The organism is Pseudomonas khavaziana, assembly GCF_019145205.1.
In the GTDB taxonomy this organism is placed as follows: Bacteria; Pseudomonadota; Gammaproteobacteria; order Pseudomonadales; family Pseudomonadaceae; genus Aquipseudomonas; species Aquipseudomonas khavaziana.
The window spans coordinates 109757-162130 of record NZ_JAHSTT010000004.1; the positions used below are offsets into that span (position 1 = coordinate 109757).

The 52374-nt window shown below is 55.7% G+C and carries 72 protein-coding genes and 2 tRNA genes (2 of these 74 only partly in view); 30 read left to right on the plus strand and 44 right to left on the minus strand.

Features of this window, described 5'->3' with window-relative positions; translation table 11 throughout:
* From KVH01_RS11445 to KVH01_RS11460, 4 genes are all read right to left on the minus strand, one after another.
* On the minus strand, positions 1-278 hold the 5' portion of the coding sequence (locus KVH01_RS11445; RefSeq protein ID WP_217881533.1) for a hypothetical protein. The gene continues 175 nt to the left of window position 1, outside the view; only the first 278 of its 453 coding nucleotides appear in the window; its start codon is at positions 276-278; the stop codon falls past the left edge of the window.
* On the minus strand, positions 275-757 hold the full coding sequence (locus KVH01_RS11450; protein ID WP_217881535.1) for a hypothetical protein: 483 nt from the start codon (positions 755-757) through the stop codon (positions 275-277). Before KVH01_RS11450 ends, KVH01_RS11445 begins: the two co-directional genes overlap by 4 nt.
* A gap of 147 nt (positions 758-904) precedes the next feature.
* Positions 905-1327 (minus strand): phage regulatory CII family protein, encoded by a 423-nt coding sequence (locus KVH01_RS11455; protein ID WP_217881537.1) that lies wholly within the window; start codon positions 1325-1327, stop codon positions 905-907.
* A gap of 89 nt (positions 1328-1416) precedes the next feature.
* Positions 1417-1653 (minus strand): transcriptional regulator, encoded by a 237-nt coding sequence (locus KVH01_RS11460; RefSeq protein ID WP_217881538.1) that lies wholly within the window; start codon positions 1651-1653, stop codon positions 1417-1419.
* A gap of 98 nt (positions 1654-1751) precedes the next feature.
* On the opposite strand from KVH01_RS11460, the gene KVH01_RS11465 reads away from it, so the two are divergent.
* The gene (locus KVH01_RS11465; protein ID WP_217881540.1) at positions 1752-2177 is read left to right on the plus strand and encodes a helix-turn-helix domain-containing protein; all 426 of its coding nucleotides are present in this window, start codon (positions 1752-1754) and stop codon (positions 2175-2177) included.
* A gap of 51 nt (positions 2178-2228) precedes the next feature.
* On the opposite strand, the gene KVH01_RS11470 is transcribed toward KVH01_RS11465, so the two are convergent.
* The 5 genes from KVH01_RS11470 to KVH01_RS11490 form a co-directional block, all read right to left on the minus strand.
* Positions 2229-2546, minus strand: coding sequence for a helix-turn-helix domain-containing protein (locus KVH01_RS11470; protein ID WP_034099046.1), 318 nt, complete (start codon positions 2544-2546; stop codon positions 2229-2231).
* Complete coding sequence (locus KVH01_RS11475) at positions 2543-2887, minus strand: type II toxin-antitoxin system RelE/ParE family toxin (protein ID WP_217881542.1); 345 nt, start codon at positions 2885-2887, stop codon at positions 2543-2545. The genes KVH01_RS11470 and KVH01_RS11475 overlap by 4 nt, the downstream gene beginning before the upstream one ends.
* A gap of 135 nt (positions 2888-3022) precedes the next feature.
* A complete protein-coding gene (locus KVH01_RS11480) occupies positions 3023-3811 on the minus strand; it encodes a phage antirepressor KilAC domain-containing protein (protein WP_217881544.1) in 789 nt (262 codons plus the stop codon).
* Complete coding sequence (locus KVH01_RS11485; protein ID WP_217881546.1) at positions 3808-4203, minus strand: DUF3077 domain-containing protein; 396 nt, start codon at positions 4201-4203, stop codon at positions 3808-3810. The genes KVH01_RS11480 and KVH01_RS11485 overlap by 4 nt, the downstream gene beginning before the upstream one ends.
* On the minus strand, positions 4184-4348 hold the full coding sequence (locus tag KVH01_RS11490) for an Arc family DNA-binding protein (RefSeq protein ID WP_082340910.1): 165 nt from the start codon (positions 4346-4348) through the stop codon (positions 4184-4186). Before KVH01_RS11490 ends, KVH01_RS11485 begins: the two co-directional genes overlap by 20 nt.
* Before the next feature lie 142 nt (positions 4349-4490).
* Here KVH01_RS11490 and KVH01_RS11495 point away from each other — a divergent pair, with 142 nt between their 5' ends.
* Complete coding sequence (locus KVH01_RS11495) at positions 4491-4946, plus strand: helix-turn-helix domain-containing protein (RefSeq protein WP_217881548.1); 456 nt, start codon at positions 4491-4493, stop codon at positions 4944-4946.
* Positions 4947-5139: 193 nt separating this feature from the next.
* Here KVH01_RS11495 and KVH01_RS11500 read toward each other — a convergent pair whose 3' ends face one another.
* Positions 5140-6036, minus strand: a complete 897-nt coding sequence (locus KVH01_RS11500) for a DUF6387 family protein (RefSeq protein ID WP_217881549.1) — start codon at positions 6034-6036, stop codon at positions 5140-5142.
* A 743-nt stretch (positions 6037-6779) separates the two neighbouring features.
* Between KVH01_RS11500 and KVH01_RS11510 the strand changes: the two genes are divergently transcribed.
* Positions 6780-7319: a hypothetical protein gene (locus KVH01_RS11510; RefSeq protein ID WP_217881550.1), complete on the plus strand. Its 540-nt coding sequence runs from the start codon at positions 6780-6782 to the stop codon at positions 7317-7319.
* Positions 7320-7625: 306 nt separating this feature from the next.
* Here KVH01_RS11510 and KVH01_RS11515 read toward each other — a convergent pair whose 3' ends face one another.
* The 4 genes from KVH01_RS11515 to KVH01_RS11530 form a co-directional block, all read right to left on the minus strand.
* Positions 7626-7823 carry a hypothetical protein gene (locus KVH01_RS11515; RefSeq protein ID WP_217881551.1) on the minus strand — a complete coding sequence of 66 codons (198 nt, stop codon included), beginning with the start codon at positions 7821-7823 and terminating at the stop codon, positions 7626-7628.
* Positions 7824-8020: 197 nt separating this feature from the next.
* The gene (locus KVH01_RS11520) at positions 8021-8512 is read right to left on the minus strand and encodes a type II toxin-antitoxin system VapC family toxin (RefSeq protein ID WP_217881552.1); all 492 of its coding nucleotides are present in this window, start codon (positions 8510-8512) and stop codon (positions 8021-8023) included.
* Positions 8513-9286 carry a hypothetical protein gene (locus KVH01_RS11525; RefSeq protein ID WP_225924158.1) on the minus strand — a complete coding sequence of 258 codons (774 nt, stop codon included), beginning with the start codon at positions 9284-9286 and terminating at the stop codon, positions 8513-8515.
* A gap of 295 nt (positions 9287-9581) precedes the next feature.
* Positions 9582-10046, minus strand: coding sequence for a hypothetical protein (locus KVH01_RS11530; RefSeq protein WP_217881783.1), 465 nt, complete (start codon positions 10044-10046; stop codon positions 9582-9584).
* 281 nt (positions 10047-10327) lie between these two features.
* Between KVH01_RS11530 and KVH01_RS11535 the strand changes: the two genes are divergently transcribed.
* From KVH01_RS11535 to KVH01_RS11555, 5 genes are all read left to right on the plus strand, one after another.
* Positions 10328-10549: a hypothetical protein gene (locus KVH01_RS11535; protein ID WP_217881553.1), complete on the plus strand. Its 222-nt coding sequence runs from the start codon at positions 10328-10330 to the stop codon at positions 10547-10549.
* A 48-nt stretch (positions 10550-10597) separates the two neighbouring features.
* On the plus strand, positions 10598-10831 hold the full coding sequence (locus KVH01_RS11540) for an Arc family DNA-binding protein (protein WP_217881554.1): 234 nt from the start codon (positions 10598-10600) through the stop codon (positions 10829-10831).
* Positions 10828-10995: a hypothetical protein gene (locus KVH01_RS11545; protein WP_217881555.1), complete on the plus strand. Its 168-nt coding sequence runs from the start codon at positions 10828-10830 to the stop codon at positions 10993-10995. Before KVH01_RS11540 ends, KVH01_RS11545 begins: the two co-directional genes overlap by 4 nt.
* Positions 10988-11335: a hypothetical protein gene (locus KVH01_RS11550; RefSeq protein WP_217881556.1), complete on the plus strand. Its 348-nt coding sequence runs from the start codon at positions 10988-10990 to the stop codon at positions 11333-11335. Before KVH01_RS11545 ends, KVH01_RS11550 begins: the two co-directional genes overlap by 8 nt.
* Before the next feature lie 291 nt (positions 11336-11626).
* Positions 11627-12811, plus strand: coding sequence for a tyrosine-type recombinase/integrase (locus tag KVH01_RS11555; RefSeq protein WP_217881557.1), 1185 nt, complete (start codon positions 11627-11629; stop codon positions 12809-12811).
* A gap of 82 nt (positions 12812-12893) precedes the next feature.
* On the opposite strand, the gene KVH01_RS11560 is transcribed toward KVH01_RS11555, so the two are convergent.
* The 9 genes from KVH01_RS11560 to thrS form a co-directional block, all read right to left on the minus strand.
* Positions 12894-12970 (minus strand) — tRNA-Pro (locus tag KVH01_RS11560).
* Between the two features lie 91 nt (positions 12971-13061).
* Positions 13062-13418, minus strand: coding sequence for a MerR family transcriptional regulator (locus KVH01_RS11565; protein ID WP_003174972.1), 357 nt, complete (start codon positions 13416-13418; stop codon positions 13062-13064).
* Positions 13399-13701: an integration host factor subunit alpha gene (gene ihfA / locus KVH01_RS11570; protein ID WP_002553164.1), complete on the minus strand. Its 303-nt coding sequence runs from the start codon at positions 13699-13701 to the stop codon at positions 13399-13401. The genes KVH01_RS11565 and ihfA overlap by 20 nt, the downstream gene beginning before the upstream one ends.
* Positions 13702-13704: 3 nt before the next feature.
* Positions 13705-16083, minus strand: a complete 2379-nt coding sequence (pheT, locus tag KVH01_RS11575) for a phenylalanine--tRNA ligase subunit beta (RefSeq protein ID WP_217881558.1) — start codon at positions 16081-16083, stop codon at positions 13705-13707.
* Between the two features lie 26 nt (positions 16084-16109).
* On the minus strand, positions 16110-17126 hold the full coding sequence (pheS, locus tag KVH01_RS11580) for a phenylalanine--tRNA ligase subunit alpha (protein WP_034117607.1): 1017 nt from the start codon (positions 17124-17126) through the stop codon (positions 16110-16112).
* A 109-nt stretch (positions 17127-17235) separates the two neighbouring features.
* On the minus strand, positions 17236-17592 hold the full coding sequence (rplT, locus tag KVH01_RS11585; RefSeq protein WP_002553161.1) for a 50S ribosomal protein L20: 357 nt from the start codon (positions 17590-17592) through the stop codon (positions 17236-17238).
* A gap of 29 nt (positions 17593-17621) precedes the next feature.
* Positions 17622-17816, minus strand: coding sequence for a 50S ribosomal protein L35 (gene rpmI, locus KVH01_RS11590; protein WP_002553160.1), 195 nt, complete (start codon positions 17814-17816; stop codon positions 17622-17624).
* A 60-nt stretch (positions 17817-17876) separates the two neighbouring features.
* Positions 17877-18428, minus strand: coding sequence for a translation initiation factor IF-3 (gene infC / locus KVH01_RS11595; protein WP_169960276.1), 552 nt, complete (start codon positions 18426-18428; stop codon positions 17877-17879).
* Positions 18428-20350 (minus strand): threonine--tRNA ligase, encoded by a 1923-nt coding sequence (thrS, locus tag KVH01_RS11600; protein ID WP_043049576.1) that lies wholly within the window; start codon positions 20348-20350, stop codon positions 18428-18430. Before thrS ends, infC begins: the two co-directional genes overlap by 1 nt.
* Positions 20351-20714: 364 nt before the next feature.
* On the opposite strand from thrS, the gene KVH01_RS11605 reads away from it, so the two are divergent.
* Positions 20715-21029, plus strand: coding sequence for a hypothetical protein (locus tag KVH01_RS11605; protein ID WP_080889086.1), 315 nt, complete (start codon positions 20715-20717; stop codon positions 21027-21029).
* 289 nt (positions 21030-21318) lie between these two features.
* Complete coding sequence (locus KVH01_RS11610) at positions 21319-21531, plus strand: cold-shock protein (RefSeq protein WP_003234260.1); 213 nt, start codon at positions 21319-21321, stop codon at positions 21529-21531.
* 73 nt (positions 21532-21604) lie between these two features.
* On the opposite strand, the gene KVH01_RS11615 is transcribed toward KVH01_RS11610, so the two are convergent.
* Both KVH01_RS11615 and KVH01_RS11620 read right to left on the minus strand, forming a co-directional pair.
* Positions 21605-21925, minus strand: coding sequence for an I78 family peptidase inhibitor (locus KVH01_RS11615; protein WP_217881559.1), 321 nt, complete (start codon positions 21923-21925; stop codon positions 21605-21607).
* A 144-nt stretch (positions 21926-22069) separates the two neighbouring features.
* A complete protein-coding gene (locus KVH01_RS11620) occupies positions 22070-22375 on the minus strand; it encodes a hypothetical protein (RefSeq protein ID WP_217881560.1) in 306 nt (101 codons plus the stop codon).
* A gap of 155 nt (positions 22376-22530) precedes the next feature.
* Here KVH01_RS11620 and KVH01_RS11625 point away from each other — a divergent pair, with 155 nt between their 5' ends.
* Positions 22531-22737: a hypothetical protein gene (locus KVH01_RS11625; protein ID WP_217881561.1), complete on the plus strand. Its 207-nt coding sequence runs from the start codon at positions 22531-22533 to the stop codon at positions 22735-22737.
* A gap of 33 nt (positions 22738-22770) precedes the next feature.
* Here KVH01_RS11625 and KVH01_RS11630 read toward each other — a convergent pair whose 3' ends face one another.
* From KVH01_RS11630 to KVH01_RS11660, 7 genes are read right to left on the minus strand one after another with little or no spacing between them, the layout of a single operon-like run.
* Entirely contained in the window at positions 22771-23799 is a 1029-nt protein-coding gene (locus KVH01_RS11630; protein ID WP_043049572.1) for a nucleoside hydrolase, read from the minus strand.
* Between the two features lie 27 nt (positions 23800-23826).
* Positions 23827-24231: a D-ribose pyranase gene (rbsD, locus tag KVH01_RS11635; protein WP_046068911.1), complete on the minus strand. Its 405-nt coding sequence runs from the start codon at positions 24229-24231 to the stop codon at positions 23827-23829.
* Positions 24228-25145 (minus strand): ribokinase, encoded by a 918-nt coding sequence (rbsK, locus tag KVH01_RS11640; RefSeq protein WP_217881562.1) that lies wholly within the window; start codon positions 25143-25145, stop codon positions 24228-24230. Before rbsK ends, rbsD begins: the two co-directional genes overlap by 4 nt.
* Before the next feature lie 23 nt (positions 25146-25168).
* The gene (locus KVH01_RS11645; RefSeq protein ID WP_217881563.1) at positions 25169-26191 is read right to left on the minus strand and encodes a LacI family DNA-binding transcriptional regulator; all 1023 of its coding nucleotides are present in this window, start codon (positions 26189-26191) and stop codon (positions 25169-25171) included.
* 3 nt (positions 26192-26194) lie between these two features.
* Positions 26195-27172 carry an ABC transporter permease gene (locus tag KVH01_RS11650; RefSeq protein ID WP_003192502.1) on the minus strand — a complete coding sequence of 326 codons (978 nt, stop codon included), beginning with the start codon at positions 27170-27172 and terminating at the stop codon, positions 26195-26197.
* Positions 27169-28722 carry a sugar ABC transporter ATP-binding protein gene (locus KVH01_RS11655; RefSeq protein WP_217881564.1) on the minus strand — a complete coding sequence of 518 codons (1554 nt, stop codon included), beginning with the start codon at positions 28720-28722 and terminating at the stop codon, positions 27169-27171. The genes KVH01_RS11650 and KVH01_RS11655 overlap by 4 nt, the downstream gene beginning before the upstream one ends.
* Positions 28723-28779: 57 nt before the next feature.
* Entirely contained in the window at positions 28780-29739 is a 960-nt protein-coding gene (locus tag KVH01_RS11660) for a sugar ABC transporter substrate-binding protein (RefSeq protein WP_043049567.1), read from the minus strand.
* Between the two features lie 564 nt (positions 29740-30303).
* Here KVH01_RS11660 and KVH01_RS11665 point away from each other — a divergent pair.
* The 3 genes from KVH01_RS11665 to KVH01_RS11675 all read left to right on the plus strand — a co-directional run bounded on the left by KVH01_RS11665 (position 30304) and on the right by KVH01_RS11675 (position 32582).
* Positions 30304-31392, plus strand: coding sequence for an asparaginase (locus KVH01_RS11665; protein ID WP_217881565.1), 1089 nt, complete (start codon positions 30304-30306; stop codon positions 31390-31392).
* Between the two features lie 244 nt (positions 31393-31636).
* Positions 31637-31888, plus strand: a complete 252-nt coding sequence (locus KVH01_RS11670) for a DUF1654 domain-containing protein (RefSeq protein WP_231989017.1) — start codon at positions 31637-31639, stop codon at positions 31886-31888.
* A 4-nt stretch (positions 31889-31892) separates the two neighbouring features.
* Entirely contained in the window at positions 31893-32582 is a 690-nt protein-coding gene (locus tag KVH01_RS11675) for an endonuclease (protein WP_217881566.1), read from the plus strand.
* Between the two features lie 30 nt (positions 32583-32612).
* Here the strand turns inward: KVH01_RS11675 and KVH01_RS11680 are convergent, their stop codons facing one another.
* On the minus strand, positions 32613-32978 hold the full coding sequence (locus tag KVH01_RS11680) for an SPOR domain-containing protein (protein WP_164486417.1): 366 nt from the start codon (positions 32976-32978) through the stop codon (positions 32613-32615).
* 262 nt (positions 32979-33240) lie between these two features.
* Between KVH01_RS11680 and csrA the strand changes: the two genes are divergently transcribed.
* From csrA to KVH01_RS11695, 3 genes are all read left to right on the plus strand, one after another.
* Positions 33241-33435 carry a carbon storage regulator CsrA gene (csrA, locus tag KVH01_RS11685; RefSeq protein WP_003192511.1) on the plus strand — a complete coding sequence of 65 codons (195 nt, stop codon included), beginning with the start codon at positions 33241-33243 and terminating at the stop codon, positions 33433-33435.
* 209 nt (positions 33436-33644) lie between these two features.
* Positions 33645-33905 (plus strand): hypothetical protein, encoded by a 261-nt coding sequence (locus KVH01_RS11690; RefSeq protein ID WP_043049561.1) that lies wholly within the window; start codon positions 33645-33647, stop codon positions 33903-33905.
* Positions 33906-33997: 92 nt separating this feature from the next.
* Positions 33998-34282 carry a hypothetical protein gene (locus KVH01_RS11695; RefSeq protein ID WP_217881567.1) on the plus strand — a complete coding sequence of 95 codons (285 nt, stop codon included), beginning with the start codon at positions 33998-34000 and terminating at the stop codon, positions 34280-34282.
* A gap of 27 nt (positions 34283-34309) precedes the next feature.
* On the opposite strand, the gene KVH01_RS11700 is transcribed toward KVH01_RS11695, so the two are convergent.
* The gene (locus KVH01_RS11700) at positions 34310-34978 is read right to left on the minus strand and encodes an HAD family hydrolase (protein ID WP_217881568.1); all 669 of its coding nucleotides are present in this window, start codon (positions 34976-34978) and stop codon (positions 34310-34312) included.
* A gap of 207 nt (positions 34979-35185) precedes the next feature.
* Here KVH01_RS11700 and KVH01_RS11705 point away from each other — a divergent pair, with 207 nt between their 5' ends.
* The 3 genes from KVH01_RS11705 to KVH01_RS11715 are packed head-to-tail and all read left to right on the plus strand — an operon-like array spanning position 35186 to position 37557.
* Positions 35186-35446, plus strand: coding sequence for a DUF2790 domain-containing protein (locus KVH01_RS11705; RefSeq protein ID WP_043049558.1), 261 nt, complete (start codon positions 35186-35188; stop codon positions 35444-35446).
* Positions 35447-35488: 42 nt separating this feature from the next.
* Positions 35489-36160, plus strand: coding sequence for a heavy metal response regulator transcription factor (locus tag KVH01_RS11710; protein ID WP_046068923.1), 672 nt, complete (start codon positions 35489-35491; stop codon positions 36158-36160).
* Positions 36157-37557, plus strand: coding sequence for a heavy metal sensor histidine kinase (locus KVH01_RS11715; protein ID WP_217881569.1), 1401 nt, complete (start codon positions 36157-36159; stop codon positions 37555-37557). Before KVH01_RS11710 ends, KVH01_RS11715 begins: the two co-directional genes overlap by 4 nt.
* 12 nt (positions 37558-37569) lie before the next feature.
* Here KVH01_RS11715 and KVH01_RS11720 read toward each other — a convergent pair whose 3' ends face one another.
* The 4 genes from KVH01_RS11720 to KVH01_RS11735 all read right to left on the minus strand — a co-directional run bounded on the left by KVH01_RS11720 (position 37570) and on the right by KVH01_RS11735 (position 40401).
* Positions 37570-38043 carry an anti-virulence regulator CigR family protein gene (locus KVH01_RS11720; RefSeq protein WP_217881570.1) on the minus strand — a complete coding sequence of 158 codons (474 nt, stop codon included), beginning with the start codon at positions 38041-38043 and terminating at the stop codon, positions 37570-37572.
* A gap of 72 nt (positions 38044-38115) precedes the next feature.
* Positions 38116-38730: a pyroglutamyl-peptidase I gene (pcp, locus tag KVH01_RS11725; protein WP_217881571.1), complete on the minus strand. Its 615-nt coding sequence runs from the start codon at positions 38728-38730 to the stop codon at positions 38116-38118.
* Positions 38731-38737: 7 nt separating this feature from the next.
* Complete coding sequence (locus KVH01_RS11730; protein ID WP_046068927.1) at positions 38738-39688, minus strand: DUF979 domain-containing protein; 951 nt, start codon at positions 39686-39688, stop codon at positions 38738-38740.
* The gene (locus KVH01_RS11735; protein ID WP_043049552.1) at positions 39685-40401 is read right to left on the minus strand and encodes a DUF969 domain-containing protein; all 717 of its coding nucleotides are present in this window, start codon (positions 40399-40401) and stop codon (positions 39685-39687) included. Before KVH01_RS11735 ends, KVH01_RS11730 begins: the two co-directional genes overlap by 4 nt.
* A gap of 67 nt (positions 40402-40468) precedes the next feature.
* Here KVH01_RS11735 and KVH01_RS11740 point away from each other — a divergent pair, with 67 nt between their 5' ends.
* From KVH01_RS11740 to KVH01_RS11750, 3 genes are all read left to right on the plus strand, one after another.
* Positions 40469-40825: a hypothetical protein gene (locus KVH01_RS11740; protein WP_225924160.1), complete on the plus strand. Its 357-nt coding sequence runs from the start codon at positions 40469-40471 to the stop codon at positions 40823-40825.
* 337 nt (positions 40826-41162) lie between these two features.
* A complete protein-coding gene (locus KVH01_RS11745; protein ID WP_217881572.1) occupies positions 41163-42119 on the plus strand; it encodes a tyrosine-type recombinase/integrase in 957 nt (318 codons plus the stop codon).
* Positions 42120-42588: 469 nt separating this feature from the next.
* Entirely contained in the window at positions 42589-43134 is a 546-nt protein-coding gene (locus KVH01_RS11750) for a hypothetical protein (RefSeq protein WP_217881573.1), read from the plus strand.
* A 598-nt stretch (positions 43135-43732) separates the two neighbouring features.
* On the opposite strand, the gene KVH01_RS11755 is transcribed toward KVH01_RS11750, so the two are convergent.
* Together KVH01_RS11755 and KVH01_RS11760 are read right to left on the minus strand one after the other, a co-directional pair.
* Positions 43733-44041, minus strand: coding sequence for a hypothetical protein (locus KVH01_RS11755; RefSeq protein WP_217881574.1), 309 nt, complete (start codon positions 44039-44041; stop codon positions 43733-43735).
* 54 nt (positions 44042-44095) lie between these two features.
* Complete coding sequence (locus KVH01_RS11760) at positions 44096-44416, minus strand: hypothetical protein (RefSeq protein ID WP_217881575.1); 321 nt, start codon at positions 44414-44416, stop codon at positions 44096-44098.
* Positions 44417-44547: 131 nt separating this feature from the next.
* Here KVH01_RS11760 and KVH01_RS11765 point away from each other — a divergent pair, with 131 nt between their 5' ends.
* The 4 genes from KVH01_RS11765 to KVH01_RS11780 all read left to right on the plus strand — a co-directional run bounded on the left by KVH01_RS11765 (position 44548) and on the right by KVH01_RS11780 (position 46840).
* A complete protein-coding gene (locus tag KVH01_RS11765; RefSeq protein WP_241088507.1) occupies positions 44548-44748 on the plus strand; it encodes a helix-turn-helix domain-containing protein in 201 nt (66 codons plus the stop codon).
* A 49-nt stretch (positions 44749-44797) separates the two neighbouring features.
* On the plus strand, positions 44798-45013 hold the full coding sequence (locus tag KVH01_RS11770; RefSeq protein WP_217881576.1) for a hypothetical protein: 216 nt from the start codon (positions 44798-44800) through the stop codon (positions 45011-45013).
* A gap of 134 nt (positions 45014-45147) precedes the next feature.
* On the plus strand, positions 45148-45774 hold the full coding sequence (locus tag KVH01_RS11775) for a recombinase family protein (protein WP_124404712.1): 627 nt from the start codon (positions 45148-45150) through the stop codon (positions 45772-45774).
* A 103-nt stretch (positions 45775-45877) separates the two neighbouring features.
* Positions 45878-46840 carry a hypothetical protein gene (locus tag KVH01_RS11780; RefSeq protein WP_217881577.1) on the plus strand — a complete coding sequence of 321 codons (963 nt, stop codon included), beginning with the start codon at positions 45878-45880 and terminating at the stop codon, positions 46838-46840.
* Between the two features lie 106 nt (positions 46841-46946).
* On the opposite strand, the gene KVH01_RS11785 is transcribed toward KVH01_RS11780, so the two are convergent.
* A complete protein-coding gene (locus tag KVH01_RS11785; RefSeq protein ID WP_217881578.1) occupies positions 46947-47384 on the minus strand; it encodes a DEAD/DEAH box helicase family protein in 438 nt (145 codons plus the stop codon).
* Positions 47385-47489: 105 nt separating this feature from the next.
* On the opposite strand from KVH01_RS11785, the gene KVH01_RS11790 reads away from it, so the two are divergent.
* Together KVH01_RS11790 and KVH01_RS11795 are read left to right on the plus strand one after the other, a co-directional pair.
* Positions 47490-48179 (plus strand): hypothetical protein, encoded by a 690-nt coding sequence (locus KVH01_RS11790; RefSeq protein WP_217881579.1) that lies wholly within the window; start codon positions 47490-47492, stop codon positions 48177-48179.
* 137 nt (positions 48180-48316) lie between these two features.
* Positions 48317-48802 (plus strand): hypothetical protein, encoded by a 486-nt coding sequence (locus KVH01_RS11795; RefSeq protein WP_124404716.1) that lies wholly within the window; start codon positions 48317-48319, stop codon positions 48800-48802.
* 339 nt (positions 48803-49141) lie between these two features.
* Here KVH01_RS11795 and KVH01_RS11800 read toward each other — a convergent pair whose 3' ends face one another.
* Both KVH01_RS11800 and KVH01_RS11805 read right to left on the minus strand, forming a co-directional pair.
* Positions 49142-49921: a hypothetical protein gene (locus KVH01_RS11800; RefSeq protein ID WP_217881580.1), complete on the minus strand. Its 780-nt coding sequence runs from the start codon at positions 49919-49921 to the stop codon at positions 49142-49144.
* 265 nt (positions 49922-50186) lie between these two features.
* Positions 50187-50263: transfer RNA gene (locus KVH01_RS11805), tRNA-Val, on the minus strand.
* Positions 50264-50447: 184 nt separating this feature from the next.
* Here KVH01_RS11805 and KVH01_RS11810 point away from each other — a divergent pair.
* Positions 50448-51731: an NAD(P)/FAD-dependent oxidoreductase gene (locus tag KVH01_RS11810; RefSeq protein ID WP_043049551.1), complete on the plus strand. Its 1284-nt coding sequence runs from the start codon at positions 50448-50450 to the stop codon at positions 51729-51731.
* Positions 51732-51797: 66 nt separating this feature from the next.
* Here KVH01_RS11810 and KVH01_RS11815 read toward each other — a convergent pair whose 3' ends face one another.
* A protein-coding gene (locus KVH01_RS11815) for a c-type cytochrome (protein ID WP_217881581.1) crosses the window boundary here: on the minus strand, positions 51798-52374 show its 3' end. It continues 659 nt past the right edge of the window; the window shows 577 of its 1236 coding nt (coding positions 660-1236); the start codon falls outside the window, past its right edge; its stop codon occupies positions 51798-51800.

The following is a 52374-nucleotide window of genomic DNA, read 5'->3' on the forward strand; positions in this document are numbered from 1 at the left end:
GCGCACATACCAATCAACGCCTTTATGCGCTTAGTCTGCTCGGTAAACTGCCTATGCTTCTGGTACCCGCGGGCCTCTTCTGGTGGGCTGGAGAGTGTGTGAAGTTTTGTTATTCGGCCAAGCAGGTCACGACCGAGAGTCTCGAGCAGGTTACGAGCAACTCGCTCATCTGTGAGCCCAAGGCCGAAGCCGTACACACCACGCCCGTCGAAAACCTCAACCAGGTAGAAAGGTTTTTTGTTGAAGCCTGGACTCTTAGAGTCAATGACCTGGTTCATGGCCGAACCTCCGAGATATTCGGCGCCACGCTTTCTGCCTGGCTGTTTTGTGGCGCGTAACTTTCATACGGACCGAACTGACCAAGACGAGCCAGGAACTCGTGCCCAGGACGCTCAGCCGATCGAACTGACTGGATCATGTCTGTTACGCGGTCGTTCATCCGGAGGAAGTTTTCGAATCCTTTTGCCCAGCCTGCTACCCACGAAATACGAACAGGGTACGGGGCTACTTCCGGCTCGAGCATGGCCTTCAGCTCTAATGCCAGACACTCATCCAGCACGCCGGGGTAGGTTTGTTTTAATCCCGCGTCCTCATAAACAACTTGAACCTCGTAGTAGGTAAAGCCTGCCCGCTCATCAAAAGGCTGCACCGTAGGCGTGATTGACACGCTCTTGGGCACACTGACCAGCCGGGGTTTAGATTGAATGCGCTCAGTAACAGGCGACCGAACTTGTTTACTACGAATTGCATGTGCCATGATTAACACCTCTGCAGTTGTGTAGTCCTGATCACACAGGACGATTGGATGAGCCCGGTTCCCGCCGGGTTTGTTGCTTTCTGCACCGGGCAAAATTCATTCTCCGCCCGTTTTATTCCTCTGATACCTAGCCGTTCGGACAGGTAATCACGCCGCTTTGACTGACTCTTCCAGCACCAACAAGCTCTGCCGGACATGTCCAATTTCCTTCTGGATGTTTGCTTTCTCGAAAGGTGAAACGCGGCCATCTGCAAGGGCGTCATGGACGAGCCGAGAAACATCCCCGTACTCAGCCGCCAGATGCACCAGAGCCTCAGTGAGGTTCTTGCTCGCCGGCCGCGCCTGAGGCACCAGGGCATAGCCCAATGTGTTGGCCAGATGTTCCAGCGGTTCAACGTTCTTGCTGTGCACCAGGATCTGGAGAAATTGCTCCAGGTTCAGGCGGTGCGAGTCATCATTTGGGTTGCTGCGATTGAGCAATGCGGTGTGGCTCATACCCATCAGGTGAGCCAGTTGCTTTGGCCCCGCCTCCAGAACTGCCTCATGTATTGCGCGGTGTACCTGTTCCATTTCGGGAAACCTCTTCGTGGTTGTCGTGGCGGAACGTTCAGCTCAGGGCGAAGATATGCGCCCTCAATCAGGGCTTCTTTTAATCGGGATTAAAGATTTGGCTCTTGGCCTGAATTGCGCAGATAGGCCCAGTCAACATCGGGCCGGAGCTCTTCACAGGTCACCGCTCTGCTCGACTCCCGTTCGAGATTGATGGCGAGGCCTGGGCCTGCCCGGCGAAAGCCATGGGCGATCTGTTTAAGGTTCCCGGCACTGGTGCCGCTGCGCTTGGCCAACGAATCCACCGAAGGTGTGTCGAGGGACCGGATGAGTTCGAGTAGCGTCATGTTTGTCTCCGAAAGAAGCTCAGATTACATTTTGCTAATCTCAATAGCAATAGCATTTTATAATTTACTGTTTGCTAACGCAGGGACACTATTCGCCTATGGATATCAAAACTCTTCGGGTCGACGCGCTGCGGCGTGTCATCGGCCCACTCAGCCAGAAAGACTTCGCCGACCAGCACGATCTGGATGCTTCGTATTTGTCCCAGATCCTCAATGGGCACCGCTCCCTGGGCGAGAAGGCAGCACTCAATCTGGAAAAGAAAATCGGGCTCACGCCTGGTGTGCTGGTCAACCCGAATGGGCACGGGCCGGCATTGATCGAGGGTGAGTACACTCGCCAGGATGTGGTTCGAGAGGCGGCGTCTGCCTACCAGGCCCTTCAGGACAAGGCTACGCCGCGGGCAGTTGCGGTTATCGAGAAGCTCGCCAGGGCTGCAGCGAAAGGAAGACTCAGGGAGTCGGACTTAGTGCTGCTGGAGGGCATCGCCGCCCTGCTTGAGAAGGCCAACGCTGAAAAGCTTTGAGCCAGATGCAGAAAGCCCGACACTTGGCCGGGCTTCAAGGTAATCATCGATTCAAACGGCGTTGAGTCGCTCAACCATGTCAGGGAAGCGCTGAACCAACTTAATCAGCAGCGCCGCCTGGGCATTTGGCTTGGACTTCGATTGCTCCCAGTTCTTCAGCGTGTCAGGGCTAGTCCTGATTTGCCGGGCGAACACTGGCTGCGACATGTGAAGATTCTCACGGATGGAAACGATCTCAGCAGCCGTCACCTCGGGAGGTGCAAGAGCCTCCACTTCGTACTGACGAAGTGTGATCTTCCCCTGCCGGTGCTCGCCCATCTCGTTTACGCCTTGCATCAGCTCAGCAAACAGATCGCGCTTCTTTTTCATTTCCCACCTCGTTTTTTCAGCTCTGCATCTATAGCAGCCTTCAATGCCTTCTCCTGAGCAGCGGTCAGGTTCGCCATCTCATCCTTGTCATAAATCGAAAACATCCAAAACTGGCCGTCATTGAGCAGCCAGTAATAAATCACACGGAGACCACCACGCTTGCCCTTTCCGCGGCGAGTGTCCTGCCAGCGAAGCTTTCTGAAGCCACCGGTACGTGGCATTAAATCACCGGCTTCAGGATTCGCCTGCATTTCCGTCTGGAGCTGCCGATATTCATCGTCAGTCAGATAGTCACCTACCGTGGCGGTGAAGCTTGTCGTTTCAAAGAAGACTGTTTTCATTGGAATTAAGTATACGCAAGTTGCTTACATTTAAAAAGCGTAGCTGCTTGACTCAATCTGCCAGCTCGCCGCCACGCCACTGAGGATTACTGGGATTGACGAAAAGCCCGGCGCTGGGCCGGGCTCTCTTCACTGTTACGCCAATAAGTCCGCGTCTCGCTCCCGCCACAGAGCTTCAAGCTTCGTCAGGCCCTTCCCGGTGATCAACGTGGAGCACGTTGGGATCGTGCCGTCGATCGGGTGCTCGAAGGTGCCCAGTTTCACATCAAGCAGGCCGGCCTCGATCTTCGCCTGATACGGCTCGTTCGAACGGGTCACCCACCCTTTCTGCCGCATGAACTGCAGCAGCCTGGTGCGGCCAGTGCCAATGATCTTCGCAGCCTGGGCCGCGTTGTACTTCTTGTGCGACACCACAACCATGTCGTGAAAAGCTACCTTGGGAGCGTCCTGCTCCACCTTCACTTCCAGTTCATGGTTCTCTTTCGAGAGCTCTGAGTTGTCAGCTTCCAAGGCAACGACCTTGCGGACGTTGTCAGTCAACAATGCGAGCAGCACCTTGGGGTCATTCAGGCTAGCGATGTCGAAGGCAGGCTTGGCCGTTTGCTCCTCCAGCTCCTGCCAGCGATCCACAAGACGAGCAGTGAACTCGGGACTGAGCTGGGCGACCACTACAAAGCTGTCACGCTTGCCAATCAGGTAGTGCGTCCCTGGCCGACCGAGGGTTCCGGGGTTTTCCTCAATTTGAGGAAAAGTGATTACCTTGTCAGCCACCAGAGAATCTATGGTCCGCTTGACGTTGTCGTGGCGTTTTCCGGTCAAATCGGCGATTTCACGAGATGACATTGTCCGCGCCACGTTTTGCGATTGAGGAAAACGCGGCACGCCGTCAAGAAGCTGCCCAGGTCGAATGGAGAAAGTATTCATCGCGCTTTCTCCAGGCCTTCAGCTACGGAGTCGATAGCAGCCTTAGCAGACTCGACCGCCATGTGTAGCAACCATGCTTGGCTTGGTGTGATAATGAGCTCTGCCATTCCCGCGTCTTCCAACGCCGATCTCACGCTATGAAGAATGCAAGATGCCTGATTCAAAGCATCAACAGCGGGAACGCCTGGACGGACGCCATACAAATCTTGCTCCTCAATGTTGCAGCGTGCGAACGAAAGCGCCACGGTCACTGGTCCCTTGAAGGTGCCAGCATTGAGTTTTTCGTTTACTTCGGTATGCTTCGTCATGTGAATGTCCTCAGAAATGTTCACTGCTTCATAGGCCTCAAGCGTTGGCGCGCTTGGGGCTTTTTCATGCCTGTTGTTTTTCATGAACAAGCTCCTGCTCCATCATTTTCCTTAAGCGGAAAACTACCTCCCCGTTCGCTGTCCTTCCGTTCTCCTCTGACTTCGTGCTCAGCCAATCCCTCAGTTGAAGTGGCAAACGAATCACCAGCGGAACTTTTTCTTGCCTCATCCTTAACCTCCATCGCCATGCGTGTGATCATTTGTGATCATTTGATACCATTTGCTATCAATTGTCAATGCTGATCATTGGGGATCATTTGTTGTCTGATATAGTGATATGAAACCCAGTAATTAAAAGGCTTCGAGGGCTCATGACCGATACCAGATCTTTTGCTGAACGCCTCCTATGGGCACGCTCCGAAGCAGGTCTGACGCAAAAAGATCTTTCCGAACAAAGCGGCATCAGCCAACCTCAAATCGTCCGATATGAAGCTGGTCGCTCCAAACCCCGCCTGGGTGGCGCCCTCAAACTGGCCCGGGTTCTGAAAATGGACGCCTACGATCTGATGCCGGAACTGAAAAAGACCACTAAGGAAATCGAAATTCAGCTCAGCGCCGAAGAAGCCGAGCAGTTCGATACGGAGGCGGCAAAACTTGGCATTTCGACTGAAGAGCTGATGCGAAAACTGACAATCATTGGGCTCCGGATGAAACTTAAGGATCCTGAGACGCGCCGCATGATGGAAGAGGAGTTTCCAGGCATGGTAGATCGGTTTGATGCGCTGCCAGGCCCAGATGATGATGGAGATCATGAGCTCGGTAATTAACCTCGCGTGCAACGTGCCGTATTTTTTTCGCCTAGGAACTTCTCTGCTCAAACCGCTATACATACCATCGGACTCCTAACGAAGCGTCTGCGATTACGATGGTTTCCAATTATTCACACAAAACCAGCAATTGGAAGGCCATGAAAAGGGCCATCTTTTTTCCGGAAAAGAAAGAGCAAGAAAGGCTTCCGAATTAACCGCCGCCCAACTCCCGACCCTCATGGGCGGCAACCGCAAGCAGCGTGTCGAGAATAGTTCTATCTGAATATCCTCCCCGCCCTATCATCTCCATAGCAATCGGGGCAGTTGTTTTTCTAATGGTTTCCTCCCCTCCATCTCCAGCTGGAAAAAGCAAACTCGCCATTAATCTGTTAGGAATACTTTGCCCTGTGAGTTCGGCCCAAGACACAAGGTCCAGATATGGCAATACTCCAAGCCTAACCCATGAGGAAAAATCTGGTCGCCTATACTGCTTTGGTGAGTCCAGGTGGAGTTCTTCTCTCACTGTTGCAAGCCAAGCTTTAAAAGCATCAACCAAGATAGCATCCGGCATACTAAGATCAACGTCAGCTATAGCATGTAGTGACGTTCTATTCTGTGATGCATGAAGTGGTAAATCTACGAACTCCATGACTTGATAGGCGAGATCCATATCAATTTTTTCGGAGCCGAAATCAGGAGCGCTTATATTTTCCCACCACTGCTTTGCCTTCTCCTTAGCTTCGCTTTTAATCCTTTCATCCTGCTGTAAGAATTGCCTATACGTGAGGGAATGGACAGACTTCGCATAGCTCGAGCTTATACGACCAACCGCACCATCATGCCCGCAAATGGATGGCAAAATACCAGGACCTTTGAATGAGACCTTAGCGTCCAACCATATTTCAGACCCCAGCCTAGAAGCTAAATCTTTTTCGTTTGGTGGCCCACCGCAATTTTTACGATGCCCCATCATAAGAAACAACTGCTCTCTTGCTAAAATCTGCTCATACCAGCCAGCACTATCGAGCTCAGAAGCGAACGCATACTTACTCAGGACAAACCAACTCGGGATATCCGATTTTTTTATAGCATTACTTAATCTGGCCACTTACCCCCCCAGTACGTCGAATAGGTTCTAACAAGTCTATATAGCCCGTTAGCAAAATGTAATAGCTCTACAGCGCATCCGAGGAACACACCCGAAACGATCGGGCACGCAGGCGTTGAGGCCGGCACCAGGGGTTGGTAGAGTCAGCAAACCGCTGATAAGGCACGGAGCCAGCATGAACAAAAAGGACATGAGCCGTAGGGCGCTGTTGACGCTCGCGCTGCTCGCCATAACCACACCAGCTTTTGCTCGAGGCGGGCACGGTGGAGGCGGTGGAGGCGGTGGAGGAGGCAGAAGCTCTGGGCGCGGACGGAGTTCAGGAAGAGGTGGCGGAGGTGCCGGCGGATTCATATTCTTATTAATTATTGGAGCCGGGATAGCCATCTATTCCCTCTTCAGCGGCCTGAAGCCCGGGATCGCAGAGAGCGCGAGGCAGCCCAGGCTTTACTTCCTCCGAAGTCACCCGCTTCAGACTGGGCGCAGCTCGGGCTTTGTCCACTTTGTGGAAGTAACGTCGTTCAGCGAACTGCGAGGAAGGGACGCTACAAGGGGAGGGAATTTTTTGGCTGCTCTAGATACTTACGATGTTTAGGCATACGGAAGACGACACCGGTATCACCATAACGCACTTTGAACGTACTGAGCACTCCCCAAGGGTATTGACTCTCCAGACTGGATTTCTCCAGCAATGCAGGCTATTAATATGCCACTACCATTGAATAGCATAAAAACGGAGCCTCACAATGGATCAGCTTTCAAAGTTCTTAACAAAAAACCCCGTGATAGTCGTCGCGATGTTTTTTTTCACATTTTTTGCAACCGTTGCAGGCCTTCTCGTTAGCTGGGACGTCCTTTATAAAGATTACCTATCACATACTGTAACGATACCAATCTGGTTCACATTGCTAGTAGCATTTGCAATATTCTTCGGATGGATTTTATATGGAACGCGAAGGAGAAAGCTTAAAGACGCACCTCTAGAACTAATAGCTGATAAGTTATTTGGCGTTGAGCGTGTACTAACCAGTGGCAAAAAATTTGTCAGCTGCAAATTCAATGGCACCGAGATTGTTATTGATGGCCAAGCCAAAATTGGATTTGAAAGCTGTAGCTTTATTAATTCAAGATTTACTTTTGCCGGTGCCGCTGCGCAAACAATGGCTGTACTGAGCGGAATGTATAGAGACCCTAGTTTTCAACCAATGATTGATGAAACCTTTCAAAATGTGAAATCCGGCGATTTCTCCATCTCCCCTTCTCCCTCAGGCAAAAGAGAACGATAGAAAATCCAGATAGTTAATACTATATTTTTCCCATTTTCTGAGAACGCGGTATAGCTGGCTAAGGGTCCGAGGCAATATATGTTAAGGAATATAGCAACTGCTACAAAGATCAAGTTGCGAGGCGCCGGCTATCGACCTGTGTACCGCATTGAGGACGAGCGGATTGTTATCCTGGTGCTGACCGTCGGTGAGCGCAAGCGAAGCTCCGTGTATGAGCAGGCGGGGGAATGGTAGCTCCTCAACGAAAAGCCCGCACATCGGCGGGCTATCAACGGTTGCTGCTTGATCAATCCGGCTCTTGTGCCCTCAACTAGCCAGGCCCTGCTTGATATGCCCGGCGTTCTCGCCGATCGTCTCCAAGGCACCTCGCACGTTACCACCTGCCTCGACGCTGCCTTGGTGTTCGACGAGCAATGTCAGCTCCATCAGTGCAGCTTCCAGGGCAAGCTGGTTTTCGTAGATTCGTTCAAGCGTGTCAGGGAGTGAGTATTGTGGGGAGGGCATGGCTTCGACTCCATTCGAGGGCAAAAATGCAGCTTAGGTAAACATAAGCGTGATTGGCAAATCCCGGGCAAAGAAAAGCCCGCGATGTGTAGGCGGGCTGAAAGGTTTTCACTAGGAGCTGGGATAACCATAGACTCCCGACTGTGAAAAGACCGTGAAAACCAGATACAAGAAGCCCGGCGCTTGGCTGGGATTGACTACTCAAAAGGTATTGGGTGCTGCCGCAATCCGTCAGGTATATTAAGATCCCTTATCGCTAAGCCTTTTACATTATGCCTTCCGCACTCGGTGAGCATTGGCTGATCATTGGTAAGAACCAATCGAGCATTGTTCACGATAGCTATAGCAATAATCTGCCAGTCAACTTTAACCGCCTGGCGTCCGCGGTCTTTTGTTGTGCTGGCTTTTCTAGCTGCTTGCCCGCGCCTAGCGACTTGCGATGTTTCGATCGCGGCGCGCATGTCGTAGCTCAGAAGCTTGAAGGCATTTGTCTTGAATAGGGCAACACTTTGGGCGGCCTCGTTTTCGGTGGCCGCCTCTAAGAATTCAGCCCAAACCTGAGCAGGGATTCCGATAGCTTCACGTTTACGCGCCAGCTCAGCGACCAAACCTTTAACTCTGAGGTGGTCATCTGGAGAAAGTCTGTTGCTGAAGTAAAGCGCGAGGATGTTGGTGTCCCAGATTACCAATTAATGCCCCTTTCTTATTTCAGCGCATCGCCCTTCAATGTCAGCAACATCTCTCCAGCCGGAAGCTAATTTGCCCATGAGATCATATGCAGCATCCCAATCCGTGGAGAGCGCTGTCCAAGCAGTAACGATGAGATTCTCAAGAATCCATCGCCCTTCGTGAGTGCGCCGCCATCTTCCTTTCCCGGTGACCTCGATGGGGTCTCCTAGGTAGTGCGAGGATATTTCCCTGGCGAGATCTTCGCCTTTCACTGTGCAGCGATATTCTGTGCCGTCTGAGTCTTTAAGCAGCAGGGGAATGGTGTCGTCGCGCCCGCCGATTTTGATTACACGGCCTGTAACCGTACTTTCCTGATCAATGACGAGCTCTTTATCGGGCCTAATCTTTTGGTTGCCGGGGAAAGGGTAAATCACAGCTCCTGCTGGATTCTTAAGCTCACCCTTTTTACCGTCCTGACTTAACAGTTCGTTGATTCTTGATAATGCTTTGGTGGCTTCTTGGTCGGCATCATCGCTATTACTTACAGCTAACGATACACGTTCAGATACGGCTGGAGCGGCTTCAGGCTCAGCCCATGCACGTAGGGCTGCGCTTCCGACGGCGACCCTGTCCAAATGGACAAGCTCCTTCTCACCCATGAGTTTGGCCAATTCGGCCAAATAGAGTGCCAGCCGATCAAGCGGGAGCTTGTTCGGGTGAGAACCCTTAATCCTGAGTGTATAGGTATTGAGCTTTTTCATGAGTCGATTATAGGTTTGATCCAGGCGTTTCATCCATGGCGAATATCTTACAAATCCGATTTTGCTCCATCTACACTTGGTGGGCACGTGTTATTTGCCCCGCCTTCACCTCATCCCATACCCAGCCAGCCGCCACCCGTCCGCATGAAGCACCGCGTTCATCTTCAACACGGTCTGCGCGACTGCCCCATTCCCTGCCAGCCTCAGCCGCCCCGCAAACCTCAGCGGCTCAACGGCAAACCACATGAGACCGGAGGCGACGCCCTGCAGCTCGCGCTTAAGGACTTGGTTAGGATTGGTGAAGGCATGACCAAATATCCAGGCAGGCCTATTGCGCCATTATTTCCTGATAGCGCTTCTGGTATTCGTCATAAGGCAGGTTCTGCTCAGTGAGCTTCTGGAGCTGGACCTGCTTGTACTGACTCTTAGTCATAGGTCCAGGTGCCGACTGCACGGGCGCAGCGGAGTATTTTGATGGCGCCCCTCCCCCTACCTTCGACCCGCTACGGGCATAGCTGCTCACAGTCCCGTCAGGAGCAATGGTCACCGTAGTGCTCTCTACCTCTGTGCCGATACCTGCGAAACCAACGTAGGCATAGCCCCAGCCCAAAACCTGCGATCCGTCAGAATTCTGGGTGACTGCTGTGGGCGGGCCGAGAAGGGCAATCACTTCATTGCTGGTGGTTTTGCCTTTAATCAGGCTATCGATCTGGGCTTGCTCGATTTTGGTGCCACTGCTCGCGCAGCCCGAGAGGAGCGCTGCCATTGAGAGGCAAAGAAGCGTCTTTTTCATAAAGTCCCTTTTTGTCTTGAGGCCGGCAAACTCTAGCCCTAGCTGGTGCTGCCAACCAGTCTTGATGAGGCGAATCTAACACCATTAATTAGCCACTACGAGTTGAAAGCTTTCTGCCCGCGAAAATTAGCAAACGTCAAATCCAAAAAACAATTTGCTAATTTATTTAGCTATTGCTAATTTACAGCCACTCCTTCGCCACCTCATGGCGAAACAAGAGCACCTCAATTTTTGCGAAAGCCAACAACGCGGCGGGCCCTTGCTCGCCTTGGAGAAAGTGAATGTCACGTAAGCCCATCACACCGCTTCAGCTATTCAAGGTGATGATTTCCATCCTGCTCTACACCACCGCCTCTGGCGCCTGGCTCCTTTTTGCCGCCCGCGACCTGATCAGCAGCTCCTCGGATTTCGACGTGGCGGCGGCTTTCTTCGGCACCGCAGCCTGGCTCATTGCGAGCGCCTGCTTATTCCTCCTCATCACCACGCCGAAATCAGGCGAGTAATCCATTCAGCCAGCTCCCAATATTTTGGGAGTTCGCCAGGAGATCATCATGAGCATCAACCAATACGATTCCCGCACCGCCGACAAGTTTGTGGTGCGACTGCCTGACGGCCTGCGCGCTGACATTGAAGCGGCTGCGAACGCCGCAGACCGCAGCATGAACAGCGTCTTCGTCCAAGCCGTGCGCCAGTATCTGGACGGACAGAATCGCCAAACCTTGCTGCTGGACGCACTGGCAAATGCCGTCGTCCCGCTCCCGCCTGCTGCGAGTTCGGGCCAATGAGCCGCCGCAACGGAAAATTGGGTGAGCATTTGATCGAGCTGTTCAATGCCCTGCAGCGTCGAGAAACCACCTTCGGCCAGATCTACGCCATGTCCGCATCGTGCGGCATCGACGCGCGCAGGGTGCTCGCAGACCACTTTCAAGGTGGTGAACTTCATGGCTAAGACAGTGCTGCGGGTGCGCCTTGATGGCGTCGCGTTCTACTTGAACACCGAGAATTCCTCGCCGAGTACCGGACACAGGAACAGGTATCGCTTGTTCAAGACAGAAAACTACGGGCGCGATAAATCCGGCTGGATTCAGGTGGGTTCGATGGCTGGCCAGGAGTTGTTGGAAATAGAAGATGAAGGCGCCTTGCTGAAGGCGTGTGAAAAGCTGTTCACCAGCAAGAAGCCCCACCGCTACGACCTGCATGGCGCGATACGCGGCAAACCCGGTAAGTGGGAGGGGGAGGCCTTTCCCGTCAGGAAGTCAGTGCAAACAATGTCCTCTATCGAACAGTGATGACTCCATGGCCAAGTCAACTGCATTACCCATCAAAGAGACCGCGCCTCGCTTCCTCAGAGCGTCAACTGCCCCTGCGTACCTGGGCATGTGCCGGGAAGAATTTAATAAGACGGTTCGGCCTAACGTCCGTGAATTTCCCATTGGGAAACAGGGCGTTGGCTTCGACCGCATTGAGCTGGATGAATGGGCAGATTCCTGGGCTGAGTCCATGGCAATTGAAAAGCAGGCCGATCGGGACAACAATCGCCCCCGCAGTGAGCGCCAGGGCAAGAAGAAAGGAGAATTGCCATGGCCCAAAAAGCTATCACCGGGCTCCAGCAAATGCCGAACGGCATCTGGAAGATCGACAAAAAATATAGAGGAGAACGAATTCAAGAGAGTACTGGCACTTGTAACCGCGCCGAAGCAGAGCAATACCTGATTCACAAGCTGGAGAAGTTGCGCCAGCAGAAGGTATATGGCGTTCGGCGGGTCAGGACCTGGCGAGAGGCGGCGACTCGTTTCCTGCTGGAAGTGAAGGATCAGGCCTCGATCCATATATCGGCCACCTATATGGAACAGCTCGACCCCTTCATTGGCGACATGCCGCTGACCCACATTGATGACGATGCGCTCGCGCCATACATCCAGTCGAAGCTGAATCCGGCGGCAGGGAAGCCAGTCACGAACCGGACAGTGAATATCGCGCTTCAGCGTGTCATCAGGGTGCTAAACCTATGCGCGCGAAAGTGGCGGGACGAAGAACGCCGGCCATTGCTCGACGTAGTGCCGATGATTTCCCTGTTGGATGAGAAGACGAACAGCCGAAAGCCCTACCCGCTTTCGTGGGAAGAGCAGTCGATCCTGTTCGCCGAGTTACCGGCGCACCTACAGACCATGGCGATGTTCAAGGTCAACACGGGGTGCCGGGAGCAGGAGGTTTGCAAGCTTCAGTGGAATTGGGAGATTGCGGTACCGGAGCTCGGAACGAGTGTGTTCCTGATCCCGGCTGGATTTGGGGGAAGGACTACCAGGGCTGGCGTGAAGAATCGAGACGAGCGCTTGGTCGTGATGAATGACGTTGCCAAGTCAGTGATCGAGAAGCAGCGCGGCAGACACCCGCTCTATGTGTTCCCGTTTGGCAAACCAGATGGCGAGGGGAATGAAACGACGGTTCACCGCATGAATGACTCGGCCTGGAAGAAGGCGAGGATTCGGGCGGCAAAGAAGTGGCAGGAGAAGTTCTTGCGGCCGGCACATGACGGTTTTACCAGGATCCGCATACACGACCTGAAGCACACCTTTGGGAGAAGGCTGCGTGCTGCTGGCGTGACTGAGGAAGATCGGAAAGCGCTGCTCGGCCACAAGAACGGAAGCATTACCAGTCATTACTCGGCAGCGGAGTTGGATCAGCTCATTGCGGCGGCAAATAAGGTATCAGCAACCGACTCGCGCGCACCAGCGCTGACGATTCTGAAACGGAGGGAGGCATGATGAAAAACGCCAGGGTCACTCGGAAAGTCACTATGGCAGAAACAACAAAGCCGCTCGAAAGCGGCTAAGTCATTGAATAATATGGTCGGGACGGAGTGATTCGAACACTCGACCCCTAGCACCCCATGCTAGTGCGCTACCGGACTGCGCTACGCCCCGACTAGGCGTGTTACTGGGTTTGCTTCTTAACGAAGCGAACCGGAATATACCGCAAGCTTTTGAAATGTGGAAGTATTTTTAAAAGCTTGAATCATTTCTTCAGCACCACCAGTACATCTTCCAATTCGGAGATCATCTGGCGGATCAGTTGCTTGTATTGGGTGGTGTCGTCTTTGGCTTCATCACCGGACATACGCTGGCGTGCGCCGCTGATGGTAAACCCCTGGTCGTACAGCAACGCGCGGATCTGTCGGATCATCAGCACGTCCTGGCGCTGATAATACCGACGGTTCCCGGTGCGTTTGACGGGGTTGAGTTGAGGAAACTCCTGCTCCCAATAGCGCAGCACGTGCGGTTTTACCGCACACAGCTCGCTGACTTCACCAATGGTGAAGTAGCGCTTGCCTGGGATGACGGGTAGCTCGTCGTTATGACTTGGTTCCAGCATAAGCCTCAACTCGGGCCTTTAACTTCTGCCCTGGACGAAAGGTGACCACACGGCGAGCCGTGATCGGGATTTCTTCTCCCGTTTTTGGATTGCGGCCAGGCCGCTGGCGTTTGTCTCGCAGGTCAAAATTGCCGAAACCGGACAATTTGACCTGTTCGTTGTCTTCCAGAGCGTGGCGGATCTCTTCAAAAAACAGCTCGACCAATTCCTTGGCCTCGCGCTTGTTCAGACCCAACTCTTCGTACAGACGTTCCGCCATCTCAGCTTTCGTCAAAGCCCCCATACGTCACTTCCTTAACGTGGCGTTCAACCTTTGTTCGAGCGAGGTGAGGATATTTTGCGTCGTGGTATTCACCTCATCGTCATTAAGAGTGCGCGATGGATGCTGCCAGGTCAAGCCAACTGCAAGGCTTTTTCTATGCGGATCAATGCCTTTACCCTGATAGACGTCAAATAGCCTGAGGTCTGTCAGCCATTCCCCTGCATTTTCACGGATTACATCCAGAACTGCAGTGGCGGCGACTTCACGGTCGGCGATCAGGGCCAGGTCACGGCGCACTTCAGGGAAGCGCGACAACTCGCTGAATTTAGGCATCTTGCCCGTGGCAACTTCAGCCAGGACCAGCTCAAAAACGAAGACTGGGCGATCCAGCCCCAGGGTTTTCGACAATTCTGGGTGAATAGCCCCGACGAAGCCCACCAGGCGACCTTCGCGCTCGATACGCGCAGTCTGGCCCGGATGCAATGCTGGGTGGCTGCCCGGCACAAAGGTGAAGGCATCCAGCGCACCGGCAAAGCCCAGCACCGCTTCCACGTCAGCCTTGACGTCGAAGAAGTCTACGACGTCGCGGCCCTGCGCCCAGCCTTCCGGCAGGCGGCTACCGCAGACGACGCCGGCCAGCATCGGCTCTTGCTTCAAGCCATCGAGCTGGCCGACGAAACGCAGGCCGCTTTCAAACAGGCGCACGCGGTCTTGCTGGCGGTTCAAGTTGTGGGAAAGCGCTTTCACCAGACCCGGCCACAGCGAGGAACGCATGGCGGCCATGTCGTTGGAGATCGGGTTAGCCAGCAACAGTGGCTCAACACCTGGGTTGAACAGCTCGAACTGCTTTGGATCAATGAAGCTGTAAGTCACAGCTTCCTGATAACCACGAGCCACCAGCAGGCGACGCAACTCTGGCAGGGCCGCACGCGCCTCGGCCTTCGGCTGTGGCGCCAGGCGCGCTTGCGGGTAACGAACCGGCAGACGGTTGTAACCGTACAGGCGCGCCAGCTCTTCGATCAGGTCGACTTCCAGGCTGATATCGAAGCGATGACTTGGTACTTCAACCTGCCATTGCCCTTCCCCACTCGAGGAAATGCCCAGGCCGAGGGCCGACAGCAGTTGCTCGATTTCAGTCGGCTCGATGACCAGGCCGAGCATTTGCTCAACGCTCTTGGCGCGCAGGGTAATCGGCGCAATCGACGGCAGGTATTGTTCGTTGACGGTTTCGCTGATCGGGCCGGCCTCGCCGCCAGTGATGTCCAGCAGCAGGCCAGTGGCGCGCTCCATGGCTTCACGGGCCAGCTTCCAGTCCACACCACGCTCGTAGCGGTGCGACGCATCGGTGTGCAGGCCGTAGGAACGTGCCTTGCCAGCGATGGCGATCTGGTCGAAGAACGCGCTTTCTAGAAATACGTCACGGGTGGTCGCGGACACACCGCTGTGCTCGCCACCCATTACGCCGGCAATCGCCAGGGCGCGAGCGTGGTCGGCGATCACCAAGGTGTCGGCACGCAGGCTGACTTCCTGGCCATCGAGCAGCACCAGCTTCTCGCCTTCTTCGGCCATACGCACGCGGATGCCGCCGTTGATTTCGGCGAGATCAAACGCGTGCAACGGCTGGCCCAGTTCCAGCATCACGTAGTTGGTGATGTCGACGGCGGCGTCGATGCTGCGCACGTCAGCGCGACGCAAACGTTCCACCATCCACAACGGGGTTGGCTTGGACAGGTCGACGTTACGGATCACTCGCCCCAGGTAACGGGGGCAGGCGTTTGGCGCCAGCACGTCAATCGAGCGTACTTCGTCGTGCACTGCCGGCACGGCAGCGACGACTGGACGGGCGACAGGCGTGTTGTACAGCGCGCCCACTTCACGGGCCAGGCCCGCCAGGGACAGGCAATCGCCGCGGTTCGGGGTCAGGTCGACCTCGATGCTGGCGTCTTCCAGTTCCAGGTAGGCACGAATGTCCTGGCCCACTGGCGCGTCAGCCGGCAGTTCCATCAGGCCATCGTTGCCTTCACCCACTTGCAGCTCAGCCTGGGAGCACAGCATGCCGTTGGACTCAACACCACGCAGCTTGGCCTTCTTGATCTTGAAGTCGCCCGGCAGTTGGGCACCGATCATGGCGAACGGGATCTTCAAGCCCGGACGCACATTTGGCGCTCCGCACACGACCTGGAAAGTTTCCGCGCCATTGCTGACCTGACACACACGCAATTTATCGGCATCGGGATGCTGCTCGGTGCTCAACACCTCGCCCACCACTACACCGCTGAAAACACCGGCGGCCGGCGTAACGCTATCGACCTCAAGACCGGCCATCGACAGACGCGCAACCAGCTCGTCGCGACTTACCTGCGGGCTTACCCAGCCACGCAGCCATTGTTCACTGAATTTCATCCTGCTCTCCTAAAGATTCGTTACGACTAGCGAAATTGCGCGAGGAACCGCAAGTCGTTGTCGAAGAACAGACGCAAGTCGTTCACGCCGTAACGCAGCATGGCCAGACGCTCGACGCCCATGCCAAAGGCGAAGCCCGAGAACTCTTCCGGATCAATCCCGGACATGCGCAGCACATTAGGGTGGACCATGCCGCAGCCCATTACTTCCAGCCAGCCGGTCTGCTTGCACACGCGGCAGCCTTTGCCGCTGCACATCACGCATTCCATGTCGACTTCAGCCGATGGTTCGGTGAAGGGGAAGAATGAAGGACGGAAACGCACCGCCAGCTCCTTCTCGAAGAACACCCGCAGGAATTCTTCGATGGTGCCCTTGAGGTCGGCGAAGTTGATGTCGCGATCCACCAACAGGCCTTCGACCTGGTGGAACATCGGCGAGTGGGTGATATCCGAGTCGCTGCGGTACACACGGCCTGGGCAGACAATGCGGATCGGCGGCTTGTTCGCTTCCATGGTGCGGACCTGTACCGGCGAGGTATGGGTGCGCAACAACATGTTTGCGTTGAAATAGAAGGTGTCGTGCATCGACCGGGCCGGGTGATGGCCTGGGATGTTGAGCGCCTCGAAGTTGTGATAGTCGTCTTCGACCTCAGGACCTTCGGCAATGCCGTAGCCGATGTGGGTGAAGAACTGCTCGATACGTTCCAGAGTCCGGGTGATCGGATGCAGACCGCCCGAGGCCTGGCCACGACCAGGCAGGGTGACGTCAATGGACTCGGCGGCGAGCTTGGCCGCAAGATCGGCCTCCTCGAGCGACGCCTTGCGCGCATTGAGCACCTCGGTGACACGCTCCTTGGCAACGTTGATCAGCGCGCCGACTTGCGGGCGCTCTTCAGCCGGCAAATTCCCCAGGGTCTTCATCACCTGAGTCAATTCACCTTTTTTGCCAAGGTAGTGAACCCGGATTTGCTCCAGGGCATTTACATCTTCAGCGCTATGCACAGCCTCAAGAGCTTGGGCAACGAGCGCATCCAGGTTTTCCATGTACAGACTCCAGATACAAAATAGGGGAAGAGCTTGAAGGCTCTTCCCCTATTTATGACGTTTACCACCGTGGGCTACAGGAGCAGCCCTAGGTGACTGTCGGGGGTACTTAAGCCAAGGTGGCTTTAGCTTTCTCGACAATCGCAGCAAACGCCGCTTTTTCGTTCACTGCCAGATCAGCCAGAACCTTACGGTCGATCTCGATGGACGCTTTTTTCAGGCCAGCGATGAAACGGCTGTAGGACAGACCGTTAACACGTGCACCAGCGTTGATACGAGCGATCCACAGAGCGCGGAACTGACGTTTTTTCTGACGACGGTCACGGTAGGCGTATTGGCCTGCCTTGATTACCGCTTGCTTGGCAACACGGAATACGCGTGAGCGTGCACCGTAGTAGCCTTTAGCAAGTTTCAGAATTTTTTTGTGACGCTTACGGGCAATGACGCCACGCTTTACACGAGCCATGAGTTACTTCCTCTATTCTTGATCCAAAATTAACGAAGGCGCAGCATGCGCTCGACTTTTGCCACGTCAGACGGATGCAGCAAGCTGCTACCGCGCAGTTGACGCTTACGCTTGGTCGACATTTTGGTCAGGATGTGGCTCTTGAAAGCGTGCTTGTGCTTGATACCGTTAGCAGTTTTCAGAAACCGCTTAGCAGCACCACTTTTAGTCTTCATCTTTGGCATGTTCGGATACTCCGCATTCAGTTGATAAACATAATCAGAAGGCCTGCCGTGCCCTGTTGATTACTTCTTCTTTTTCGGGGCGATGACCATGATCAGCTGGCGTCCTTCCATCTTAGGATGCTGTTCGACCGAACCGTACTCGAGCAGGTCAGCTTCAACCCGCTTGAGGAGTTCCATCCCCAGCTCCTGGTGGGCCATCTCACGGCCGCGGAATCGCAAGGATACCTTGGCCCTGTCCCCATCACTCAGGAAACGTACCAGGTTGCGCAGTTTTACCTGGTAATCCCCTTCCTCCGTCCCTGGACGAAACTTGATTTCTTTAACCTGAATCTGCTTCTGGTTTTTCTTGGCTGCGGCAATCTGCTTCTTCTTCTCGAAGATCGATTTGCCGTAGTCCATCAGCTTGCAGACAGGCGGTACAGCATCGGCGGAAATTTCCACCAAATCGAGCTTGGCTTCTTCAGCCTTAAGAAGCGCGTCTTCAATTGACACAATCCCAAGCTGCTCACCCTCAGCCCCAATTAACCGAACCTCGCGTGCCGAGATATTCTCGTTGATCGGGGCTTTCGGTGCAGCTCGTTTATCTTGTCTCATTTCACGCTTAATAGTAATTACTCCGAATCTGGGCGACCACGCCGGGAAACCGCTTGCGCGAGGAACTCAGCGAACTGGGCGACGGGCATAGAGCCCAGGTCAGCACCTTCACGAGTACGCACAGCGACAGTCTGCATCTCGACTTCCCGATCTCCGATAACCAAAAGATAGGGAACCTTGAGCAAAGTATGCTCGCGGATTTTAAAGCCGATTTTTTCATTTCTCAAGTCGGTCTTGGCACGAAATCCGCTTTCATTGAGAGTTTTTTCAACTTCAGCGGCAAAATCTGCCTGTTTATCAGTGATATTCATGATCACTGCCTGGGTCGGAGCCAACCACGCAGGGAACGCGCCCTCGTAGTGCTCGATCAGGATGCCGACGAACCGCTCGAACGAGCCGAGGATCGCCCGGTGCAGCATGACCGGGTGCTTACGGCTGTTGTCTTCGGAGACGTATTCGGCTCCCAGACGGATCGGCAAGTTAAAATCGAGCTGCAGGGTACCACACTGCCAGACGCGGCCAAGGCAATCTTTCAGCGAGAACTCGATCTTCGGACCGTAGAATGCGCCCTCCCCCGGCTGCAAGTCGTACGCAAGCCCCGCACTGTCCAGCGCTGCGGCCAGTGCTGCTTCGGCGCGGTCCCACAGTTCGTCGGAACCGACGCGTTTTTCCGGACGAGTGGACAGTTTCATCTCGACTTCGGTAAAGCCGAAATCGCGATAAACATCCATGGTCAGCTTGATGAACGCGGCGGATTCGGCCTGCATCTGCTCTTCGGTGCAGAAGATGTGGGCATCGTCCTGGGTGAAGCCACGCACGCGCATGATGCCGTGCAGCGCACCCGATGGCTCGTTACGGTGGCAGGCACCGAATTCGGCCAGGCGCATCGGCAATTCACGGTAGCTCTTCAGGCCCTGGTTGAACACCTGCACGTGGCATGGGCAGTTCATCGGCTTGATGGCGTAATCGCGATTTTCCGACTGGGTGGTGAACATGTTGTCGGCGTAGTTGGCCCAGTGCCCGGACTTCTCCCACAGGCTGCGATCAACGACCTGCGGGGTCTTGATTTCCAGGTAACCGTTTTCGCGCTGAACCTTGCGCATGTACTGCTCGAGTACCTGGTACAGGGTCCAGCCGTTCGGGTGCCAGAACACCATGCCCGGCGCTTCTTCCTGGAGGTGGAACAGGTTCAGGCGCTTGCCGATCTTGCGGTGGTCGCGCTTTTCGGCTTCTTCGATGCGCTGGATATAGGCGGCCAGCTGCTTCTTGTCAGCCCAGGCCGTGCCGTAGATCCGCTGCAGTTGTTCGTTTTTTGCATCGCCGCGCCAGTAGGCACCGGACAACTTGGTCAGCTTGAACGATTTCAGGAAGCGCGTATTCGGCACGTGCGGGCCGCGGCACATGTCGACGTATTCTTCGTGGTAGTACAGGCCCATGGCCTGCTCGTCCGGCATGTCTTCGACCAGGCGCAGCTTGTAGTCCTCGCCACGCGCGGTGAACACGTCGATCACTTCGGCACGCGGGGTGACTTTCTTGATGACGTCGTAATCTTTTTCGATCAGCGCGTGCATGCGCTGCTCGATGGCCGTCAGGTCGTCCGGGGTGAAGGGACGCTCGTAGGCGATATCGTAATAGAAGCCTTCTTCGATAACTGGGCCAATCACCATCTTGGCGGTCGGATACAGCTGCTTCACCGCATGACCAATCAAGTGGGCGCAAGAGTGACGAATGATCTCCAGCCCCTCTTGGTCCTTGGGCGTGATGATTTGCAGGCTGGCGTCGCTGGTGATCAGGTCGCTGGCGTCAACCAGCTTGCCGTCGACCTTGCCGGCCACGGTGGCCTTGGCCAGGCCGGCACCAATGGATGCGGCGACCTCGGCGACGGAAACCGCATGATCGAATGAACGTTGACTGCCATCGGGAAGAGTAATAGTTGGCATGGCGCCTCCTCTCCTAGTGGTGACCCCTACCAAAGGTCACGTGGGTTGGGATGAGCCAGTACAAGATCCAACACCAGGCCGCTCAATAATGAACGCCTGCCTTACAGCGGCAGGAGCCTTTCGGCCAACCGATAATCGAACCAGAGTGACTGGAGTGAACAAAAAGGACCTGGCAAGGCGGCAAATGGCGCGCCGGAAAATAGCCAGACGAGGATGCTAGCACAGATGAACGGTCGTCGCGCCGGCGAAGCTTTGTGTAAACAGCATTTCAAGGCTTTATAGCTGCAAAAGTGAACTTGAGCTGTACGCCGGGCCTCCAACCCACTGAGAATCGCCGTTCGTCCTCGACCCAAAGGAGCATCCCATGATGCGTTTCACCTCTACCCTCGCTGTCGCCGCTACCCTGAGCCTCCTTTCCCTCGGCGCACAGGCTGCAGCCCCTTCCAACTGGCCAGCCGGCGCCCGTGACAGCTTTGTGAGCGACTGCAGTGCCGCCGCCAGCCAGAACGTAGACGTCAAGACTGCCAAGGCCCACTGCGAATGTGGCGCAGACAAGATCAATGCCGAATTGAGTTCTGCCGAGATCAAGGAACTCATGACCAACCAGAACGCCAGCCCGGAGCTTAAAAACAAAGCAGTCGCGGCTATTTCGTCCTGCAAAGTCGTGAAGAAAAAGTAAGATTGACCACTGATCAGACGGTCATTTCACTGAAAAAACGGCCTCAAAATTGCTATTTCGCACAAAATACGCAGGTTTTACGGCTTTTTTTAACAGCTGATATTTCACCGCAAAGCCCCGTAGATTGGGGCTTTCAGCCTGGCCAGGGATCAAACGCAACGCGATTGATTAGCAAACAATGCCTTGGGGGGGCTCCCAAGTCGAACATTTCGACTATGATAGCCCAGTGTGCCCAGTTGGCCTGAGCAGCACAGCACTACTGAAAATATATGTTTCTTGGAGATACACCATGTCTAATCGCCAAACCGGCACCGTTAAATGGTTCAACGATGAAAAAGGCTTCGGCTTCATCACTCCTCAAGGTGGCGGTGACGACCTGTTCGTACACTTCAAAGCTATCGAAAGCGACGGTTTCAAAAGCCTGAAAGAAGGCCAGACCGTTTCCTTCGTGGCTGAGAAAGGCCAAAAGGGTATGCAAGCTGCACAGGTTCGCGGCGAGTAATTCCCCGCTGAGCTAAAAAAACCCCGTCCATGTGACGGGGTTTTTTATGGACGATGCAAAAGCCGCAGGGCAATCAGCCGCAATTGACCCGAGTGATCACCAGGTTGTTGTCGGTGTTCAGGTTCAAGCGGTCGGAGCGATATTCCAGCGTGATCATATCGTTGGGCTTGAGAATGCGTGCATTCTGCGCACCGGCACGCGTACGGGCCTGCTCCAGCAACTGGGGCGAGGCTTTCTGGCCGATTGCAAACTCGGCGGCCTTCGACTCACAGCGGCTATGACCGGTATCGGTCGCGGCGGCGTCTTTGCCTGGCTCAGAGGCACCCGGGGTGCTGCAACCCGCCAACGCGAGTGCTGCCAACAAAGTACCGAATGATGCGAGCTTCCAAGGCATGAAGCCTCCTATGATAAAAAATGGACAGAGATCGTGCGACAGCAGTCAAAGCGATTGGTTTCAAGACGTTAACCGCCTGCGCGCAAGTCTGCCTCACTCACAGCAGTCAAGCGCCCTGTCAATCGTGACTAGATATGAACGCACCTAGTAGATATCAATGTAGTCAGAAGAAGGTGTAGGCCAATTCTGCTTCAGCGCGTTAAAAATCTGCATGACCCAGACTTCGTCGCTTGCCGCGACGATGCCGACATACCCGGAGCCCTTCGACCAGGTCTCCAGCCGAAAGAGCAGGCCGTCGATATCAACGCCTCCCACGGTCCCCGAAGAAATATAGGCAATCCCCTCCCTGGTGACCCGCAGTTGGGTATGTTCATCGTCATTGGCGCTGGCAAGCAGTTCGCGCACGGCCGCCTGGGTCAGGTCCTCAGGGTTGTTCAAATTGATCTGCACGCGTTGTTTCCCGGCTATTGGACAGGCTCGCAGTGTCGCACACCCCCTCCTTCATGCCTAAGTAGCAGTGCCAAATGCCGCGCAAAATGCTTAACTGCGCCCGCTGGAACCGCATTCCAGCGCATTGCCCAGTACTTCCAGCCCGTGAGATTTCCATGACCACCGTAACGATCCAAGCCGACATCAAAGCCAAATGGCCCCAAGGGCAAAGCTCCTACAGCCCCACCAACCCGGAAGAAATGGCGATCATCGGTATCGACCTGCTGGTCAAGGAGCTGGGCACCCAAGCTGCACAAGCATTCATCGGCCAGGTATTCGAGAAATATCCGGCCGACCATATGGGCGCACCAGCGCACAAATAAGAATCGGCCGCCGAACGCTGACCGGTAAACGCCTTACTTCAGACGCGCCAGACGCTCGGTCAGCAGATCGAAGAAGCCCTGGGCGTCGCCGTTCTCCACCCAAAACACATTCTTCTCCTGCTTGAGTCCGTCATACCAATCGACGATGGTCTGGCCGAAAGTCGGACCTTCGCGGCTGTCTACGACCATATTGGCCTGACGACCGCTGAACAGCGAAGGCTTGAGCAGGTAGGCAACCACGGTCGCATCGTGGACCGGACCGCCTGGAATGCCGTAGTGCTCCATGTCACCCTTGACGTACTCATTCAGAATGCTGCTGACGACCTTGCTTGCGTTGTTGTTCAGGTCCGCAATCTTTTTCAGGCGCGCATCGCTGGTGAGGACTTTATGGGTCACATCCAACGGCAGGTAAGTCAGCTTCACACCGCTTTTGAGCACGATCTCAGCCGCGACTGGATCGGCGAACAGGTTGAACTCGGCCACCGGCGTGATATTACCGCCATTGAAGTGCGCGCCGCCCATCACCACCACTTCCTTGATGCCTTGGGTGATTTCCGGCGCCTGGGTCAGCGCCAGTGCCAGGTTGGTCTGCGGACCGAGCATGGCGATGGTAATGCTGTGCGGCTTGGCGCTGCCCAGGGTCTTGATCAGGTAGTCAACGGCATTACCTTCGGCCAGGCCTTTTTTCGGCTCGTGCACGGTGACGCCGGAAATGCCTTCCTTGCCATGGATGTTCTCGGCATAGATCGGCTTGCGCAACAGCGGCGCGGGTGCACCGGCATACACCGGGATATCCTCACGCCCTGCCCACTCGCGCGCCAGGCGTGCATTGCGGGAGGTCTTGTCCAGGCGCACGTTACCGGCGACGGTGGTCAGCGCACGAATGCTCAACTCCTCTGGCGAAGCCATGGCAAACAACAGCGCCACCACATCATCGGCGCCCGGATCAGTATCGATGATCAGGTCGATTTTTTCCGCCGCCTGGGCGCTTGCTGCTGTGAGCGCGGACAAAAGCAGGACACTCCGGAACAGGTTTTTCAGGGTAGGTAGACCACGTTGCATAAAGCACTCCTTGTCATAGGGGGGACGCTAGAACGTTACGCCGGACACCAGCGCGATATTGCAATAAGGCTGGCATTCGCCGGTGCGCACAACCGCGCGGGCGTTGCGACTCAGTTGCTTGAACTGATCATGGCTGAGCAGGCGTCGTTCACCCAACGCGGCCTGCTCTGTGAGTGTATTGAGTTCGGTCAGCGCAGGCGGTTGCTTGAGCAGGATTTCTTCGGCCAGCACGTGGCTTTCTACCTGCATTTCGCTCAGCACAATGCGTAATGTGCTGATGAAATCCGGAATGCCCTGGGTCAGCGCCAGGTCGATCAGTTCCACACCGGGAGGTACCGGCAGGCCGGCATCGCCGATGACAAGGATGTCACCGTGGCCAAGGGACGCGATCACGCGTGAAAGGGCAATATTGAGCAGGGGGGTCTTTTTCATGAAGGCACAAAACCTTGTACGTCGTGCAGCGTAGGAATGGAAGGCTGAGCGCCGTTACGGGTGACCGACAGCGCTGCCGCGACCTGGCCAAAACGGATGGCCTCGAGCTCGCTCTTGCCAGCAGCCAGTGCAGCGGCAAAGCCACCGACGAAGGTGTCGCCGGCGGCCGTGGTGTCCGCCGCCTTGACCTTTGGCGCGACCAGATGCTCGAAGCTTTTACCATCCGCGAACAGCGCGCCCTGGGCGCCCAGGGTGATGATGACTTTGCCCGCCCCCGCCTTGATCAGCGCCATCGCGGCGACCTTGGCGCTGTCGAGCGAGTCGACCGCCACACCGCTCAGGGCGGTGGCCTCACTTTCATTGGGGATCAGGTAGTCGATCGAGGCGTACCACTGCGCGGGCAGGGGTCCGCTTGCCGGGGCCGGATTGAGGATGACCGTCTTGCCCAACTCACGACCGCGCTTGAGCGTATAGCCAACGGTGTCCATCGGCACTTCAAGCTGGCAGATGATCACCTCTGCCGCCTGCAGCACAGCGTCGCAGGTTTTCAGCGACTCGGGCGTCAACTCACCGTTGCTACCCGCCACAATAACAATTGCGTTCTGGCTGTTGTCATCCACCACGATCAACGCCACACCGCTGGAACCTTCCACGGTGCTGATCGCTTGGCAATCGATACCTTCCACCACCAATGCCTCGCGCAGCTGACTGCCATAGGCGTCGGTGCCGATGCAACCAATCATCGCCACGCTGGCCCCCAGGCGCGCCGATGCGACGGCCTGGTTGGCGCCCTTGCCTCCGGGAACGGTGGAAAAGCTTTGGCCGACCAGGGTTTCACCGGCATGCGGCAAGCGACTGGCACGGGTGACCAGGTCCATGTTCAAGCTGCCTACTACCACTACTTTTGCTGGCATACATCGTTACTCATCAATTCGTTTCAGCGGTATTGGGCGAACACACCGGCCAATGGCGCCGTCGACTCACGCAAAACTATACTCGGCGTCACGATACGTTGATCGATCGGCAGTTGGGGTGTCGCTATTCGTTGCAGTAATAATTCGGCCGCGGTCTCGCCCAGCTGCAGGATCGACTGCCCGACCGTCGTCAATGCCGGGTACACGTAGCGCCCCATCTGGATGTCGTCAAAACCGATCACCGATAGCTCACCTGGCACACGGATATTTCGCTCGGCAGCGGCGCGCAGTACGCCAAAACCGATCATATCGTTGCTGGCGAAAATCGCGCTGGGCGGGTTTTCCGAGAGCAACTGCACCGCTGCGGTATAACCCCCGGTGCTGGTGAAGTCGCTTTCCAGGATACGGCTGACCAACACTTCCACACCGGCCTCACGCAACGCACGCTGGTAGCCGGCAAGGCGCATCTGCGCCACGCGGGTATGCCCCGGGCCGCCAATACAGGCAATGTCCCGATGCCCCAACTCCAGCAGGTGCCGGGTCGCGAGGTAAGCACCCTCTTCGTGGTCGATGCGTACCAGATCGACATCGATACCATCCAGCGCCCGGTCGACAATCACCATGGGCGTGCGCACCGCACTCAAGCCAGCGGCAAGGCCACTGTCATCACCACCTACCGACGTCACGATCAAGCCGTCGACGCGCTTTTCCAGCAGTACGCGCAAGTAACTGCGCTGCTTTTCAGCGTCGTCATCGGAGTTGCAGAGGATCACGCAGTAACCATTACGCTCGCAGTAATCCTCGATGCCACGGGCCAGCTCCGCGAAATACGGGTTGAGGCTGTTGGGCACCAGCAGGCCTATAGTGGCCGTGGTCTTGGCCTTGAGCGAACGTGCTACGGCACTGGGCACGTAGTCCAATTGCTTGATTGCCGCCTCGACCTTGATGCGTACCGGCTCGCTGACCGGCCGAGTCTTGTTCACCACATGGGACACCGTGGTGTAGGAAATACCTGCAAGCGCTGCCACATCCTTGATCGTTGCCATGGTTCAGCCCCGCCGACTGGCGCGCTGGCTGCGGTAAGTATCGAGGACGACGGCGATCACGATCACTGCACCGGTAATGATGCGTTTCGTGGGTTCCGTTGCGCCGATCTGCGCCAAGCCGGCAGCCAATACCGAAATGATCAACACACCGAAGAACGTACTGATGACCGAACCGCGCCCGCCCATCAGGCTGGTGCCGCCAATCACCACGGCGGCAATCACTTGCAGTTCCAGGCCCGAACCGGCGTTCGGATCCGCCGCTTCCAGACGCGAAATCTGGAACAGGGCAGCCACACCGGCCAACAGGCCCATCAGGCTGAACACCAGGATCTTGTAGGGTTTGGGATTGATGCCAGCCAGGCGCACCGCCTCTTCGTTGGTGCCGATACCGATCAGGTAACGCCCGAATACAGTACGGGTCAGAACCAGCTGGGCCGCAATGATCACCAGCAGCGCGATGATGAACGATGGTGAAATGCCAAACGCAATCGGGTTGGACAGCCAGGCAAACGAGTCACCGATATAGGCGGTGCGCGAGCCTGTCATTTGGTAGGCCACGCCACGCGCCATCTCCAGCACACCCAGGGACACGATAAATGACGGAATGCGCCAGGCCACGGTGATGGAGCCGGTGATGGTACCGGCCAATGCGGCGCAACCCATGCCCAGCAAAGCGGCGGGCAGCACGCTCCAGCCCCAGCCAAGAATCGCCACGCTGACCGCCGACGCCGCCAATGCCAGCACGGAACCTACCGACAGATCGATGCCGCCGATGATGAGGATGAAGGTCATGCCCACCGCCAGCACCATCAGGTCCGGAATCTGGTTGGCCAGGGTGCTGAAGGTGTCATAGGACAGGAAGTGGTCGCTGAGCACCGAGAACAGCGCAATCATCGCCAGCAAAGCACCCGCCAGGCCCAGGTAAGTACCCAGGCCATAGAAGTTGCCGCCAGTCTTACCGGGGGAAATGCTTGTTTTCATGGGGTATTCCTAGGCGCTGCTTCGTTGAGCAGCTCGTCACGTTTCTGATAGCCGGCAAAGGCGGCGGCGAGCAATTCGTCCTGGGTCCAGCTGTCACGCTCGAAGGTCTGGATCAGGCGTCCGGCGGACAATACGCCGATGCGGTCACAGATCAGCATCAGCTCACGCAGGTCACTGGACACCACCACCAACGCCTTACCCTGGCGCGTCAGTTCGCCGAGCAAGGCGTAGATGTCGAACTTGGCGCCGACATCGATGCCCCGGGTCGGCTCATCGAACAGCATCACCGAACAATCGCGCTCCAGCCAACGGCCGATCACCACCTTCTGCTGGTTGCCCCCCGACAGCTCGGAGACCAATTGCGCCGGGCTGGAACTGCGGATCCGCATCGCGTCGATCTGGCGCTTGGCCAAGGCCGTTTCATCGCGGCTATTGACCAGGCCGCCACCGGAGATTTCCGGCATGTTGCCCAGGGCGATATTGGCGCTGATGGACTGAGTCAGCAGCAGGCCCTCGCCTTTGCGGTCTTCGGTGATCAGGGCAATGCCGTGACCGACCGCGTCCACCGGCGAGCGGATACTCACCACCTTGGCCGGCGAGCCCAGGGCCACGGTGCCGCTGTCGGCCAGGTCGGCGCCGAAGATCAGGCGGAGCAATTCGGTGCGACCGGCGCCGATCAAGCCGGAGATGCCATAAATCTCGCCAGCTCGCACTGCAAATGAGACGTCGCGAACCTTGTCCGAGCGGCTCAGGCCGGTCACGGTCAAGGCCGGGGCACCAATCGTACGCGGGCCCAGGTCGATGTGTTCGCCCAGCTCGCGACCGACCATCAAGGTCACCAACTGCTCGCTGTTGTAATTGGCCATCGGCTCGACGCAGACCAGCTTGCCGTCGCGCAGTACCGCAATGCGCTGGGCGACACGGGCCAGCTCTTCCAGCCGGTGCGAAATATAGATGATCGCCACGCCTCGGGCCTGCAGGCGGGTGATTTGTTCAAACAGCATCTCGACTTCACGGGCGGTGAGCATGGCCGTGGGTTCGTCGAGGATCAGTACATGACAGTCGCCGATCAGGTTACGGGCAATCTCGACCATTTGCTGATGACCAATGCCCAGGCTGCCAACCAGCGTATCCGGGTCGATCGCGTCCAGGCCGACCTGGGCCATGGCTTCGATCGCAGACTTGCGCAGTTGTTTGCGGCTGATCCAGCCACAGCTGCTTGGCAGATTATCCAGGAACAGGTTTTCAGCCACCGTCAGTGTCGGCAGCAGGTTGAGTTCCTGCATGACCATGCGTACGCCCAAGGCTTCGGCCTGGGTACGGCTGGCGGGGCAAAAATCCTGGCCATTGAACTGCATGTGCCCAGTGGTCGGCGTGACCAGGCCGCCAATGATCTTCGACAAGGTACTTTTGCCTGCGCCGTTCTCACCGGTCAGCGCCAGCACTTCCCCGCGATTGAGCGTCAGGGTGATGTCGGACAGAACCGGCTGGGCATAGGTCTTACCGATACCGCTGACCGAGAGGACAGCGTTCGGGGCGGAAGATGACATAGGAAAATCTCCAGGCGCCCGCCCAGGACGAGCGAGCGCTGTTGGGTACTGCCAGGATTACTTCTTGAGGACGAGTTCGACCGGGGTTTCGATCACGCCATCTTTGGCATCGACTTTTTCACCCTTGACCAGCTTCAACGCGTTCTGGATACCGAACACGGCTTGCTGGGCGGCAGCCTGGTCGGCAGTCGCGAGCACACGTCCATCCTGCAGCATCGGCTTGATGGCTTCGATGTTGTCGTAGCCTACGACCAGCACCTTGCCGGCCTTGCCCGCTGCACGTACAGCAGAGACGGCACCCAGGGCCATGTTGTCATTGCCAGCCAGCAGCGCCTTGAGATCGGGGTGTTCACTCAGCATCGCCGACGCAACCTTTTGGCCCTGGTCGATTTCCCAGTTACCGGATTGGGTGGAGACGATCTTCATGCCCGCGGCGTCCATCGCGTCTTTGTAGCCTGCGGTACGCTGCTGGGCGTTGGTGGTGGTCGGTACGCCTTCGATGATGCCAACCTTGTCACCCGCGGAGAGTTGCTTGGCCAGGTAGTCGCCTACCAGCTTGGAGCCTTTGCGGTTGTCCGGGCCTACGAAAGGAATATCGAGGTTTTTGCTTTTGAGTACGTCAGGGTCAAGGCGGTTGTCGATGTTGACGACCTTGATACCAGCGTCAGAGGCTTTCTTCAGTACGTTGGCCAGCGCTTTGGAATCGGCGGGTGCGATCACAATGGCGTTGACCTTGGAATTGATCATTTCATTAACGATGGCAATCTGTGCGCTGGTGTCGGTTTCGTTCTTGATACCGTTGGTAATCATGTCGAAATCGGCGGTGTGTTCTTTCTGATAAGCCTTCGCGCCCTCTTGCATCGTGACGAAGAACTCATTGGCAAGGGACTTCATCACCAGGCCAACCTTGGGCTTGGCGGCGGCGTCTTCAGCAAATGCAGAGGAGAGAGGTAAAGCGGCGGATGCGGCAGCAAGCACAGCGACAGCAAGAAGACGTCCAGCAAATGGCAGCTTCATGGGTTCACTCCGATCTTATGATTATTGTGAGCAACGCTTGCACCGAAGAGCCTCCGGCAGCCTCCCACCTGGGTGGCCGATACGAGCTGGCACGGTACTCAAAGAGTGCGCCGTGAAATATCTCGCAAACGTTTGCGTTAAACAAACTATGAGAACCTTGTCGGGATTTGTCAACGGTAGAAAACAAGCCTTCCATCCAGCTGTGCAGAACTGGCTGCTCGATCGAAGCCACTGATACGTTTAAGCAAAGCCCTTTACCGAATAATCCCTGAAGCGACAGATCACGCCCGCCGAAGCCGTACGAGCCACCAGGATAATCTGTATAGGCTTTCGGACAACCGAACACAACAACCCTGCGCCGTTCGGAAAGCCGGACGAGGCGTCGCGCCAGCGATCTTAAATTTTGATAAAACTTGTTCTAAATCAAAACGTTAAATTAAAACAGCAAGCACTATCAGTCTGGTATGAATCCTGCTCTTTCCCAGCACCCTGCGGCGCTCAGAACCGCCCGGGTGTTCTAGATGAACCTGCAACAGCACTCATCAAAAACCAGAGAGAAAAATAATGACATCTGCACTGAAGAACTTTGTCCCGGGCGCCCTCGCGCTCCTGCTGCTGTTCCCCTTTGCCGCCCAGGCAAAAGAAGTTGAAACCAAGGCTAAACTGTCCAACGTGGTCATCCTGGCTACAGGCGGCACCATCGCCGGTGCCGGTGCCAGTGCCGCCAATAGCGCTACCTACCAGGCAGCCAAGGTCGGCATCGAGCAACTGATTGCCGGCGTGCCCGAGCTTGGCCAGATCGCCAATGTGCGCGGCGAACAGGTGATGCAAATTGCCTCGGAAAGCATCAACAACGAAAACCTGCTGCAACTGGGCCGTCGCGTCGCTGAATTGGCCGACAGCAAGGATGTCGACGGCATCGTGATCACCCACGGCACCGACACCCTTGAAGAAACCGCCTACTTCCTCAACCTGGTGGAGAAAACCGACAAGCCTATCGTGGTGGTCGGTTCCATGCGCCCAGGCACTGCCATGTCGGCGGACGGGATGCTCAACCTGTACAACGCGGTTGCCGTCGCCGGCAGTAAGGATGCACGCGGCAAAGGCGTACTGGTCACCATGAACGACGAGATCCAATCGGGTCGCGACGTGAGCAAGATGATCAATATCAAGACCGAGGCCTTCAAGAGCCCATGGGGCCCGCTGGGCATGGTCGTTGAAGGCAAATCCTACTGGTTCCGCCTGCCGGCCAAGCGTCACACCATGGATTCGGAATTCGATATCAAAACCATCAAGAGCCTGCCAGATGTCGAAATTGCCTACGGCTATGGCAACGTGAGCGACACCGCCGTCAAGGCACTGGCCCAGGCTGGCGCCAAGGCCATCATCCATGCCGGTACCGGCAATGGCTCGGTATCCTCCAAGGTGGTCCCTGCCCTGCAGGAACTGCGCAAGCAAGGCGTGCAGATCATTCGCTCCTCCCACGTGAATGCCGGCGGTTTCGTCCTGCGTAACGCGGAACAACCTGATGACAAATATGACTGGGTTGCCGCCCATGACCTGAACCCGCAGAAAGCCCGGATCCTGGCAATGGTCGCCCTGACCAAGACCCAGGACAGCAAGGAACTGCAACGGATGTTCTGGGAATACTGATACCTGTTGATCGACCTGTAGGAGCGAGTTTGCTCGCGAAGAACGCTAACGATAACGCGCAAAGCCTGACTCACTGCGGCGCTATCACGTTTTTCGCGAGCAAGCTCGCTCCTACAGTTCCTTTGTCCCACCTCTCAACAAAGTTCCTTAATCGCTGTCAGACGAACTTCTTGAAATTTAAGCAGTTGCGAAATCGCCTACATTTAAATACTGTATGTGCGTACAGCCTATTAAGGAATGCTCCGTGGCAAAGCCCTCGTCCGCAGTACCCGCATCGCCTGACGCCTACCAGCGCCTGGCTATCCGCGTGCAAAAAATCATCAATTCGACCAACGCCCAGAAGGCCAAGGCAGCCTTGATCTTCCGTTTACCCGATGAGCCGGAGGACGAGTGGCAGCGTCTCCTGGAAGAAATTGCTGAAAACGACAATGTCACCCTGGCTTATCGGGATGACGGCGGCGTGCAAATTTTCTGGGTTGTGCCGAAGGAAGATTGATTGAATGAGTGCCCGCTTTATTGCCCTGTGCTGTCTGTTTTTTACCGTCACCGCCCACGCCCAAGCCCCTCGAACCTTCAGCGAAGCCAAGAAAATTGCCTGGAAGCTCTACGCTCCGCAATCCACTGAGTTCTACTGCGGGTGTAAATACACCGGTAATCGTGTGAACCTGAAGGCTTGTGGCTATATCCCGCGCAAAAACGCCAACCGCGCTGCGCGCATCGAGTGGGAACACATCGTGCCGGCCTGGCAAATCGGACATCAGCGCCAATGCTGGCAAAGTGGCGGGCGAAAAAACTGCACGCGCCATGACGAGGTGTTCAAGCGCGCCGAAGCTGACCTGCACAACCTGGTGCCGAGCATCGGCGAAGTGAATGGCGACCGTAACAACTTCAGCTTTGGTTGGCTGCCGGTGCAAAGCGGGCAGTACGGCTCATGCCTGACCCAGGTGGATTTCAAGGCCAAGAAGGTCATGCCACGCCCTTCCATTCGTGGAATGATCGCACGCACGTATTTTTATATGAGCAAGCAGTACGGTCTGCGCCTGTCGAAACAGGACCGGCAACTGTATGAAGCCTGGAACAAGACTTATCCAGTGCAGACCTGGGAGCGCCAGCGCAACCAGACCGTGGCCTGTGTAATGGGGCGAGGCAACGAGTTTGTCGGCCCGGTGAACCTGAAGGCCTGCGGCTGAATGTGGGCGGGGATGCCGCCCACTCAGGCCTTACTGTGCAGCCTTGTGTTCGACGATCTCCGACACCGTATCGGTTTTTTTGGCCCTGGCCATCTTTTCGTTAAGCAAAGCCTGCCTGGCTTCGGCCTCCGCTTTGGTCGCGAACGGCCCCAGCCGCACTTCATCCTTGCCATCGACCTTCACGATGTAAAAACTGAAACCATGCTCCAGCAACCAGGCGGTCAGGTCAGTGATCGCCTGCAGCTTGTGGTCCGGCGGGCCGACCCATAGATCCCATTCCTGAGCGGCAATCGCGCCGGTTTGTGGCAGGTTTTCAGTCACGGCAGGCTTGGCCTTGGGGGCATCGACCGACTTACCTTCACCGCATCCGGCCAACGCCAACACCACAATTGCCATCGCTACTTTACGCACTGCCCTGCTCCTTTGAGGATCAAAGAGGCGACTTTACCATTCGCTGTCTATTCTGGCCGTCATAAACGTTGGCTTAAACAATGCGAATGATGTATCGCGACCTGTATGATGCCGCCATGGGAATTAATGTCGCCTCTATGCGTCCTAAAAGAGGCAGTCACAGGGAAGCGCTTCGCAGTAAGCTACACACATCCGACACCTGCCCTGTCTGAAACATGTGTCCTTAAAAGTAATCAAGGAGAAGTCCATGCTTATACTCACCCGCAAAGTCGGTGAAAGCATAAACATCGGTGATGACATTACGATCACCATCCTGGGCGTTAGCGGCCAGCAAGTACGAATCGGCATCAACGCCCCCAAGGATGTTGCCGTGCATCGCGAGGAGATTTACCAGCGCATCCAGGCTGGCCTGACTGCACCCGACAAAAACCAGACGCCTTGAAACGCCTCAGTAGCCAGCCTTTTCGTTCATTGTAATGGCTGGCGAAAACCCAATCGGCCTGCTCGCGCTTTTTTGCGTGACCAGCGCGTCCTTTGCATGTCTCTTCGCTGCAAGATGAAACTTTCAGCGTAGCTGGAACTTGTCGATCTGTTCGTAGCCCAATTTGTGACGCTTTTTTCCGCCATCCGAGTGCATTCAGGAGCACGTCGATGAGGCCAGTCGCGACGCCCCCACTTGTTACCCGATCCTGGATGATCGCCCTGCTGATAGGCTTGGTTTTCCTGGCGCTCGGGTATGGGTTGAGAGTGGAAGCTGAACGGGCCTTTACCGATGACCACGCCTGGCTGGACTTGACACTTCTGCTGTGTGGTTACTTGCTGGTGTTCTGCCTCAAACCCATGCAAAAGGTTATTTTGCGCAAGTTGTGCCAACGCGCAGCTGATCGTGCACACCAGCAAACCCTACGCTGATACCGCTGCATGCTATCGGATCGCCGGTATTTACAGTTGAGCAACAAGACCTATGCTTGGGCATGCACAGTCAGTCAAAGGTGCAGGAACAGATGGACACGCTCAGCAAATCCCAAATCGAAACAGCCTTGGCAGACCGCCTTCCCAGCTACAGGGTTGAGTGCACACTGCATGCCGACGGTACCTTGTCAGCCGTTCTCAGCGGCCCGGAAACCGATCATTTTGCGGTTACTGGAATCGTGCGGGCGCATTATCACGGCACTGAAGCCATCAATCGGCTCGCCACAGAGATACTCAGGGAAATGGTGTTGTCGCGTCAGGGAATGAAAAGCAGCCGGTTGCAAGCAGTCGCCTGTACAGAAGGCCGAGCCCAGTAAAGGCTCGGCCTTCTGTGCATCAAGGTGTCAACGATGAACACAAAGCAAGCCATCAGCGTCGCGTAGCGCCCGCAACCCGTTATACCCCTCGATACAAGCATGATCAGTCAGCATCGGCGTCAGGTGCGCAGAGGTTACGACCATGATATCCGCCCCCGCTGCCTCGCCCGCTCGGATGCCCACGGTGGCGTCCTCGAATATCAGGCAGTCTTGCACAGACACGCCCAGGCGCTGGGCACCCAGCACATAGCAGGCCGGATCCGGCTTGCCGCTCGCCACGTCTTCGGCTGTCACTAATACTTCCGGCACTGGAATGCCTGCCGCTTGCAGTCGGCGCATCGCCAATGCCTTTGGAGCGGATGTGACCAGCGCCCATTGATCGATGGGCAAGCCCTTCAAAAACTCTACAGCGCCAGGAATCGCAACAACCCCTTCGACATCATTCAACTCAGCCTCGGTGATCCACCGGGCTTCCACCTCGGGATCGACACCCGGCAAGGCCTGGCGAGTAATGGTATCAATCGCGCGGGCGCCATGAATGGTGGTCAGAAAGGCCTCCACGTCCAGGCCGTGACGTTCCGCCCAGATACTCCATACCCGCTCGGCTGCGGCGATGGAGTTAAGCAGGGTCCCGTCCATGTCGAACAGGAAGGCGCGATAGCGCCGGGTAAACACAGTTGGATTCGGGATGGACACTAGGCGGCTTCCTCATGAGCTGGACCCCTGTAATCTACGGATCACCTTCACGCTTGTAAACGCTGAGCCCCCTCAAACCGCCTACGTATCGGTCTCACGTCAAGAATGACGAACTTGTCATGATCCTGTTGGTTGGCTGTTGGGATTGCCTGGTTACCGTGAACTCACTGCCACTGCGGCAGCCAATCCGTAACGAGAGATACCACCATGAAACTGTTTACCCTCGGTTTTGCCGCTCTGCTCACCACCGGCTCGGCGTTCGCTGCCGACACGGTCCCTGCCTCCAACGTCATTCATGACCAGACCGGCTTCTTCGTACACCTGGATGTCGCCAAGGTGCTGTCGAGCACCGACACCTATGGCCAATGCGGAGTCGTACCGGCGCAATTGCGTTACCTGGACCACCAGGACCGCGAACACGTGCTGGATTACCAGGTCCAGGGCATCGGTTGCGCCAGTGACAATTGATCGGGCTACACTTGCGCCACTTATTGAAGCAGGACATCAGCCATGAACATCCTCGTAGTCGAAGACGAACCCAAGGCCGGCAATTATCTGCTCAACGGCCTGCAGGAGCTGGGCCACTCAGTAAGCCTGGCCCGCGATGGCGTGGATGGATTGCACCAGGCCCTGGAGACGCCCTTCGACGTGATTGTGCTGGACGTGATGATGCCGAAGATGGACGGCTGGGAAGTGCTGCGCCGCCTGCGTAAAGAAGCCGATACGCCGGTGCTGTTCCTCACCGCCCGGGATGATATCGCCGACCGCATCAAAGGCCTGGAACTGGGTGCCGACGACTACCTGATCAAGCCCTTCTCCTTCGCCGAGCTGGTCGCACGCCTGCGCACCCTCAACCGCCGCGGCCCCAGCCGCGAGGAAGAACAGCTGCACATCGCCGACCTGCACATTGACGTGCTCAAGCGCCGTGTCACCCGTGCCGGCACGCGCATTACCCTGACCAACAAGGAGTTCGCCCTGCTGCACCTGTTCGCCACGCACCAGGACCAGGTGCTGTCCCGCTCGTTGATCGCCTCGCGGGTATGGGACATGAACTTCGACAGCGACACCAACGTAGTGGATGTGGCCGTCAGACGCCTGCGCCTGAAAATCGACGACCCGTTCCAGCTCAAGCTGATCCACAGCGTGCGGGGCATTGGCTACCGCTTCGATACCCAGCCATGAACCGTCATCGCCACTACTCCCTGACCCTGCGCCTGGCGCTGATCTTCGCCTTGCTCGCCTTCGCCTTGCTGGCAACCCTGGGCGTGACGTTGTACCGCGAGCTGGAGCGTGAACTGATCAAGCGTGACGACGCCGCGCTGATCTCGCGCGCCAACCAACTGCGCAACCTGCTTAATGACGGCAACACCCTGGAGCTGATCAAATCCAAGCCGGAGCTGTTCCAGAATATGTTGGGCAACAGTGAGTCGGTATTGAGCATCGCCGCACCCGGGCAGCAAGCGTTATTGCTGGTGAACCCTGGCAACATCCAGATTCCCCCGGTATCGCCCGTGACGAAAGACCATGCGCTCGGGCTTGCCGACGTGCAGCATTTCCTCGATGTGAGCGGCGTACCGTTGGCCACAGTGGCGGCGTCCATCGACACCGGTGACCTGGGCAGCCTGCAAATCACCGTCGGGCGCCTGATGGCCGAGCGCACGACCATGCTCGCGCGTTATCGCTTGAACGTGTTCATCCTGGCCAGCATGGCAGCGGTGATCCTCGCCTTGGTCGGTTATGTGCTGGTACACCGTGGGTTGCTGCCGTTGCGGCGCCTGGCCAGCCATGCACAGGGCATCGGCGTCAGTAACCTGGCCGAACGTCTCGACAGCCACGGCGCCCCCAAAGAACTGCTGCCGATGATTGACTCCTTCAACACCATGCTTGAACGACTGGCCAAAGGTTTTATCCAACTGGGCCAGGTCTCCACCGATATGGCCCACGAGCTGCGTACCCCGATCAACAATTTGCTGGGTGAAACCCAGGTTGCCCTGCAACAGAGCCGCAGCATGGAGAGTTACCAACAACTGCTGGCCTCCAACGTCGAAGAGCTCGAACGCCTGGCGCGGATGCTCGATAACATGTTGTTCCTGGCCCGTACCGACCCTGCCAGCGCCTTGCGCCAACGCCAGGAGCTGGATGCAGCAGATGAAGTGGAACGCATCGCAGATTATTTCGAGGGGTTGGCCGGTGATGTGGGCATGCACATCGTTGGCTTGGGCGAAGGGGTGATCTGGGCTGAACCGATGCTACTGCGCCGAGCCCTGGCGAACCTGTGTGCCAATGCCATCAAGTATGGCGCGCCGAACACCGAGCTGAGTATCCAGGCAATCCCGACGACCGGAGGTACCCACCTGAGGGTCAGCAACCACGGCCAAACCATTGCCGCCGAGCATTTGCCCAGGTTGTTCGAACGCTTTTACCGGGTGGACGAATCCCGCGAATGTTCGTCCCAGTCCAACGGGCTGGGACTGTCGATTGTGGCGACCATCATGCAATTGCATAACGGCCGCTATGGCGTTACCAGTGAAGGCGGCGTGACGTGCTTCGAGTTGTTTTTTCCAGCACAGGAGGCCTGAACCTTCACCCGCTCAATCAAAGGCGCCATTGAGCACTTCGTAGATAATGCCACTGGCAATGGCCACCAAGATCAAGTCGGTTCCCGCTTGCTGCCATTCATAACCATCGTAATGAGGCAACCGTCCCAACAGGCGGCCGTCGAGCTTCTTGGCGATACCGGGTGGCAGCGGCTTGCCACGCGCCAGGTTCTTCTGGATACCTGGTGGCAATGCAGGCCCTGGGCTCCAGTAATCGCGATAACCGCCCAACACATTCAACACGCTCCCTCGATCAACGCTGGGGCCATGACCACCTGAGCCGCTTTTGCCTTTGGGCTTGTCGTAGCCTTGTGCTCCCTGGTTACCGCCTTTGTTATTACCCTGGCCCTGCTCTCCCTTGTTATTACCTTGACCCTTGCCATTACCGGGATCAGCCAGGGCAAGACCGCTACCCGCAAACAGCGCGAGGGACAACGCGATAGACACGAACTTCGGGCACTTGATCATGATGGTTTTCCAAGGTGGATACGCTTTTGAACTATAGCCGAAGTTGCCCCACCTATATACGCAGCCCAGCCGTCAGCTCACCTGCCCACCCGTTTCGACCACATCGGCCTGGGTGAGCCAAGCCGTAAAGACCGCCAGCCGCAAGCCTTCAACCTGCGAAGGCTGACCCGGTGGTGGAGAGCTCGGGATATGGATAAACCCACTGCGTATCCCGCCCCCAACCAGCCGATGTTGCAAAAGATAGAACACCTGGTTGCACACAAAGGTTCCCGCCGTTTGCGAAACCGCTGCGGCAACACCCGCCTCGCGTAGCGCCTTGACCATGGCCTTGATCGGCAACGTCGAGAAGTACGCAGCCGGGCCATCGACCACCACCGCCGTATCAATCGGTTGTTGCCCGAGGTTGTCGGGGATGCGTGCGTCGTTGATATTGATCGCCACCCGCTCGATGGACATCTCGCTGCGCCCAGGTGCCAGGCCGGTAGCAATCACCATCGACGGGTTCAACTCGCTGATCAGTTGGGCCAGGTACGCACCTGCGGTGGCAAAGGCGCACGGCAAGCAACGCGCGACAATCCGCACGCCCTCGACCACTTGCACGCCATCGAGCTGTCGCGCCGCCTCCCAGGAGGGGTTCACCAAGTCGTTATCAAAGGGCTCGAAGCCCGTCAGCAGCACCGTTTGCATATGAGCCTCACATCAACAGATAAAGCAGCACGATATTGACCACCAGCATCATCAGCGCCGTGGGTATCTGGGCCTTGATCACCGCGTTTTTATCAGGCAGCTCCAATAACGCTGCCGGTACGATGTTGAAGTTGGCCGCCATCGGCGTCATCAGCGTACCGCAGTAGCCGGAAAACATGCCGATCGCCGCCATCACCGCGGGGTTGCCGCCATAAATCCCCACCAGTACCGGCACGCCGACGCCACCTGTCATGACCGGGAACGCCGCGAAGCCATTACCCATGATCACGGTAAACAAGGCCATACCCAGCACATACACCATAACCGCCACCAACTTGTAATCCAGGTTGATATAAGTGGTGGTGACGTGGGCGACAGCAGTGCCCACCCCAGCTTCATTGAACAGCAAGCCGAGCATCGCCAGCATCTGCGGCAGCACCATCGCCCAGCCCAGGGCCTCGGTCAGGCGGCGCGACTCGCGCAAGGCTTGTACCGGCGTATCGCGGGTCAGCCAGCAGGCCAGGCCCAAGGCAATCAGGCAGCCGATGCCGAGGGACACAAAGGTGGTGTTCTTCGGGTCCAGCAGCGGTACACCGCCTATTTCAGTGTGTTTGAGCAATACCGAACCAATCACCGTGGTCAGCGGGATCGCCAACGCCGGGATAAACAATTTATGGCCCAGGCGCCCGGCACTGGCGCGGGACGCCTTGTCGTGCAATTCGGCGTGCTGGCCACGACCAACACCGCCCAGCCCTGCGATCAACGCCATCACCACTACACCGACACCGATGACCACCGAAGGCAGGCGCTCCCCCACCAGGAACGGTATGGCGAACAGCAGCCAGAACAGCGCGCTGGACCAGCGCTTGGGATGGGAGCGATCGAGCAGGATCATGCCCGCGGTGATCAGCAACAGCACACCGGCCAGCCAGTACAGGTATTGAATGGAAATGATCATTGCGCAGCCTCCACCGGAGCGGTAGCCGGGCTCATCTCTCGGGTCAGGCGTCGATCAAAACGATGCAGGCGGATAGCGTGAATGATGAAGGCACAGATCGCCGTGGGAATGCCCCATACGGCAATGTGCAACGGTTCCACATCAATGCCCGAGCCCAACAGGAAGGTATGCATCAACGCAATCGCACCGAAAGCGACAAAAATATCTTCACCGAAAAACAGCCCGACGTTGTCGGTGGCCGCGCACATGGCCAATACCTTATGCCGCAGCTTGTCCGGCAGCTTGCCGTAGCGTTTTTCCGCCGCGCCTTCGGCCATGGGCGCCAACAGCGGGCGCACCATTTGCGGGTGCCCACCCAGGCTGGTAAGCCCCATGGCGGCCGTGGATTCACGCACAAACAGATACATGATCAGCAAACGCCCAACCGTGGCGCGTTCGAAGCGGGCGATCCAGTTCTGCGCATGCAGGCGCAGGCCATGGCGCTCCAACAGGCCAATCACCGCCAGCGGCAGTAACAGAATCAATTGCAGGGCACGGGTCTGGAGGAAGCCATCGCCCATGGTGGCGAGAATTTTTTCCAGCGGGAACTGGGCGGCGAACCCGGTGGCGATGGCGGCCGCGGTGACTACCAACAGCGGATTGAAGCGCAATACAAAGCCGACCACGATGACAAGTACGCCGATCAACGGCCATAAGTTCACAACTGTTTGCATGGCGGGGAGGTCCTTTAGTGCGCGCTGCGGCGCCATTACAGCAGGATGTGGGCAAAGGGCTCACAGCATGAATGGGCGTGCAGTCGGCTCGGTTTTTTTATTGTTGACCCGGAAGGTCGAGCGTCAGTGGCGGCAACTTTGCTGCCTGGGGACGGGGAGTGTCCAACAAGAAAAATTGTTGCTGCAAACCAATAATTTTTGTGGGGGATGGCACCGAGCAATCGAACGCCAGCAGGTGGATTCAGACCCGGTTTTTTTGAAAAAAGATGTATGGATTCCCGAAGAGGAACTGATCATCGGTTCAGCCATATGGATTCCCAAACAGAACCTATACTCCACAATGCAGCTGTGTGTACCTGCAGTTCGTTCACGGTGTTATGCCGACAATGAGGGCTCGCGCTATGTATGCCGGACAAATGAGTGATATGGCGACCACGATTGGCGAGATACGCTGCCAAGTGTTCGTCCAGATAATCTGCCTGCTGTCGGTGGCTACGCTGTTCTGCTGACCCACCCTTCAAACCTGAAAGTGCGCCGCGAGGCGTCTGTGGGTGACCATTGCCCAAATTCCAGGTAACAAAAAAGGGCCCACCTTTCGGTGAGCCCTTCCAGACCGCCCAGCAGAGCGGATTTTGTTTGGTAGGCGCGATTGGACTCGAACCAACGACCCCCACCATGTCAAGGTCTGCTAGGAGTAGGCTCCTAGCCCTGCTGCTCTTGGACTTCACAGAACGCCCATTCACATCTATGAGGCGTCAACAATGGCAAATTTCCGCTTACTTCCGTCCGGCAACTGGAATGCTCAGGTGCGGGTTAAAGGCAAATCTCCCCAGTCGAAAACCTTCAGCACCAAGGTCGAAGCAGAGTCATGGGCGAAACAAATCGAAGCTGTGACGTTGGATCGCAAGCACCACACCATCTATACGCTCGGGATGATTTACTGCGAAACCATGCTCAAGGGTAAAGGCAGCTACAACCACGCCCTAAAGATCGTTGAGCACCTAGGCAGGCATTTCACCCAGCCTATTCATGAAGTCACGCCGCAGATGATCAATGACTTCAAGATCATGCGACTGAAGAAGGTCAAGCCGTCCACGTGCAGGACGCAGCTTGCATTTATGTCCCGCTTCTACCGATTCGCCAAACGAGGGTTGTTGATCGACATTCATAATCCTGTCAGTGACATTGCACTTCCCAAACCTGACCGGTCTTCAGACAAGGTGGTACGTGCAAGCGAGCTTGAGCGATTACTGGCGAAGCTTTCTCCAACAATGAAGCTCATCGTTGAACTGGCATATGAGACTGCCATGCGGCGCTCTGAAATCCTGAAACTGACTAAAGACTGCCTGCATCTCAAGGATCGCATTGCCGATGTGATCGACGGGAAGAATGGCACGCGATCCGTTCCCCTCACCCGCCGAGCCGTTGAGATTCTGGAACTCGCCCAACTATGTGCCACTGTTGAACGCTACCCACACGGCATAGTCTTCAATGTCACTCCCCACGCAGTATCACAGGCTGTGCGTCTGGCACGTATAAAGGCTGGACTTGATAGCAGCGTCCGGCTGCACCAACTCAGGCATACGCGCATCACCAACGTGGCGAAGAAAGGATTCAACAATGCTCAGATCATGATCGTCTCAGGGCACAGGGACACTCGATCCGTCGCACGTTACTCTCACCTGAACGTCAAGGACGTACTGCACCTTATTGATTGAACATCCGAGTTGGGCTGCCAGCCTCGTTAGATCGAGAGGTTGGCGTCACCGGAAACACGTCAAAACCACCGATAAACCCGGGCATAACCTGCACTGAACTCGTTATGTTTTTTTGTATTAAGTTACACCCAGACCAATGTTTACAGGCTTACATCGCTGCCGGGACTAAGCTGGGCGCTTTCTCTCTCACCGGAAACCAGTTTTCACAGAGCAGTTCCCATAAGGAAGGTGGCCTCCCACAAAAATACTTGGAGAGCCACTTACTAGATCAACAAGTTCACGTCGCGTCAACTAGAGCCTTGACAAAAAGTGACAAACAGCATAGGATGCCCACATCAGCCAAACATGCCGAATACGTCCCGCACCCATACAGTGCCAGATGCTCGGTACAGTGTTGCCTGCATTAACCAATTAACCGGCAAATACCCGAGGTAGTGCCTATTGAAATGAACTTGAACAGGAGAAAACCATGTCACACTCATTCGTTTTAAATTTGATCCCCACCATTGAAGGCGTTGCACCGAAGAACCCACGGGGTGCTGGTCGCAAACGCGTATCTACAGTCAACCCAATTGCACATATTGCTGGCGAGCTGACTTGCGCCAAGCCTGCGTGGTTGGCTGACATTGTCTTTGGCAGTTGCCTGACCTCCGCTAGACAGTCACAGAACGTCTGTAATGTTTCCATGAACGAAGTGCTAGGTGCTTTGCACCTCAGGGAGTTCACCGTGCAGGCTGTAATGGCAACCGGAGTAGCAAAACGAAAGGCTGAGCGTATTATCAAAGCGGCTCGACACGCGGCTCATGGAATTCATTCTTACCTGCTGCGACGACCTGAACTACTACGGTACTATGAGGACGCTTATAAGCTTGAGTCCAAGCTTGCCTATTCTCACGTGGCTCTCGTGCCCTACAAGCCGTTACGGGAGGTGCCAGAGCATATTGCAGCCCTGCGGCTGGCTGGGGATTACTTAGCCTACGGCGAGGCTCTAAGGACGTTCCGCAAGGGATGTTAATTAACGTCGGAAAGAAAAAGGAAAGAAAGACTATTTCCGACTATTTCCAGTGACGAAAGTGCTCAGCATCAGACCGAACCAACTCTGTGACCAGAACGCTCAAGCTGGTCATAGTTGATCATTTTTTAATTAACGTCGGAAAGAGAGAGCGAAGCGAACGACCTTTAGACGGAACGTCTGAGTGTGGGATAACCCATTTCATAGGCAATAGTCGTATCGTCCTGATTCTGGATCAGCACACCAGTAAATTAATAGAGTATCAACACACATCCAAGCACTTGCTCTTGCTCTTGATTTGCTCCCACCGAAGGTGATGGGTATAACTGTCAGCGTCCGCTGCCGGGAGTAACACTGAATACAGACGTATTCATTTTTGCACCAACAAAGAAGAGCAAGATCAAAATCACAAGCGAAGAGCTGGATTTATGTAAATCTCATTTGATTACTAGAGTACATCCAAAGGAATGCCGGCGGTCACGCCGTAGCTGAGTATAGTTGAAAGCTCACGCTGTCGGTGCAAAAAACACGTCAGCGAAGCTGGGAGGGTATCATGCTCAAAGCTCCGCTTTACGTGTGCAACAACCTGCGTGTTCAATAGTTACCGCAGGTAGAAGTAGAGGAACACAACAACCAGAATCACAAAGATCATCCGCCCTTGAAATACGTCAGAGTTCAACTGGTCATTCTTGATCTGTTGGTATGTATCGTTATCACTCAAGCCTTGCGTCTTGTAGTGCATGATCTGATTGATTTGCTTGTCGAGCTTCCTGTTGTGTGCATCTTTGCCCCGCATGGTGATGCCCCAGACGAAGAGCCACAACCCGTATGTAGGGATGCACATCAGCAGGTGCAGGATGTGGTTGGTTTTCTTTTTCTGGGTGGTCAGTACAAACAGCTTTTCGTTCATGCCTTGCCCTAACTCGGTAGTGGTTGGTGTGCCTATTGGCTCATTGAGTAAAAATCAACGTAGCCAACCATTCGCTGTCATGGCGGTTTTCCCGCTGGGTAGCTGGATCAGTGCAGACTTGTCGCCGTCCTTGGGACCCTCAATGAATTTGACCTTGGTCCCTGTTGAGATCGTTCGGCACTTTCCTGAGCCGATCAAGCGTTCAGCCTCATCTTCGTCCTGATCAAGCGACGCCTCCACCAACTTTGTCCAGTCACCGGCCTTGTAACAAACCATCGAACCTGCAACGAGCGTTCGCTTTGGGTAGGTGTCAGCCATGGCGGTGGTAGATGCGAGAAGTGGTAGCAGGCATAGCAAGCGAGAAACGGTGTTCATCAATTAATTCCTTTGATTGTTAGAGTACGAATTCACAGTATATTGTGAAGACCTGCTGATGCTCAACCACGACAGTGCCCGCTCACTAGCGTGGAGTGATTGCATTGGAGATCGGGGTAGCCTTTGGGCGTGTGCTACGACAGAAAAGACGCGAAGCGGGCGTTACCCAAGAACAGTTGGCACTGGAAGCCGACGTGCAACGGAATTACGTCAGTCTGATCGAGAGGGGCGTCAATCAACCTACGATTGCTGTCTTATTCAAGCTAGCCAGTGCTTTGAAGTGCAGCCCGTCCACGCTGATTCTCCTAGTGGAGGAAGAGCTGGGACAATAGGGAGCAACTGGTTTTGAAAATCTCCGATTAACACTCAAGGATGACCGTCATGCCAAACAACACAGATGCCCACATAGCCACAGCAGACGTGCTAACCCTTCTGCTGCAAAACCAATACGCGTTAGCCGCTGCAATTGAAGAAGTAGCTCTATGGGCTAGAGCCAATGGTTCAAGCGAAGCCCATGAAAACGCGATCACCGCATTGGAAACCCTTGATGCGAACGCGTCCGCTATCACCGCTGGAATTCTTCAGCTCCGACAATAAGTCGCTATCAAAGGAGTAGACATAACTGGTAGTTCGATAGCGACTCGCCTATCACTATCAAATACCTATTGCAGATAGACATAAGATTCAATTATCATTTATCTATCCAATCTAAGATCAAAGGATAGTCCACCTTGAATGCCCACCTCTACCTTCGTGCATCAACGAAAGATCAAGACGCTAACCGTGCAAAAGTCGCCCTGGAGTTGTTCGCTGTCGAAAAGGGTTTGAGTACCGTAGGCGTGTATGCAGAGAACATCAGTGGGACCAAGCTCAATCGTCCTGAGTTGCTTTCCTTGCTCGATACGGCCGAGAGTGGAGACGTGCTATTGGTTGAGTCTGTAGACCGCCTGAGTCGCCTTTCACAGACTGACTGGGACACGCTCAAGGCTACTATCAAGGCCAAGGGATTGCGTCTGGTTGTAGCTGATCTGCCTACCAGTCACATGCTGGTTGAAGCCAAAGGAATCACCGGGCAAATCATGGACGTGATCAACAACATGCTGATCGATCTGATGGCAACCATGGCACGACTGGATCAAGAGAAACGTGTGGAACGCATCAAGCAAGGACTAGAGAACAAGCGAGCCGCTAATCCTGAGTGGAAGCCAACAGGTAAAGGCAGGAACGCTGCCAAGTGGGCTGAGGTACAGGCGCTGATGCGGAAGCATCCAACAATGTCTGCTGATCAAATTGCCAAGCTGGCTGACTGTGGCGTTGCCACCGTTTACCGGATCAAGCGAGAAACGGAGGTCGCATGAATGGACCAGCTTGAAGGGGGAGACTAATTCAGCCGCATGTATGATAGAAGCACTTCGATTTAACTTTTGAGTGAATCCAGAATTGCATGAGGCCGTTAGTGCTATGACCGGACAACCACACCAAGCGTCAACGGGGGGCGGGATTTCCGCAGAGCTCGGCTATTACCCGATACATTGCGACATCGAAACTAATCAGTTTTCCATTCTGACTCTCTCGGGGCATGAAGCGAAAGTAGCCGCAATCATCGGAGACGTAAACGTCATCAAGGACTGGCTCTATCCGGGAGCACAACAGCAACGGGACATAATGAGCGGACATATCCGGTCACTGCCCTATAGTGCTCGCATCTTCGGACTACCCAAGACCCATGTCCTGACACTGCACAGAAGCGAGAGTCAAGACGATATCGATTTCGTCGTCTGGTGCCTGTCCTTCTTCACTGGCATGCGCCTAACGACAACAGAGGCAGGCTTTCTTGACGCAACCCCTATCAAACCAGGGAAGCTCGTTGACTTCTCCCTTCGCCGCTGCACCGTAACAGACGCCATCCAATTGGCACTCAATTTCTTAGAACTGGAGCGTGGCGATCCGTCGGCATCCAAGAGGGTTACTGCGGTCATCCACGCATTGTTCTTGGCACAATATCCACAGAATCTTCCCTTTGAGCAGTTTCAGTATCTCTACATGGCATTAGATGCCTGTTTCAGACTGGTGGCAGTCAAGGAAGGACCGAAATTCAATCAGCCTCATGCAGGGCGAATCCAGTGGATGTGTGAGAAATTCGACATCCCCGTACCCAAATGGGCAGAGAACACCATAGCTGACCCCTCATCCCTATCAATCGTTCGTAACAACACCATCCACGAAGCGATATTTTTTGATGAGCCACTTGGGTTCTCGATTTACGGCGGCAACGATCCCGGCGCGGATCCCAACAACGCTCCGCTGCAAATGAAGGCATTAGTTTGCCGGCTTCTGGTTGCCATTCTTGGAAGGGCGGATGTCAGCTATGTTAAATCCGCAGTCAATACCCGAATGATACATAGCCTTGAGTTAAATGCTTGAGTCACGTTGGCATCTCTTGACTTGGCCACCAGTCAAACACTGCTGAAGCCAGCCCAATGTCAGGATGATTCCGCACGCTCACATCGGACAAAGGCACTCCGCGATTTCAGACAGGAAGGCGAGGCATGCAGCCTTGGCAGTAATAGGAAGCCCCCACTTTAGCCGCTATGAAAGCTGCCAGCCCTGCGAAGAGTAAAACGTTGCGTATGTGGCCGTACCATTTGCCCCACCACAATAGCCGCTGACATTCGTCTAAATGGTTTTTCTTCTCAGATTTGCTCACGGCAGCTAGCTTGGCGTTCTCGTGGAACACCCTTACGACAATGTTCATCCGCATGAATCCAAGTGCCGCGCTCGCGGCGAAGATCAACATACAGCCAATCATCGCCGTGCTGCGATTCAAACCGATCGGACTGTATACGTTGTTTTGTGCAAGGTAGGCGCAGATAGCCACTGTGGCACCCAACAGGAACTGGTCGAGCTTAGTGGACTCTTCCACCGCCTTGAGCGATATCTGGTCTGCAATGTGAAGCTCAGAGGTCATATTTGATTCCTTCGGTGGCAGGAGTATTTCTTTGAGGACGACGAGAAAAAGCTTCAACATTCTAAGCAGTGATACGCTTCCTGACCCAAAGAACGGAGCTGGTGCATGACAACCACATGGAAGCTGAGGCAACTTCAGGAATGGATTGAGACAACTCGGCCTGAGGATAGCCAGACTGCCGAGATACCGAAGTCGCTTAGCCGCTCAGCCCTGATCGTCCAATACCACGCTCGACTGGCAAGGGACGCATTCGCAGAGTTTAAGCAGCCGGATGACAATAACTACAAAATGTTTGTTGCCATGATGAGCTTTGAGCCTGATTTCAGTAGGGCAGCTCTCGCTCATGAAGCAAACATCATTGCCACGATCCACACCGTGCGAAACTACGCTGACATTTTTGCCCAGCTAGCAAATACATTGGCTATGCCAATACCTTTACCTGAGCGCGATTCCACCTTCGGCAGGGTTGCAGACAAGCTGCCGGAATCAGCTCTGAAGCAAGGTATGCTGGCGCTGAATTCATCTTACTGGTTTCGCTACCTTGCAGCGTTTAGCAACATCTCTAAGCACCGTCGTCTGTTAGAGAGTAAACCAAGCGTGTCCTTTGAAGAGGGAGTGAGTGGCCTACGGGTAGAGAAATTCTCGTATACGTTCAGTTCGAAGGAACCGGAGATGGAGTTCCCACGCTGCTGGGGACACGATTTGCTTGAAGAAACGTATAGCGTGTATCGCCGGATTCTGGAGCTAGGTCAGGAGTTGAACAAACACGTCTGCCCTGACTGCGAGGCGAATTAACCGCCATTTACATCTAGGGCGGGCAGTTGGAAACTGCCATAAGCTTCTTCTCAGTCGTGCACCTTTCGAATACACGTCGTGCGTCACAGCCCCTCCCCCTCGGCTCTGCCAGCATCTAGTACAAGGATAAGAATGCAATGCAAACCAGTGAAATCATCAGCACCGCAGGCCTGCTTCTCACCGCTTTAGTAGCAGTCGGTGGGTGGTTTTGGCAACGCTGGCAGGAACGTACAAGCGTTCGCGTGGCTATCGTTGCTGAAGTATTGGCACTAAGGAAAATTGCCGTAGAGCGAGGCTACTACGCCGGTCTAACCGAAATGGGAAACCAGTTACTCGAAACGCCTGAAGAAGAACGCTCAGAAGCCTCATTGCAGGTACGAATCCCACAGCACTATTGCAGGGTCTACGTCGCCAATCTTGGGAAACTTGGCTACCTCGCGCCAAAGGATGCTCAGTTGGTTGTTAGCTTCTATCAGTACGTCGATAGCGTCGTACAGGACGTCATAGAGGGGGGAATTATCTACGAAGGTACGGATGACCCAGAAGCCTTCACAGAGGCCGCAAACGTCCTTCAATTCGCTTTAGACGCAGCACAGCAACTGGCTGACAGACATGCGAACTAATAAGCGGCTCCAGGACGTGAGCAGTAACGCTCGTAGGAGCGAGTGCGGGCCATTATCAGGGTCTCGATACTCGCCTTCAAAGTCTCGTTCTGAAGCTTGTAGAGCTTCAGAGCCACCCAACTTATTTCTATTTCCCGCAGATTGCCATTTGACCTACTCGTGGCGTGCTTAGCGCCTCTCCTACTCAAACCTAACCCACTATCAGCCCCTATTATTTTCCCTTACGTCATACTGGAAACGCCAGCAGACGCTGCTTTATTTTTTGCGGGGAATTTGGCAAACCATACAGCCCCACCCTTTTTCCGGCGGAGAAATAGGATTCCAGGAAAACGGTTTTCCCTATGTCTCTATTTTACTTGCGGCTTCCGAGCCTGACGGGATCATCGTATACCCCCAGTCGAAATGATGCAGTTGTCCGCAGCTCCAGCACGCCTTCCTGTCGTTGACTTCGAGATGTTCTATCGCCATAGGACTCTTGCATTTCATGCAAGGCACGATACACAGGTTCGATGGCTCGATTATGTACGTGTCTTCGTCTTCACACCTAACGAGGTGTTTATTGCAGCACCATGGGCATTCGACCGTGGCACTGGCTTCAACCTGAGATTGGCTTGCGTACATATCTTTTCCGCAAACACCGCAAGTGAACGTATCGATTTTATTTATCGACAACACCACCGTTGCTGACGCAACACGTTCGATCTCGTTCAGAAATCCTTGAACAACGGCCGGAGTTAACTTCAGATTACGTGTATCAGCAAGGGCGGGCGCGTGTAGGAAACTGCTTAGCTTTTGGTAATGCTTGTTGAGCCACTCGACCGAAAACATCTTGTAGTCGCCAATGGGGAATGAAACGCCGTCCGGGCCAGTAAACGCGATTGACATGTCCAGATCGGCTTTTGGCTCAAAGCTGCGAAGCATCTTCAACGCTTTGTCTGGTTGCCATTTCCGGAAGATGGAAGGAGGCAATTTAGGGCCAACTTGCCCAAGCTTCTGATAGACAATACGTTCAAGTGCCAGCCGCATCTCAAGGCAAGCGTGGCGTAATGAATTCTCGTCTCCTGCGTCGATGAAAATCTTTGCTCGTGCAAGGAAATCGTCAATATCGAAAATGCCCATGGCCGTCCCTACCTGAAGGAGTTGCGAGTGGAGCTTACCGATTTACAGTAGCTGGCTGCCACATCACTGGCTTAATCAGGGACCAGTGATTTACCACCGTACTCCGCCCCAACCTCTTTCATACTTGCAACCTGAATCGCCGTTCACATTGCTCAGTGTGAACGAACGCGATATTTTGTGAACGTTCTGCATGAATTTCAGGCAACAAAAAAGGGCCCACCTTTCGGTGAGCCCTTCCAGACCGCCCAGCAGAGCGGATTTTGTTTGGTAGGCGCGATTGGACTCGAACCAACGACCCCCACCATGTCAAGGTGGTGCTCTAACCAACTGAGCTACGTGCCTGCTGTGAGGCGGCATTCTACGGAATTCCGGAGGGGTGTCAACATCTTTTTTGCAGCTAAGCCTATGAATATGCGAATTTTTTATTTGCGCCGGGCACGCCTGTGATTTTCCGGTGGCTGGCAGGCAATTTTCAACTCAGGTAGGATCGCCGCACTCGTAAAAAATATAAAACAGAGGTTCCAGGATGGCGAACACCCCCTACCCCCAGTCTTATTACGCCGCTTCCGCCAATGCAGTTCCGCCTCGCCCGACACTGCAAGGTGAAGTCGAAACCGATGTGTGCGTGATTGGTGCCGGTTATACCGGGCTTTCCAGCGCGCTGTTCCTGCTGGAGAACGGCTTTCGCGTGACCGTCCTGGAAGCAGCCAAGGTCGGCTTTGGTGCCTCGGGCCGTAACGGTGGGCAGATCGTCAACAGTTACAGCCGCGATATCGACGTGATCGAGCGCAGCGTCGGCCCTAAGCAAGCACAATTGCTCGGGCAGATGGCCTTTGAAGGCGGCAGGATCATTCGCGAGCGCGTGGCCAAGTACCAGATCCAGTGCGACTTGAAGGACGGCGGTGTGTTTGCCGCGCTCAACAGTAAGCATATGGGCCACCTGGAATCGCAGAAGCGCCTGTGGGAGCGCTACGGCCATACGCAACTGGAGCTGCTGGACGAACGCCGCATCCGCGAGGTGGTGGCCTGTGACAACTATGTCGGCGGCTTGCTGGATATGAGCGGCGGGCACATCCACCCGCTCAACCTGGCGCTGGGCGAAGCGGCCGCGGTTGAGTCGCTGGGCGGTACGATCTATGAGCAATCGGCTGCGGTGCGCATCGAGCGCGGTGCCAACCCCGTGGTGCATACCGCCGAAGGCAGGGTCAGGGCCAAATTCATCATCGTTGCCGGCAATGCCTATCTGGGCAACCTGGTGCCGGAGCTGGCAGCCAAATCGATGCCGTGTGGCACGCAGGTGATCACCACCGCACCACTGGGCGACGAATTGGCCAAGACCTTGTTGCCGCAGGATTACTGTGTCGAGGACTGCAACTACCTGCTCGACTACTACCGCCTCACCAGTGACAAGCGCCTGATCTTCGGCGGCGGCGTGGTGTATGGCGCTAGGGACCCGGCGAATATCGAGGCAATCATCCGGCCGAAAATGCTCAAGGCATTCCCGCAGTTGAAGGATGTGAAGATCGATTACGCCTGGACCGGCAACTTCCTGCTGACGCTGTCGCGCTTGCCGCAGGTAGGCCGTCTTGGCGACAACATCTATTACTCACAGGGTTGCAGCGGCCATGGCGTGACGTACACGCACCTGGCAGGCAAGGTGCTGGCAGAAGCGCTAAGAGGTCAGGCAGAGCGTTTTGATGCGTTTGCCGACCTGCCGCATTACCCGTTCCCGGGTGGACAGCTGTTGCGCACGCCGTTTGCGGCGCTGGGGGCGTGGTATTACGGCCTGCGGGATAAATTCGGAATGTAGACACACACCCCGGTGTGAGAGCGACTTGCTCGCTCCCACACTGGTTGAGCGCTTTCTACACTGCCGTCAATGCGCCTCGTGTTCGGCGGACGGCGCCTGGGCTTGCAGCTTCTGCACATCGTTCACGGCCAGCTCAGCCGATTGGCCGCCCCAGCCTTGGCGCAGGTAATTGAGCAGATCGGTCAGCTGTTGTGCATTGAGCTTGTCGGAAAACCCCGGCATCGGTTGCATGTGCTCGAACCCGGAAAACTTCTGTTCGCCGATACCGTCCTCGATCACGCGCAGCAGGTTGCGCGGGTCTTCCAGGCGCAGCGTGGTGTTGCCGCGCATGGCCACTGCGATGTGGGGCTTGCCTTCGCCACCTGCGGCATGGCAACCGGCGCAGACGTTCAGGTATTCCTGGCGGCCGCGCTGAGCGCTCGGGCTGAGTTGATCCATTGGCACTTCGACAAGCGCTTTGGCGGCCGGCGGTTTATCGCCCAGCAGGAACGTCGCCATCGCCGCCAGATCCGGATCGCTCAAGCCCTGGGTGCTGTTATGGAACACCGGGAACATCTCGTTGAACATCGTGCCTTGGGCACTCATGCCGTGCTTGAGGAACGTGGCCAGGTCCTGCTCATTCCAGCCACGAGCCGCCAGGTCA

Bases quoted from the DNA above. Each gene is read 5' to 3' on its own strand.
- KVH01_RS11450 (WP_217881535.1), bottom strand. From the start codon at position 757: ATGGCACATGCAATTCGTAGTAAACAAGTTCGGTCGCCTGTTACTGAG.
- KVH01_RS11455 (WP_217881537.1), bottom strand. From the start codon at position 1,327: ATGGAACAGGTACACCGCGCAATACATGAGGCAGTTCTGGAGGCGGGG.
- KVH01_RS11460 (WP_217881538.1), bottom strand. From the start codon at position 1,653: ATGACGCTACTCGAACTCATCCGGTCCCTCGACACACCTTCGGTGGAT.
- KVH01_RS11465 (WP_217881540.1), top strand. From the start codon at position 1,752: ATGGATATCAAAACTCTTCGGGTCGACGCGCTGCGGCGTGTCATCGGC.
- KVH01_RS11470 (WP_034099046.1), bottom strand. From the start codon at position 2,546: ATGAAAAAGAAGCGCGATCTGTTTGCTGAGCTGATGCAAGGCGTAAAC.
- KVH01_RS11475 (WP_217881542.1), bottom strand. From the start codon at position 2,887: ATGAAAACAGTCTTCTTTGAAACGACAAGCTTCACCGCCACGGTAGGT.
- KVH01_RS11480 (WP_217881544.1), bottom strand. From the start codon at position 3,811: ATGAATACTTTCTCCATTCGACCTGGGCAGCTTCTTGACGGCGTGCCG.
- KVH01_RS11485 (WP_217881546.1), bottom strand. From the start codon at position 4,203: ATGAAAAACAACAGGCATGAAAAAGCCCCAAGCGCGCCAACGCTTGAG.
- KVH01_RS11490 (WP_082340910.1), bottom strand. From the start codon at position 4,348: ATGAGGCAAGAAAAAGTTCCGCTGGTGATTCGTTTGCCACTTCAACTG.
- KVH01_RS11495 (WP_217881548.1), top strand. From the start codon at position 4,491: ATGACCGATACCAGATCTTTTGCTGAACGCCTCCTATGGGCACGCTCC.
- KVH01_RS11510 (WP_217881550.1), top strand. From the start codon at position 6,780: ATGGATCAGCTTTCAAAGTTCTTAACAAAAAACCCCGTGATAGTCGTC.
- KVH01_RS11515 (WP_217881551.1), bottom strand. From the start codon at position 7,823: ATGCCCTCCCCACAATACTCACTCCCTGACACGCTTGAACGAATCTAC.
- KVH01_RS11525 (WP_225924158.1), bottom strand. From the start codon at position 9,286: ATGAAACGCCTGGATCAAACCTATAATCGACTCATGAAAAAGCTCAAT.
- KVH01_RS11530 (WP_217881783.1), bottom strand. From the start codon at position 10,046: ATGAAAAAGACGCTTCTTTGCCTCTCAATGGCAGCGCTCCTCTCGGGC.
- KVH01_RS11535 (WP_217881553.1), top strand. From the start codon at position 10,328: ATGTCACGTAAGCCCATCACACCGCTTCAGCTATTCAAGGTGATGATT.
- KVH01_RS11540 (WP_217881554.1), top strand. From the start codon at position 10,598: ATGAGCATCAACCAATACGATTCCCGCACCGCCGACAAGTTTGTGGTG.
- KVH01_RS11545 (WP_217881555.1), top strand. From the start codon at position 10,828: ATGAGCCGCCGCAACGGAAAATTGGGTGAGCATTTGATCGAGCTGTTC.
- KVH01_RS11550 (WP_217881556.1), top strand. From the start codon at position 10,988: ATGGCTAAGACAGTGCTGCGGGTGCGCCTTGATGGCGTCGCGTTCTAC.
- KVH01_RS11555 (WP_217881557.1), top strand. From the start codon at position 11,627: ATGGCCCAAAAAGCTATCACCGGGCTCCAGCAAATGCCGAACGGCATC.
- KVH01_RS11565 (WP_003174972.1), bottom strand. From the start codon at position 13,418: ATGCTGGAACCAAGTCATAACGACGAGCTACCCGTCATCCCAGGCAAG.
- ihfA (WP_002553164.1), bottom strand. From the start codon at position 13,701: ATGGGGGCTTTGACGAAAGCTGAGATGGCGGAACGTCTGTACGAAGAG.
- pheT (WP_217881558.1), bottom strand. From the start codon at position 16,083: ATGAAATTCAGTGAACAATGGCTGCGTGGCTGGGTAAGCCCGCAGGTA.
- pheS (WP_034117607.1), bottom strand. From the start codon at position 17,126: ATGGAAAACCTGGATGCGCTCGTTGCCCAAGCTCTTGAGGCTGTGCAT.
- rplT (WP_002553161.1), bottom strand. From the start codon at position 17,592: ATGGCTCGTGTAAAGCGTGGCGTCATTGCCCGTAAGCGTCACAAAAAA.
- rpmI (WP_002553160.1), bottom strand. From the start codon at position 17,816: ATGCCAAAGATGAAGACTAAAAGTGGTGCTGCTAAGCGGTTTCTGAAA.
- thrS (WP_043049576.1), bottom strand. From the start codon at position 20,350: ATGCCAACTATTACTCTTCCCGATGGCAGTCAACGTTCATTCGATCAT.
- KVH01_RS11605 (WP_080889086.1), top strand. From the start codon at position 20,715: ATGATGCGTTTCACCTCTACCCTCGCTGTCGCCGCTACCCTGAGCCTC.
- KVH01_RS11610 (WP_003234260.1), top strand. From the start codon at position 21,319: ATGTCTAATCGCCAAACCGGCACCGTTAAATGGTTCAACGATGAAAAA.
- KVH01_RS11615 (WP_217881559.1), bottom strand. From the start codon at position 21,925: ATGCCTTGGAAGCTCGCATCATTCGGTACTTTGTTGGCAGCACTCGCG.
- KVH01_RS11625 (WP_217881561.1), top strand. From the start codon at position 22,531: ATGACCACCGTAACGATCCAAGCCGACATCAAAGCCAAATGGCCCCAA.
- KVH01_RS11630 (WP_043049572.1), bottom strand. From the start codon at position 23,799: ATGCAACGTGGTCTACCTACCCTGAAAAACCTGTTCCGGAGTGTCCTG.
- rbsD (WP_046068911.1), bottom strand. From the start codon at position 24,231: ATGAAAAAGACCCCCCTGCTCAATATTGCCCTTTCACGCGTGATCGCG.
- rbsK (WP_217881562.1), bottom strand. From the start codon at position 25,145: ATGCCAGCAAAAGTAGTGGTAGTAGGCAGCTTGAACATGGACCTGGTC.
- KVH01_RS11645 (WP_217881563.1), bottom strand. From the start codon at position 26,191: ATGGCAACGATCAAGGATGTGGCAGCGCTTGCAGGTATTTCCTACACC.
- KVH01_RS11650 (WP_003192502.1), bottom strand. From the start codon at position 27,172: ATGAAAACAAGCATTTCCCCCGGTAAGACTGGCGGCAACTTCTATGGC.
- KVH01_RS11655 (WP_217881564.1), bottom strand. From the start codon at position 28,722: ATGTCATCTTCCGCCCCGAACGCTGTCCTCTCGGTCAGCGGTATCGGT.
- KVH01_RS11660 (WP_043049567.1), bottom strand. From the start codon at position 29,739: ATGAAGCTGCCATTTGCTGGACGTCTTCTTGCTGTCGCTGTGCTTGCT.
- KVH01_RS11665 (WP_217881565.1), top strand. From the start codon at position 30,304: ATGACATCTGCACTGAAGAACTTTGTCCCGGGCGCCCTCGCGCTCCTG.
- KVH01_RS11675 (WP_217881566.1), top strand. From the start codon at position 31,893: ATGAGTGCCCGCTTTATTGCCCTGTGCTGTCTGTTTTTTACCGTCACC.
- KVH01_RS11680 (WP_164486417.1), bottom strand. From the start codon at position 32,978: ATGGCAATTGTGGTGTTGGCGTTGGCCGGATGCGGTGAAGGTAAGTCG.
- csrA (WP_003192511.1), top strand. From the start codon at position 33,241: ATGCTTATACTCACCCGCAAAGTCGGTGAAAGCATAAACATCGGTGAT.
- KVH01_RS11690 (WP_043049561.1), top strand. From the start codon at position 33,645: ATGAGGCCAGTCGCGACGCCCCCACTTGTTACCCGATCCTGGATGATC.
- KVH01_RS11695 (WP_217881567.1), top strand. From the start codon at position 33,998: ATGGACACGCTCAGCAAATCCCAAATCGAAACAGCCTTGGCAGACCGC.
- KVH01_RS11705 (WP_043049558.1), top strand. From the start codon at position 35,186: ATGAAACTGTTTACCCTCGGTTTTGCCGCTCTGCTCACCACCGGCTCG.
- KVH01_RS11710 (WP_046068923.1), top strand. From the start codon at position 35,489: ATGAACATCCTCGTAGTCGAAGACGAACCCAAGGCCGGCAATTATCTG.
- KVH01_RS11715 (WP_217881569.1), top strand. From the start codon at position 36,157: ATGAACCGTCATCGCCACTACTCCCTGACCCTGCGCCTGGCGCTGATC.
- KVH01_RS11720 (WP_217881570.1), bottom strand. From the start codon at position 38,043: ATGATCAAGTGCCCGAAGTTCGTGTCTATCGCGTTGTCCCTCGCGCTG.
- pcp (WP_217881571.1), bottom strand. From the start codon at position 38,730: ATGCAAACGGTGCTGCTGACGGGCTTCGAGCCCTTTGATAACGACTTG.
- KVH01_RS11730 (WP_046068927.1), bottom strand. From the start codon at position 39,688: ATGATCATTTCCATTCAATACCTGTACTGGCTGGCCGGTGTGCTGTTG.
- KVH01_RS11735 (WP_043049552.1), bottom strand. From the start codon at position 40,401: ATGCAAACAGTTGTGAACTTATGGCCGTTGATCGGCGTACTTGTCATC.
- KVH01_RS11740 (WP_225924160.1), top strand. From the start codon at position 40,469: ATGAATGGGCGTGCAGTCGGCTCGGTTTTTTTATTGTTGACCCGGAAG.
- KVH01_RS11745 (WP_217881572.1), top strand. From the start codon at position 41,163: ATGGCAAATTTCCGCTTACTTCCGTCCGGCAACTGGAATGCTCAGGTG.
- KVH01_RS11750 (WP_217881573.1), top strand. From the start codon at position 42,589: ATGTCACACTCATTCGTTTTAAATTTGATCCCCACCATTGAAGGCGTT.
- KVH01_RS11755 (WP_217881574.1), bottom strand. From the start codon at position 44,041: ATGAACGAAAAGCTGTTTGTACTGACCACCCAGAAAAAGAAAACCAAC.
- KVH01_RS11760 (WP_217881575.1), bottom strand. From the start codon at position 44,416: ATGAACACCGTTTCTCGCTTGCTATGCCTGCTACCACTTCTCGCATCT.
- KVH01_RS11770 (WP_217881576.1), top strand. From the start codon at position 44,798: ATGCCAAACAACACAGATGCCCACATAGCCACAGCAGACGTGCTAACC.
- KVH01_RS11780 (WP_217881577.1), top strand. From the start codon at position 45,878: ATGACCGGACAACCACACCAAGCGTCAACGGGGGGCGGGATTTCCGCA.
- KVH01_RS11785 (WP_217881578.1), bottom strand. From the start codon at position 47,384: ATGACCTCTGAGCTTCACATTGCAGACCAGATATCGCTCAAGGCGGTG.
- KVH01_RS11790 (WP_217881579.1), top strand. From the start codon at position 47,490: ATGACAACCACATGGAAGCTGAGGCAACTTCAGGAATGGATTGAGACA.
- KVH01_RS11795 (WP_124404716.1), top strand. From the start codon at position 48,317: ATGCAAACCAGTGAAATCATCAGCACCGCAGGCCTGCTTCTCACCGCT.
- KVH01_RS11800 (WP_217881580.1), bottom strand. From the start codon at position 49,921: ATGGGCATTTTCGATATTGACGATTTCCTTGCACGAGCAAAGATTTTC.
- KVH01_RS11810 (WP_043049551.1), top strand. From the start codon at position 50,448: ATGGCGAACACCCCCTACCCCCAGTCTTATTACGCCGCTTCCGCCAAT.